Below are 57,671 nucleotides of genomic sequence, written 5' to 3'. Positions count from 1 at the left end.
CTGGTGGTATCGCTGACCCTGACGCCGATGATGTGCGCACGGTTGCTCAAGCGTGAACCCAAGGAAGAGGAACAGGGCCGGTTCTACCGCGCCAGCGGCGCCACAATTGATTGGATGATCGCGGCTTACGGGCGCAAGTTAAAGTGGGTTCTCAAGCATCAACCACTGACGCTGCTGGTGGCTATCGGCACCTTGGCGCTGACCGTTGTCCTTTATATGGTAGTGCCGAAGGGCTTCTTCCCGGTGCAGGACACGGGCGTTATCCAGGGCATTTCCGAGGCGCCGCAGTCGATTTCCTTTGCGGCGATGAGCGAGCGTCAGCAGGAACTGGCCAAGGTGATCCTGGCCGATCCTGCGGTGCAAAGCCTGTCGTCTTACATCGGCATCGACGGTGACAACTCGACGCTGAACAGCGGCCGCCTGCTGATCAACCTCAAGTCCCACAGCAACCGTGACCTGAGCGCCACTGAGGTGATTGCCCGCCTGCAACCGGAACTGGACAAGCTGGTCGGCATTCGCCTGTTCATGCAGCCGGTGCAGGACCTGACCATCGAAGACCGGGTCAGCCGCACGCAATACCAGTTCAGCATGTCATCGCCGGATTCCGAGTTGCTCAGCCTCTGGAGCGGGCGTCTGGTGGAAGCGCTGGCGCAGCGGCCGGAATTGACCGACGTCGCCAGCGACCTGCAGGACAAGGGCCTGCAGGTCTATCTGGTGATCGACCGCGATGCGGCGTCACGGGTCGGTGTGTCGGTGTCGAACATCACCGATGCGCTGTACGACGCCTTCGGCCAGCGGCAGATTTCCACCATTTACACCCAGGCCAGCCAGTACCGCGTGGTGCTGCAATCGCAGTCCGGCGAGAAGATCGGCCCGGATGCGTTGAACCAGATTCATGTCAAGACCACCGATGGCGGGCAAGTACGCCTGTCCAGCCTGGCGCACATCGAGGAGCGTCAGGCGCAACTGGCGATCACTCACATCGGCCAGTTCCCCGCGGTGATGATGTCCTTCAACCTGGCACCCGGCGTGGCGCTGGGGCATGCGGTGGAAATCATTGATCAGGTGCAGAAAGACATCGGCATGCCGATTGGTGTGCAGACTCAGTTCCAAGGCGCAGCCGAGGCGTTCCAGGCCTCGTTGTCGAGCACCTTGCTGCTGATTCTGGCGGCGGTGGTGACTATGTACATCGTGCTCGGCGTGCTCTACGAGAGCTACATCCATCCGATCACCATTCTCTCGACCTTGCCCTCGGCGGCGGTCGGCGCCTTGCTGGCGTTGCTGTTAAGCGGCAATGACCTGGGGATGATCGCGATCATCGGCATCATTCTGCTGATCGGCATCGTGAAAAAGAACGCGATCATGATGATCGACTTTGCCCTCGACGCTGAACGCAATCAGGGCATGGACCCGGAAACAGCGATCTATCAAGCGGCGTTGCTGCGTTTCCGACCGATTCTGATGACCACGCTGGCTGCATTGTTTGGTGCGGTGCCGTTGATGCTGGCCACCGGTTCCGGCGCGGAGTTGCGCCAGCCGTTGGGCCTGGTGATGGTCGGCGGTTTGTTGGTGAGTCAGGTACTGACACTGTTCACCACACCTGTGATCTATCTGTATTTCGATCGTCTTGGTCGGCGCTGGGGCCGCAAGTCTGAAGCCGCGGTAGCGGTAGAGCAGCCATGAACCTGTCCGGACCTTTCATCAAGCGCCCGGTCGCGACCATGTTGCTCAGCCTGGCGATCATGCTGCTGGGCGGCGTGAGCTTCGGCCTGTTGCCAGTGGCGCCGTTGCCGCAGATGGACTTCCCGGTGATCGTGGTTCAGGCCAGCCTGCCTGGCGCGAGCCCTGAAGTGATGGCCTCGACCGTGGCCACGCCGCTGGAGCGCTCCTTCGGCGCCATCGCCGGCGTCAACACCATGAGCAGCCGGTCCAGCCAGGGCTCGACCCGGGTGATTTTGCAATTCGACCTGGACCGCGACATCAACGGCGCCGCCCGGGAAGTGCAGGCGGCGATCAACGCCTCGCGCAACCTGCTGCCGAGCGGGATGCGCAGCATGCCGACCTACAAGAAGGTCAATCCGTCCCAGGCGCCGATCATGGTGTTGTCGCTGACTTCCGACGTATTGGAAAAAGGCCAGCTCTACGATTTGGCCTCGACGATTCTGTCCCAGAGCCTGTCCCAGGTGCAGGGCGTGGGCGAAGTGCAGATTGGCGGCAGCTCCTTGCCGGCGGTGCGCATCGAGCTCGAACCCCAGGCGCTCAACCAGTACGGCGTGGCCCTGGACGATGTGCGCAACACCATTGCCAACGCCAACGTGCGCCGGCCGAAAGGTTCGGTTGAAGACGGCCAGCGGCTGTGGCAGGTACAAGCCAACGATCAACTGGAAAAAGCCAAGGATTACGAGTCGCTGATCATTCACTACGCGGACGGCGCGGCACTGCGCCTGAGGGATGTGGCCAAGGTCAGCGACGGCGTCGAGGACCGCTACAACAGCGGTTTCTTCAACAATGACGCGGCGGTGCTGCTGGTGATCAACCGCCAGGCCGGCGCCAACATCATCGAGACGGTCAACGAAATCAAGGCGCAGCTGCCGGCGTTGCAGGCCGTGCTGCCGGCCAGCGTCAAGCTGAACCTGGCGATGGACCGTTCGCCGGTGATCAAGGCCACGCTGCACGAAGCGGAAATGACCCTGCTGATCGCCGTGGCGCTGGTGATTCTGGTGGTGTTCCTGTTTCTCGGTAACTTCCGCGCCTCGCTGATTCCGACCTTGGCGGTGCCGGTGTCGCTGGTCGGCACGTTTGCAGTGATGTACCTCTACGGGTTTTCCCTGAACAACCTGTCGCTGATGGCGCTGATTCTGGCCACCGGGCTGGTAGTGGACGACGCCATCGTGGTGCTGGAGAACATTTCCCGGCACATCGACAAAGGCGTATCACCGATGAAGGCCGCCTACCTCGGGGCGCAGGAAGTCGGCTTCACCTTGTTGTCGATGAACGTTTCGCTGGTGGCGGTGTTCCTGTCGATCCTGTTCATGGGCGGGATTGTCGAAAGCCTGTTTCGCGAGTTTTCCATCACGTTGGCGGCGTCCATCGTGGTGTCGCTGGTGGTGTCGCTGACGCTGACGCCGATGCTCTGCGCCCGCTGGCTCAAGCCGCACACGCCGGGGCAGGAAAACCGTTTGCAGCGTTGGAGTCAGCGGGCCAACGAGTGGATGGTCGGCAAATACGCGACCAGCCTCGACTGGGTGCTGCGTCATCGTCGGTTGACCTTACTCAGTCTGTTCGTGACAGTTGGCGTTAACGTCGCGCTGTATGTCGTTGTTCCTAAGACATTTATGCCGCAGCAAGACACTGGCCAATTGATCGGTTTCGTGCGCGGCGACGACGGGCTGTCGTTCAGCGTCATGCAGCCGAAAATGGAAATCTTCCGGCGTGCCGTGCTCAAGGATGACGCGGTGCAAAGCGTTGCCGGTTTCATCGGCGGCACCAACGGCACCAACAACGCCTTCATGCTGGTGCGGTTGAAACCGATCAAGGAACGCAACATTTCCGCGCAGAAGGTCATCGAACGCTTGCGCAAGGAAATGCCCAAAGTCCCTGGCGCGCAATTGATGTTGATGGCGGATCAGGACCTGCAATTCGGTGGCGGTCGCGAACAAACCACCTCGCAGTATTCCTACATCCTGCAAAGCGGCGATCTGGGTGATTTGCGCGAGTGGTACCCGAAAGTCGTCACCGCTTTGAAAGCGTTGCCGGAACTGACCGCGATTGACGCTCGGGAGGGCCGGGGCGCGCAACAGGTGACCCTGATCGTTGATCGCGATCAGGCCAAGCGCCTGGGCGTCGACATGGACATGGTCACCTCAGTGCTGAACAACGCCTACAGCCAGCGGCAGATTTCGACGATTTACGACAGCCTCAACCAGTACCAGGTGGTGATGGAGGTCAATCCGAAGTACGCCCAGGACCCGATCACACTCAAGCAGGTGCAAGTGATCACCGCTGACGGCGCGCGGATTCCGCTGTCGACCATTGCCCACTACGAAAACAGCCTGGAAGACGACCGGGTCAGCCATGAAGGCCAGTTCGCGTCCGAAAGCCTGTCGTTCGACATGGCCGACGGGGTAACGGTGGAGCAGGGCACTGCGGCCATCGAGCGGGCCATCGCCAAGGTCGGTCTGCCGGAAAGCGTGATCGCGAAAATGGCCGGCACCGCCGATGCCTTTGCTGCCACCCAGAAGAGCCAGCCGTGGATGATTCTCGGCGCGCTGGTGGCGGTGTATCTGGTGTTGGGCGTGCTGTATGAAAGCTACATTCATCCGCTGACTATTTTGTCGACGTTACCGTCGGCCGGGGTCGGCGCACTGCTGTCAATCTACGCGCTGGGCGGTGAGTTCAGCCTGATTTCGTTGCTCGGGTTATTCCTGCTCATCGGCGTGGTGAAGAAAAACGCCATTCTGATGATCGACCTGGCGCTGCAACTGGAACGCCATCAGGGCCTGGAGCCGCTGGAGTCGATTCGCAGCGCGTGCCTGCAACGTCTGCGACCGATTCTGATGACCACCCTGGCGGCCATCCTCGGTGCATTGCCGCTGCTGCTGAGCCGCGCCGAAGGTGCGGAAATGCGTCAGCCGTTGGGTCTGACCATCATCGGCGGGCTGATCTTCAGCCAGGTGCTGACCCTTTACACCACCCCGGTGGTTTACCTCTATCTCGATAAACTGCGCCATCGCTTCAACAAATGGCGTGGAGTGCGTACCGATGCTGCTTTGGAAACTCCGCTATGACTGACCGTTCGCTTATCAATCTGGCCACGCCGTTGGCGACGGCCCGGGGCTCGCGTTTGCTGAGCCTGGCGCTGTGCGTGGCGATGCTCAGCGCTTGCGCTGTCGGCCCGGATTACCAGCGCCCGCAGGCCGCCGCGCCGATGCAGTACAAGGAAGCCGCCGGCTGGCGTCAGGCCAGCCCGAGTGATTCCCTGGCCCGTGGCGCCTGGTGGGAGTTGTATGGCGATCAGCTGCTCAATGGCCTGATCGAGAAACTCAACAGCTCCAACCAGACTGTCGCCCAGTCCGAAGCCCAGTACCGTCAGGCCCAGGCCTTGGTGCGCAGCGCCCGGGGCGCGTTTTTTCCAACGGTTGATTTAACTGTCGGGAAAAACCGCTCCAGCCAGGGCACCGGGAGCAGCAGTTCGAGCCTGAGCAGTTCCTCCAGCGGTATTCGTGACACCTACACCGCTCAGGCCGGGGTGAGCTGGGAAGCGGACATCTGGGGCAAGTTGCGCCGAGGGCTTGAAGCCGACACCGCCAACGCCGAGGCCAGTTTTGCCGATCTGGCGGCGATGCGCCTCAGCCAGCAATCGGAACTGGTGCAGAACTACCTGCAACTGCGGGTGATCGACGAACAGAAACGCTTGCTGGAAGCGACCGTCGTGGCCTATCAGCGTTCGCTGAAAATGACCGAAAACCAGTACCGCGCCGGTGTCTCCGGCAAGGATGCGGTAGCCCAGGCCCAGACCCAGCTCAAAAGCACCCAGGCGGACATGGTCGACCTGATCTGGCAACGCGCCCAGTTCGAGAACGCCATCGCCGTATTGATCGGTCTGCCGCCAGCCGAGTTCAGCCTGGCCGAATCCAAGAACATCCCGGCATTGCCCGAAGTGCCGCTGAGCCTGCCTTCGCAACTGCTCGAGCGCCGCCCGGACATCGCATCCGCCGAGCGTTCGGTGATGGCGGCCAACGCCAACATCGGCGTGGCCAAGGCCGCCTACTACCCGGACCTGACCCTGAGCCTGAATGGCGGTTACAGCAGCAGCACCTATGCCAACTGGATCAGCGTGCCGAACCGCTTCTGGTCAGTGGGACCGCAACTGGCCATGACGCTGTTTGATGGCGGCCAGCGCTCTGCAGAGGTCGATCGCAGCGAAGCGGCCTACGACGAAACCGTCGCCAAGTACCGCCAGACCGTGCTCGATGGTTTCCGCGAGGTTGAAAACTATCTGGTGCAGCTCAAGGTGCTGGAAGACGAAGCCGGCGTGCGCCAGGAAGCGCTGGATGCCGCGCGTGAATCCCTTCGCTTGACGCAAAACCAATACAAGGCCGGGGTGATTGCTTACCTGGGTGTGGTGGTGGTCCAGGCCACCGCGTTGAATAACGAACGCAGCGTGTTGAGCCTGTTGCAGAGCCGTCTGATCGCCAGTGTGCAGCTGATTGCGGCGCTGGGCGGTGGTTGGGATGGGGCGCTTCAGGTAAGCGAAAACAAATAGCGCGGTCCCTGTAGCAGCTGTCGTGAAATCGGGCGGTGCGGTGTTTCAGGAAGACCTCATGCACAGGTTTTACGACGACTGCGCCGCCGAACGCAGCCTCGCAGGCTCGACAGCTGCTACGAGCGGATGCGTAAGCCATTGGGGAGTCAAACAAGCGTTTCATCGGTTTGATGGCCATTTGATTACTTTTGTCAGTGCGTTCTTTTGTGCAATCAGTACAATCGCCCGATTTGCCCTCCCGAGAACGGAAGCAGTACGGTGGGGCGATCGCGAGAAGTCACATGCTCATCGGTAGCTATTCACCCACGCTGGTTATCATTTCGCTCTGCGTAGCGATTCTCGCCTCCTATACCGCGCTCGACCTGACCGAACGCATCTCCACGGCCAAAGGCCGCGCCGTGTTTCTATGGACGGCGGGCGGCGCCTTTGCCATGGGCGTTGGCGTCTGGTCGATGCACTTTATCGGCATGCTCGCGTTCACATTGCCCATCGACCTGGGTTACGACTTCACCCTCACGGCACTCTCGCTGCTGACCGCGATCCTGTCCTGCGGCTTTGCCCTGTGGCTGGTCAGCCAGCCACGGCTGCCGAGCTGGCAACTGGCGTTCGGCGCGTTGATCATGGGGGCCGGGATCAGCGCCATGCATTACACGGGCATGGCCGCCATGCGCATGCAGCCGGGTATCGATTACGACCCGACGCTGTTCGGTGCGTCGCTGCTCATCGCCGTTGGCGCTTCCGGCGCAGCGTTATGGATTGCCTTCCACCTGCGCCAGCACACGCCGTATGTGGGTCTGTTACGCGCCGGTGCCGCGGTGATCATGGGCCTCGCCATCGTCGGCATGCACTACACCGCCATGGCCGCGGCGCGATTCCCGGACGGCAGTTTCTGTGGCGCCGCCATCAGCGGCTTGAACGGCAAAGGCCTCGACAATCTGGTACTGATCACCACGCTCGCGGTATTGAGCATCGCCTTGTTGACCTCGGTGCTCGATGCACGTCTTGAGGCCCGCACTGCGGACCTGGCGCGCTCGCTGACGGAAGCCAACCGTGAGCTGACCCAACTGGCCCTGCACGACACCCTGACGGGACTGCCCAATCGCATGTTGCTGGCCGACCGCATCGAGCAGGCCATGTCCAAGGTTCAGGAGCAGGGCGGTTGTTTCGCGCTGATGTTCATCGACCTGGACGGTTTCAAACCGGTCAACGATGCGTTCGGCCACCACATGGGCGATCAGTTGTTGCGTGAGGTCGGTTTGCGCCTGCGCGAGGACATGCGCAGTCAGGACACGTTGGCGCGAATCGGTGGCGATGAGTTCGTGTTGCTGGTGCGGCTCGGCGAGCCAAATGACGCGTTGAGCCTGGCGGCGCGTCAGGTCGGGCTGATCGGCAGTTCGTTCCGCGTCGCCGAACATGAGCTGCAGATTTCCGCCAGCGTTGGCATCGCGCTGTACCCGGGCAACGGCCAGACTGCCCAGGAATTGCTGATGAACGCCGATGCGGCGATGTACCACGCCAAGGGCGCCGGGAAAAACGGCTACAGCTTCTTCGACGCCTCGATGAACAGCAACGCGCGCAAACAGCTGCAACTGCTGCAGGATTTGCGCAACGCCCTCGATCAGCAGCAATTCAGCCTCTATTACCAGCCCAAGTTCGACGCCGGCAATGGCCGCCCGGTGGGCGCCGAGGCGCTGCTGCGCTGGGAGCATCCGACCCAGGGCATGTTGCTGCCGGACAAGTTTATCGACCTCGCGGAACGGACCGGGCTGATCATTCCCATTGGTGAATGGGTCCTGAACGAAGCCTGCCGCCAAATGCGCGAGTGGTACGTCCGTGGCTACACCGACTGGCGCATTGCCGTAAATCTCTCGGCGTTGCAGTTCTGCCATACGGGCCTGGTCAAGAGCGTCTCCAAGGCCTTGGCCACGCATCAGCTGCCGGCCAATAGCCTGACTCTGGAAATCACCGAAACCACCGCCATGAGCGATGCCGATGCGAGCATGACGGTGCTTCAGGAACTCTCGGAAATGGGCGTCGACCTGTCCATCGATGACTTCGGCACCGGCTATTCGAGTTTGATGTACCTCAAGCGTCTGCCGGCCAACGAACTGAAGATCGACCGCGGTTTCGTCCGCGATCTGGAACACGACAGTGACGACGCGGCCATCGTTTCGGCCATCGTCGCCCTCGGCCAGGCGTTGGGTTTGCGCATCGTGGCTGAAGGCGTGGAGACCGGTGTCCAGCAAGACTTCCTGACCAAACTGGGCTGCGATTCATTGCAGGGCTTCCTGCTCGGCCATCCTCTGCCGGCGGATCGCTTCATGGCCGACATTGTTCGCGGGGAACGATTGACGACGGCTTGAATACCGTTGTGATTGATGTGAGACCATGCAAAAACCGGCAATGGCGGTTACTCTTGGCCCCGACTGCTTACGCGTGAAGGGGGAAAGTCAGCATGGACAAGGTCATTGTCATCACCGGCGGCGGCCGTGGTATCGGCGCTGCAACCGCGCTGTTGGCCGCAGGGCTTGGCTATCGGATCTGTATCAACTATCAGGCCGACGAATCGGCTGCGCATAGTGTATTGGCGCAAGTTCGCGCACTGGGCGCTCAAGCCATTGCGGTGCGCGCCGACGTCAGCATCGAAGACGAAGTGATCAGTCTGTTCCACCGTGTCGACACCGAGCTGGGTCGAGTCACGGCGCTGGTGAACAACGCCGGCACCGTCGGGCACAAATCCCGCGTTGACGAAATGTCCGAGTTCCGCATTCTCAAAACCCTCAAGACCAACGTCCTGGCGCCCATCCTCTGCGCCAAGCACGCGATCATGCGCATGTCGCCCAAACATGGCGGGCAGGGCGGCAGCATCGTCAACGTGTCTTCGGTGGCCTCGCGTTTGGGCTCACCCAACGAATACGTGGATTACGCCGCCTCCAAAGGCGCCCTCGACAGCTTCACCATCGGCCTGTCCAAGGAAGTGGCGGGCGAGGGGATTCGCGTCAATGCGGTGCGGCCGGGGTTTATCTACACCGACTTCCATGCGCTGAGCGGTGATCCGGATCGGGTCAGCAAGCTCGAATCGGCAATCCCGATGGCTCGCGGTGGCCGGCCGGATGAAGTGGCTGAGGCGATTATCTGGTTGCTGTCGGACAAGGCTTCTTATGCGACGGGGACTTTCGTTGATCTTGGCGGCGGGCGTTAATCTCTAAGACTTGTGTTAACCGGGTCGGCCTCATCGTCGGATCGCCGCCCGGAGCAAGCTCGCGATAGCAATCTATCAAACAACACAGAATCGTCAGAATGACCGCACTATCCGCCCCAACGTCTCCATCGCCTTCTCCGAATCCTCGGTCCACGGGCTCCCATAATTCAACCGAATACAATTCCTGAACCGCTGCGTCGGTGAAAAGATCGGCCCCGGCGCGATGCTGATGCCTTGCGCCAATGCCATCTGAAACAACTTCAGCGAATCCATCTGCGGCGGCAGTTCCAGCCACAAAAAGTAGCCCCCGGCCGGTTGGCTGACGCGTGTCTGCGCCGGGAAGTAGCGGGCGATGGCGGCGAGCATGGCGCTTTGCTGTTCTTCCAGGGCATAACGCAGTTTGCGCAAGTGCCGGTCGTAGCCGCCGTGTTGCAGGTAGTCGGCGATGGCGGCCTGGGCCGGCATCGAGGCGCACAGCGAGGTCATGAGTTTCAGGCGCTCGATCTTCTGCGCGTAACGCCCGGCGGCGACCCAGCCAATGCGGTAGCCCGGGGCCAGGCTCTTGGCGAAGGAACCGCAATGCATCACCAGCCCTTCGGTATCAAACGCCTTGGCCGGTTTCGGTGCCTGTTGACCGTAATAGAGTTCGGCGTAGACGTCGTCCTCTATCAGCGGCACTTGGTGGCTGCGCAATAACTCGACCAGCTCCTGCTTCTTGGCCTCGGGCATGGTTGCGCCCATCGGGTTCTGGAAACTGGTCATGCACCAGCACGCCTTGATCGGGTGGCGTTCCAGGGTTTGGGCGAGCACGCCCAGGTCGATACCGTCGCGCGGGTGCACCGGGATCTCGACGGCTTTGAGCTTCAGCCGTTCCAGTATTTGCAGGCAGGCATAGAACGCCGGGGCTTCGATGGCCACCAGGTCGCCGGGCTCGGTGACCGCTTGCAGGCACAGGTTCAGCGCTTCCAGCGCACCGTTGGTGATCAGCAATTCCTCCATCGGCAGCATCAGCCCGCCGACCATGTAACGCAGGGCAATCTGGCGACGCAGCTGCGGGTTGCCCGGCGACATGTCGGTGACGACCATTCGCGGGTCCATGTCCCGGGCGGCGCTGGCCAGGGAGCGGGACAGGCGCTGCAACGGGAACAGGGTCGGGCTGGGGAAGGCCGAGCCGAAGGGCACGGTGGTCGGGTCCTTGATCGAGTCGAGGACCGAGAACACCAGTTCGCTGACGTCGACTTCGGTGGATTCGTTGACCTGACTGCTGATCACCGGCTCAGAAAACGGGCTCGGCGCGTGCGCGTTGACGAAGTAGCCGGAGCGCGGCCGGGCGCGGATCAGGCCACGGCGTTCGAGCAGGTAATAGGCCTGGAACACGGTGGACGGGCTGACCCCGTAAGTCTGGCTGGCGTAGCGCACCGACGGCACGCGCTGGCCGGGGCCGAGGACGCCGGAGCGGATCAGTTCAGCGATGTCGTCGGCGAATTTTTCGTAGCGTTTCATCGAGTGCCTGGATTGGTGTCATTCAGAAAAATCGAGGTGAACTCTTCGCGGGCAAGTCGGAACGCCGCCCGCGAATGGCAGCACCGTAGTCTAAGGGATCAACGGTTCATCGGCGCAACAAACCGGCTTTTGGCCACGCTATAGATGTCTGGCTCGTCACTGTCGACAATCTTGAAGCTGATTGTCTGCGAGCTGCTGTTCGGCCGGTCCGCCAGCATTGCCACCGACACCGGCACATCCACAATCTCACCCGGCGCCAGGCTCAGCTCGGTCTTGCCTTGCAGCTGGAAGCCTTCGCCATCCACCAGGTTCAGTTGGTACTCCTGACGCAGCTGAGTCTTGTTGATGACCTTCAGGCTGTAGATGTTTTCGATCTGCCCCTGACTGTTCTCGCGGAACAGGCCACGGTCTTTGCTCACGTCCAACGACACCATCGGCCGTTCGACCAAGGCGAGGGCGAGGGCGCCGATCATCACCAGCAGCACCGCGGTGTAACCGATCAGCCGCGGCCGCAACAGGTGGGTCTTGCCACCTTGCAACTCATGCTCCGAGGTATAGCTGATCAAGCCACGCGCATAGCCCATTTTGTCCATGATCGAATCGCAGGCGTCGATACATGCCGCGCAGCCGATGCACTCCATCTGCAAACCATCGCGAATGTCGATTCCGGTCGGGCAGACCTGCACGCACACCTGACAATCGATGCAATCACCCAGGCCCACCTCGGCCGGTTTCACCTCACGTTTGCGCGGGCCACGGTTTTCACCACGGGCCACGTCGTAGGAAATGGTCAGGGTGTCTTTGTCGAACATCACACTCTGGAACCGCGCATACGGGCACATGTGCATGCACACCGCTTCACGCAGCCAACCGGCGTTGATGTAAGTTGCGCCGGTGAAAAACAGTACCCAGAACAGGCTGACACCCCCCATCTGCAGGGTCAGCAGCTCTTCGGCCAGCGGCCGGATCGGCGTGAAGTAGCCAACAAAGGTCAGCCCGGTGAGCAGGCTGATGGCCAGCCACAGGGTGTGCTTGGCCGAGCGGCGGATCAGTTTGTTCAGGCCCCAGGGCGCGGCTTGCAATTTGATCCGCTGGTTGCGTTCGCCTTCGGTGATCTTCTCGCACCACATGAAGATCCAGGTCCAGGAGCTCTGCGGGCAGGTGTAACCGCACCAGACCCTGCCGGCGAACACGGTGATCGCGAACAGGCCGAACGCGGCGATGATCAGCAGCGCCGAGAGCAGGATGAAGTCCTGAGGCCAGAAGGTTGCGCCGAAAATGTGGAATTTGCTTTCGGAAAGGTCCCAGAGCACCGCCTGACGGTCGCCCCAGTTCAGCCACACGGTGCCGAAGAACAGTAAAAACAATACGCCCGTGCCGCTCAAGCGCAGTGTGCGGAACAGGCCGGTGAAGCTGCGGGTGTGGATCAGGTTGTCGCTGGATTTGGCCTTTATCTTTGGACGCAAAGGCTCGTTTTTTACAAATGAGGCAGGTTCTACGGTTCGGACGGGGATTCTTTCGCTCATGGTCTTTCGCTCATCGGCCTCCATCAGGCATGAGCACTATGACCAGCGATCTGTTTGCATAACAGACTCAGGTATTGCAATAAAAAGCGGATCAGATGGGCATTGGTCCGCTACCTGCGACAACTTGATGCACCCCGTCACAGCGGGGCGCAGGCGCCTATATCAGGCGCTTGCGGGCGTTGTTGATCCGGGTCAGTCAAATCACCGAATCACTGTCGGTAGCCTTCAAATGCCTGCGACCGTCCACTGCACCTGCTACGGTCAATGCGTCGGCTTCTGCTTCGGTGATGTAGACACGCTGGCCGTTGAGCTCAACCGCCGACATGGCTTTTTCCGAATCGGTAATGATCGTGACATCGGGGCACAGGCGAATTTCTTCGCCGTTCTCGGTAAGGAAAAAGCAGGTCTGGTTTTCGATGCGCACAGTCATGGCGGTGTCCTTTTTTTAGCGGGTTCTAAACTGTTAGGGCGCATCCGTAGGACATCGTTCTGTGCAACTGATTAATGGTCGGCGCGGTTCATCCTCCCATAACGAACAATCACAAGGATTGCACCATGAACGCCTGGTGGCATGAGGTTTGGGTAACCCTGCAAGCGGAGTTCGCCGACATCGGCGATGCGTCACAACTGACACGTATAACCGTGAGATTGCTGATCGCAGCAATATTGGGCGGCATTCTCGGTTTCGAACGGGAGCAAAAGGGCAAGGCTGCCGGGGTTCGCACGCACATGTTGGTGGCGCTGGGCGCGGCGTTGTTTGTGCTGGTGCCGCAGATGTCCGGCTCTCCCAGGCCGATGCCATGAGCCGAGTGGTGCAGGGCGTGATCGCCGGAATCGGTTTCCTCTGCGCTGGCACCATCCTGAAAAACCAGGAAGGCGATGATGGCCATGTTAAAGGCCTGACCACCGCCGCCGGCTTGTGGATGACCGCCGCCATCGGTGTCTCGGCCGGCTTGGGTCGCGAGGCGACGGCGGTGTTCAGTACGCTGCTGGCATTGGCGATTTTCAGCGTGATGCCGAGGATCGTGAGAATGATCGACAGGGAAACAGACGAGCAAGAGCGGCCGTAGCTATCACTCTGGCGTCAGGATCACCGGCGGCAGGGTGGCTGGTGGTTCTTCCCGAGGCGGTGGAGTGGTTCCCGGCGGCTCTTGCTCGGGCACCGGCTCCGGCTCGGTCGGCGGAATGGTCGGCTGGTCGATGTTCGGATCGGGTGTTTCAGCCGGGATTGGAATACTCATCGTTGAAGCCTCCAGTGGCACATGGCGTAAGTCGTGCTTAAGTTGGTTGACCGTCGCGCGAGGGATTTGATTCCCGGCAAATGGCGTGAACTTTTCCCCGCGCTTGTCGCTCGGAACCTAAGTGAGTTCATGTCGGACCGACGGGTTCTGCGTGAACGACGACCAGACACATGAGCGTCCATGGGGCGTTAAGGAGAGATGCTCGATGACTGCTGAAAAACCGACAGAGCTGAATTACAACCCTCATATGCCGCTGTCGCAGGCTCTGCTGCTGCCGCGCATCGCCATCGAAAACATCATGCCGACCCTGGACGGCGGGCAGTTTGCTGCCAAGGCCGTGGTGGGGCAGGACGTGGTGGTCACCGCCAAAGTATTCGCCGACGGTCACGACAAACTGGCCGTGCGCATACGCTGGCGTGCCGACAGCGACGAGACTTGGCAGAGCGAGGTCATGACCGACCTTGGCAACAACGGCTGGCAGGGCCAGTTCCATGTTGAGGATCAGGGCCGCTACGTCTTTTGTATCGAAGCCTGGATCGATCAGTACGCCAGCTTTCTGTATGAGATCGAGAAGAAACACATCGCCGGCGTGCCGATCAGCCTGGAATTGCAGGAAGGGCGCAACCAGGTGCAACAAGCGGCCGGTCGCTCGGAAGGACCGTTGAGCGAAGAGCTGGCGGCGTTGCACCATGCGCTGTCCGGTCTGCTCGAAACCGAGCAGGTCGCCCTGTTTCTGCACCAGCGTAGCGCCGACCAGATGGCCCAGGCCGATCACCGCGCTTACCTGAGTCTCAGCCCCGAGTTTGCGCTGGACGTCGAGCGGGGACTGGCGCAGTTCGCCAGTTGGTATGAGTTGTTTCCGCGCTCGATCACCGACGATCCCGCCCGTCACGGCACGTTTAACGATGTGCACTCGCGTCTGGCGACGATTCAGGACATGGGTTTCGATGTGCTGTACTTCCCGCCGATCCACCCGATCGGTCGCAGCTACCGCAAAGGCCCGAACAATTCATTGACCGCCGGCCCCGACGATCCGGGCAGCCCGTATGCCATCGGCAGCGAAGAGGGCGGGCACGAGGCGATTCATTCCGAACTCGGCACTCGCGAAGACTTCCGTCGACTGGTTTCAGCGGCGGCGGATCACGGACTGGAAATTGCCCTCGATTTCGCGATCCAGTGCTCCCAGGACCACCCGTGGCTCAAACAGCACCCGGGCTGGTTCAACTGGCGTCCGGACGGCACGATCAAATACGCCGAGAACCCGCCGAAAAAATATCAGGACATCGTCAACGTCGATTTCTATGCCAGCGATGCGATCCCCAGTTTGTGGGTGGAGCTGCGGGACATCGTGGTCGGTTGGGTCGAAGAGGGCGTGAAGATCTTTCGCGTCGACAACCCTCACACCAAGCCGCTGCCGTTCTGGCAATGGCTGATCGCCGATGTGCGGGCGCTGTATCCCGAGGTGATGTTCCTCGCGGAAGCCTTTACCACCCCGGCGATGATGGCGCGGCTGGGCAAGGTCGGTTACTCCCAGAGCTACACCTACTTCACCTGGCGCAATACTAAAACGGAACTGGCGACCTATTTCACCGAGCTCAATGAGTCGCCGTGGCGCGAATGCTACCGGCCGAATTTCTTCGTCAATACGCCGGACATCAATCCCGCGTTTTTGCATGAGTCCGGGCGCGCCGGTTTTCTGATTCGCGCGGCGTTGGCAACTATGGGTTCAGGGCTGTGGGGCATGTATTCGGGCTTCGAACTGTGTGAAGCCGCGCCGGTGCCGGGCAAGGAGGAATACCTCAATTCCGAGAAGTACGAAATCCGCCCACGGGACTTCAATGCGCCGGGCAACATCATCGCCGAGATTGCCCAGCTCAACCGCATCCGCCGGCAAAACCCGGCGCTGCACACGCACCTGGGCTTGACGGTCTACAACGCGTGGAACGACAACATTCTGTATTTCGGCAAACGCAGCGCGGATGGCAGCAACTTCATTCTGGTGGCCGTCAGCCTCGACCCGCATAACGTCCAGGAAGCGAACTTCGAATTGCCGCTGTGGGAAATGGGCTTGCCCGACGACGCCAGTACCCAAGGCGAAGACTTGATGAGCGGCCATCGCTGGACCTGGCACGGCAAGTACCAGTTCATGCGGATCGACCCGGCGCATCAACCGTTCAGCATCTGGCGAATCACCACCTCCTGACCGTGGTGAGGGGCTTTTGTGGTGAGGGGATTCCTGTGGCGAGGGGATTTATCCCCGTTGGGTCGCGAAGCGGCCCCCAGTCCGCCCAAACACTGCATCAACCAGATCACACGCATGCGACTGCTCCGCAGCCGAACGGGGATAAATCCCCTCACCACAAATGCCTTTTTCCAAAGCGACTGGCTCGGTGGTGGCTATTTCTAATTCAACAGGAGTTTCAAATGGCGAAGAAACCCAAGGCAGCCACCTTCATCAAGGACCCGCTCTGGTACAAGGATGCGGTGATCTACCAGGTACACGTTAAGTCTTTTTTCGACTCCAACAATGACGGCATCGGCGACTTTCCCGGTCTTATCGCCAAACTCGATTACATTGCCGATCTCGGCGTCAACACCATCTGGCTCTTGCCCTTCTATCCGTCGCCACGGCGCGACGATGGCTACGACATTGCCGAATACCGTGGCGTCCACCCCGACTACGGCACCATGGCCGACGCCAAGCGTTTCATCTCCGAGGCCCACAAACGTGGCCTGCGGGTGATTACCGAGCTGGTCATCAACCACACCTCAGACCAGCACGCCTGGTTCCAGCGCGCACGTAAAGCCAAACCCGGTTCGGCGGCGCGGGACTTCTACGTCTGGTCCGACAACGATCAAAAATACGACGGCACCCGCATCATCTTTCTCGACACCGAGAAGTCCAACTGGACCTGGGACCCGGTCGCCGGCCAGTACTTCTGGCACCGCTTTTATTCGCACCAGCCGGACCTGAACTTCGACAACCCGCAAGTCATGAAAGCGGTGCTGTCGGTGATGCGCTACTGGCTCGACATGGGCATCGACGGTTTGCGGCTGGACGCGATTCCGTACCTGATCGAGCGTGACGGCACCAACAACGAAAACCTGCCCGAGACCCACGACGTCCTCAAACAGATCCGTGCTGAAATCGACGCCAATTATCCGGACCGCATGCTGTTGGCCGAGGCCAATCAATGGCCGGAAGACACGCAACTGTACTTTGGTGACACTGACAAAAAAGGCCTCAACGGCGACGAATGTCACATGGCGTTCCACTTCCCGTTGATGCCACGCATGTACATGGCGCTGGCTCAGGAAGATCGTTTCCCGATCACCGACATCCTGCGTCAGACCCCGGAGATCCCGGCCAACTGTCAGTGGGCGATTTTCCTGCGCAACCACGATGAGCTGACCCTGGAGATGGTCACCGACAAAGAGCGCGATTACCTGTGGAATTACTACGCGGCTGACCGCCGGGCGCGGATCAACCTCGGTATTCGCCGCCGCCTCGCACCGCTGATGGAGCGGGATCGCCGTCGCGTGGAGCTGCTCAACAGTTTGCTGCTGTCGATGCCGGGCACGCCGACGATGTACTACGGCGATGAAATCGGCATGGGCGACAACATCTACCTCGGCGACCGAGACGGCGTGCGCACGCCAATGCAGTGGTCAATCGACCGTAACGGCGGTTTCTCCCGCGCCGACCCGGCGAGCCTGGTGCTGCCACCGATCATGGACCCGCAATACGGTTACCTGTCGGTTAACGTCGAAACCCAGGCCGGCGACCCGCATTCGCTGCTGAACTGGACCCGGCGCATGCTCGCCGTGCGCAAGCAGTCCAAGGCCTTCGGTCGCGGCACGCTGAAAATGCTGTCGCCGAGCAATCGACGGATTCTGGCCTACACCCGTGAATTCACCGGGCCGGATGGCCAATACGAAACCATCCTGTGTGTCGCCAACGTATCGCGCAGTGCGCAAGCGGCGGAATTGGACTTGTCCGCCTACGTCGGCATGGTGCCGGTGGAGATGCTCGGCGGTAACGCCTTTCCGCCGATCGGCCAGTTGAATTTCCTCCTGACACTGGCGCCGTACGGCTTTTACTGGTTCGGACTCGCCGCGGAGAATCAAATGCCTAGCTGGCACGTAGAACCGGCGCAAAGCCTGCCGGACTTCACCACCCTGGTGCTGAAAAAACGCCTGGAAGAACTGCTCGAAGTGCCGTCCCGTGGCACGCTGGAGCAGGGCATCTTGCCGAACTGGTTGCAGAACCGCCGCTGGTTCGCCGGCAAGGACGCGGCCATCGAGAAGGTCAACCTGGTCTATGGCGTGCGCTTCGGTGACGCGCAGCATCCGGTGCTCTTGAGTGAAGTCGAAGTCACCAGTGGCGGCCAGACCAGCCGTTACCAGTTGCCGTTCGGCTTCATTGCCGATGATCAGGTCGGGCCGGCGTTGCCGCAGCAACTGGCGCTGTCTCGGGTACGACGTGGCCCTCAAGTGGGTTTGATCACCGATGCGTTCAGCCTGGAAAATTTTATCCGCGCGGTGCTGCAAGGCATGCAGGAAAACACCGTGTTGCCTTCGGATGGCGGCGAGATTCGTTTCGAACCGACCGCCGAGCTGGCCAGACTGGGCCTGACGGCGGAATCGGAAGTGCGCTACCTGTCCGCCGAACAGTCCAACAGTTCGGTGGTGATCGGCAGCAGCCTGGTGCTGAAGCTGATCCGCAAAGTCGCGTCGGGCGTGCACCCGGAACTGGAAATGAGCGCGTACTTGACCCATGCCGGTTTCAGCAACATCTCGCCGCTGCTGGGTTCGGTGGTTCGTCGCGATGCCCAAGGCGAAGACAATCTGCTGATGATCGCCCAAGGCTATTTGAGCAATCAGGGCGACGCCTGGGAATGGACCCAGAACAACCTCGAACGGGCGATACGTGATGAGCTGGCCGATGCCATATCGGAGCAGGAGCAGCACTACAACGCCTTGGGTGAATTGAAAGACTTCGCCGGCATGCTCGGCCAGCGCCTGGGTGAAATGCACCAGGTGCTGGCGGCCCCGACCGATGACCCGGACTTTGCCCCGCAGGCGACCACGCAGATAGATGCCCTGGCCTCGGCCAAGGACGTCGCGGCGCAGCTGGAGCACTCGCTGAAGTTGCTCAAACAGCATCAAAGTGAACTGAACCCGGCGGACAAAGCGCTGGTCACTCGGTTACTGGACAACAAAAAAGCCATCCTCAGCCATGTCCAGGAACTGGGCAAAAAAGCCGTTGGCGGCTTACGCATTCGCGTCCACGGCGACTTGCACCTGGGTCAGGTGCTGGTGATCAAGGGCGACGCTTTCCTGATCGACTTCGAGGGTGAACCGGCGCGGCCGCTGAGTGAACGACGCGGCAAGCACAGCCCGTATAAAGATGTCAGTGGCGTGCTGCGCTCCTTCGATTACGCCGCGGCGATGGCGATCAACGTGCACAGCGTCGACAACACCGCCGAGGCCCGCGCGGCACGGCAACGGGTAGCCGACCGTTATTTGAATGAAGCAAAAAAGGCATTTGTCGACGCTTATCGGCTGGCGGCAGCTAGTCTTGCTCATGCGTGGCAAGATCCGGAAGGCGAGGACGCCGCGTTGGCGTTGTTCGGGCTGGAGAAGGCGGCGTATGAGGTGGCCTACGAGGCGGAAAATCGCCCCACGTGGCTGCCGGTGCCATTGCACGGTTTGTTTGGATTATTGAGTGGGCTTAAACCCTTTTCCGATCTTGGTGGAGAGTAGTCATGAGTTTCTCGAACAAGGAACAGGGTCACGCTAAAGAAGCGCTGCTGCCCAGATCGCGGGATATCGACGCGCTGGTACGCGCCGAACATCACGACCCTTTTGCAATTCTCGGCCCCCACGGCGATGACGCCGGTGGGCAATTCATTCGGGCTTATCTGCCAGACGCGCTAAGTGTGCAGGTATTGGCCAGGGACTCTGGGGAAGAACTCGGCAACCTTGAAGCCACCCAGACGCCGGGGCTGTATGTCGGGCACTTCGATCGGGCGCAGCCGTATCTGCTGCGAACCCGGTGGGCCGGCGGCGAACAAGTGTCCGAGGACCCTTACAGCTTTGGCCCGTTGCTCGGCGAGATGGACTTGTACCTGTTCGCAGAAGGCAATCACCGCGACCTCAGCGCCTGCCTCGGTGCGCAGCTGAAGTCGGTCGACGGTGTCGACGGCGTGCGTTTCGCCGTGTGGGCACCGAACGCCAAGCGGGTGTCGGTGGTCGGTGACTTCAACAACTGGGACGGTCGTCGGCACCCGATGCGCCTGCGCCATCCCACCGGGGTTTGGGAGCTGTTTGTCCCGCGCCTGCAGGCGGGGGAAACGTACAAATACGAAATCCTCGGTGCCCAAGGCATTCTGCCGCTCAAGGCTGATCCGATGGCCCTGGCCACCTCGCTGCCGCCGGACACAGCGTCAAAAGTCGCTTCGCCGCTGAACATCGATTGGCAGGATCAGGCATGGATGGAGTCCCGTGGCGACCGGCATCTGCCGAGTGCGCCGCTGTCGATCTACGAGTTGCACGCCGGCTCGTGGCAGTGTGAGCTGGATGATCTGGGTGAAGTGGCGCGTCAGTACACGTGGCACGAACTGGCCGAACGGCTGATCCCTTATGTGAAGGAGCTGGGGTTCACCCACATTGAACTGATGCCGATCATGGAACACCCGTTCGGCGGTTCCTGGGGTTATCAGTTGCTGTCGCAATTCGCCCCGAGCGCCCGCTACGGTTCGCCGGAAGACTTCGCGGCCTTCGTCAATGCCTGCCACCAGGCTGACATCGGCGTGATCCTCGATTGGGTGCCGGCGCATTTCCCAACCGATACCCACGGCCTCGCACAGTTCGACGGCACCGCGCTGTACGAATACGGCAATCCGCAGGAAGGTTTTCATCAGGATTGGGACACGCTGATCTACAACCTGGGCCGCACCGAAGTGCACGGCTACATGCTGGCCTCGGCACTTCACTGGCTCAAGCATTTCCACGTCGATGGCCTGCGGGTCGATGCCGTGGCGTCGATGCTCTATCGCGATTACTCGCGCAAGGCCGGGGAATGGGTGCCCAACCGTCACGGCGGACGCGAGAACCTTGAAGCCATCGACTTCCTGCGCCACCTCAACGACGTGGTCAACCTGGAAGCGCCGGGTGCGCTGGTGATCGCCGAAGAATCCACCGCGTGGCCGGGTGTCAGCCAGAGCACGCAACAGGGCGGACTGGGCTTCGACTACAAGTGGAACATGGGCTGGATGCACGATTCGCTGCATTACATCCAGCAGGATCCGGTGTACCGCGCCCATCACCACAACGAACTGAGTTTCGGCCTGGTGTATGCCTGGTCCGAGCGCTTCATCCTGCCGATCTCCCACGATGAAGTGGTGCACGGCAAGCATTCCCTGATCGACAAGATGCCCGGCGACCGCTGGCAGAAATTTGCCAACCTGCGGGCCTATTTGAGCTTCATGTGGGCGCATCCGGGCAAAAAACTGTTGTTCATGGGCTGCGAATTCGGCCAGTGGCGCGAGTGGAATCACGATCAGCAACTGGACTGGTACCTGCTGCAATACTCGGAACACAAGGGTGTGCAGAAACTCGTGGGCGACCTCAACCGGCTGTACCGCGAAGAACCGGCGATGCATGACCAGGACGACGCGCCGCAAGGCTTCCAGTGGTTGATTGGCGATGATGCGATCAACAGCGTTTACGCGTTCTTGCGCTGGAGCAAGGAAGGGCGGCCGGTGTTGGTGGTGGCGAACTTCACGCCGGTGCCGCGTCAGGCCTATCGCATCGGCGTACCGTTCGCCGGGCGCTGGATCGAGGCGGTCAACAGCGATGCGGCGATGTATGCCGGCTCCAACTACGGCAACAGCGGCGGCGCGTTTACCGAGGAAGAGCCAAGCCATGGGCAGTCGCTTTCGCTGGTGTTGAACCTGCCACCGCTGGCGGTGTTGATCCTGAGGCCGGAGGGTTGATCTAAAACCGCTTTCGCGGGCAAGCCTCGCTCCTACATTGGATCTGTGTCGAACACAAAACCACTGTGGGAGCGAGCTTGCTCGCGATGGCGTCGGACCGGACAACGCACATCTGAAGTCAGACACTCACCACCGCATCCGCACACCCAGACTCCCGATCAATCCATTCAAATCATTGTCATCCACATCACTGCTGTAATCGGCACTGACGTAAAAACTCACCGCAGGCGTAACTCTCGCCACCAGCCCCAAACCCACTTCGACCGTCGATGAATGGCGACTGCTGCTGATCTTGTCGACCTGATCGAGGGTCACGGTATTGCCGGTGTATACGGTGTGCCACACGTTGGTCCGCACATAGGGTTCGACCCCCAGGCCGTTAATGTCGTAACTACCTTTCAATCGTGCGCCGACCCGGCCGCTCCAGGACGTCAGGTCGCTGGACGACGCATTGCCTGAGCCGGCATAAGGTGTATCCAGTGTGATGCGTTGATTGATCAACTGCGCTTGCGGTTCGACCACCCAGTTATCGCTCAGGCCAATCGGAAAACCGCCTTCCACCGACAACGTCACCGCGCTGCCTTCGGTCGCCATCCGAGCACCCTGGTCGTTACGGCTGAAACCGTTGACCCGGCCGCCGCTGGCCGACAAATCCACGTGCCAGCCTTGGGGCCCGGTCAGGCTCCAGTAGGCGCCGAGGCTCTGGCCTTGAAGGTTGAGGGTGTCCGTGGCGGGGTCGGCGAGTGCGCGACTGGTCAGCAGGCCGTTGCTGTTGCCTTGTAACTGAGTCATCCCGCCGATCAGGCCGACCCGCTGGGTATGGCCGCTACCGCTCTGCAGGGTCAGGATCGCCGGGCCTTTGAATTCTGTACTGCCAGGGCTGGAAAAGCCCTGCGCCATCACATCGGTCTGTGCTTGTCGCGAAGCCTGCCCGTACAGCTGATCCCAGGCCGAAGGCGCGGCGTCTTCGATGGTCAGGTGTGAACTTCTTGTATCGGAGGCGGCGCTGAAGTGGCCAGGGTAGGGGGCGGTGATATTGACCGTGGGCAAGGTCATTACCGAAATATCCTGGCGATACCTGGGGGCGGTTTCATTCTCTGCGGGCCCTGCTTGCACCTCCATGGAAGAACACAGCAGCAGCGAACTCGAGACGGTGCAGAAAGTGATTTTGATCTCTTGATGGGTGAATGAAGTTTTCATGGGGGTCTACCTTGCAATCGCATGCCGAATCTCGCTTTGGCGTCTCTCCTACCCCGAATGAGGGGCGACCGAATGGATTGAGGCAAGCCGCTGGTCGCCCGATTTCGCGGGTGTCCTGGAGGTTTGCCCCTGGTGGAATTTCCGGGGGTAGTAACGTGTAGCTAAGAAGATCCTTGACATCGCGTCAAGAAAATGGCCGATAAGTGGTAGTGGTATTTTAGTGCTCCCAAGTGACTGATTTACGGCGCGCATCTAAGTTCTTGTTTGTACGAAAAATCGTCAAAAAACCCGCGTGCCAGAGCCTTTGGATAGCGGGCTATCGGTCTGCCAAAGCGAGGTTCAGTGCACAGTTGTCCTGCTGATTGGGTGTCTCGATTCTGTCAGTAATGCGGCGCTGAAATGACCGCGAACGCTACCCCGACGATCAGCCCTGTGTCCCGGGATACCGTTCTGGAAACGAGTGTGGACCGACCTGGTATCAACCGCAGTATCAGGGCAGTCATGTGACCTACGTCGTGGTTAACGCGCCTTAATGGGATGAAAACTCAGAGGTGCACTTCAACCGCCAATGGCAAATGATCCGACAGGTGCGTCCAGGGTTTGTTGCCGAGAATGCGCGGATTGTGGCTGCTGGCGTTGCGCAGGTAGACCCGGTCCAGGCGCAGCAGCGGAAAACGCGCGGGGTAGGTTTTCGCCGGACGACCATTGTGGTGTTCGAAGGCTTCGTGCAGATAATCGCGACGGGCGAGGGCGGCGTTGCCGTGCAGCTGCCAGTCGTTGAAGTCACCGGCGATGATCACTGGCGCATCGTCGGGCAAGGATTCGAGCAGTTGGCAGAGCAGCTGGAGCTGCAACTGGCGATGGCTTTCCAGCAGACTCAAATGCACGCAGATCGCGTGGACTTCAGCGTGCCCCGGCACGTCCAGTACGCAGTGCAGCAACCCGCGCCGTTCGGGGCCGGTGATCGAGACATCGAGGTTGCGGTGTTCGCGAATCGGGTATTTCGACAACAAGGCGTTGCCGTGATGACCGTCGGGGTAAACGGCGTTGCGGCCGTAGGCGAAATCGCTCCACATACTGTCGGCCAGGAACTCGTATTGCGAAGTCTGCGGCCAGTCGTTGTAGCGGGAAGAATGCCGATCGTGTTCGCCGACCACTTCTTGCAGGAAGACGATATCGGCCGATGTACTGCGCACCGCTTCGCGCAGTTCCGGGAGAATGAATCGCCGGTTGAAGGCGGTAAACCCCTTATGGGTGTTGACCGTCAGCACCCTCAAACGATGAATCACCGGGGGCGTGTTCAAGGGCACTGATTCGACGGCTCGCTGCTCGGAATCGCTGGTCACGTTCACTCCTCTGAATCTGGGCTGCTTAGTTATGCGACTGATTCAGCGGCAGGCAGTTCAGAGTGATTCGTCGCCAGCAGCGTTCACACAAAAATGTAGCAGCTGTCGAGCTTGCCTTGTGGCGAGGGGATTTATCCCCGTTGGGCTGCGAAGCGGCCCCAGCATTCCGCCATTCACACCGCACTTGCAGAATTCACGACTGCTTCGCAGCCGAACGGGGCGGTGCGACGTTTCGCTAAATCCCCTCGCCACAAGGCAGGCTCGACAGCTGCTACAGGAAGTGGGCAGTCAGACGAAGACGACTTCATAGGGCAAGCGCATGCGCTCCAGAATCACCCGGGGTAGCAGCGGTGCGATGCCGATGGCCGGTTCGCCGTCGAGCTGGCTGGCGTAGGCATGGGTGGCGTGGCTTTTGCGCGCGACGGTCCAGGTGTCAAGGCGTACTTTGCGCGCACGATGCCAGGGAAAGAGTCCTTGATCGCGCGTCGGCCAGTGCCAGGCCCAGACCGGCAGTTCGTTGAGCGTTGCCCCGACCATGCTCGCCGCATTGGCGCTCGCACGGCCGACGGCGTCATGATCGGAGGTACCGTCTTCACGCCAGGTGCTGAACACCACGTCGCCGGGGCGCAAATAACGGGCGATGAATTGGGTCATTTGGGTTTCACGCTCGGCCAGGGCGTTGTCGGTAAAGCCGCCGCGGATCCACTTCAGGCTGTGCATCGGCAATCCCAGCCGGCGCAAGGCTTCGACGCTTTCCTGGCCGCGAAACACACTCAGACGCTTCTCTGACCATTGTTGCGAACCCGGATGGCTGGCGCTGCCATCGGTGAGCGAGATAATTTGCAGGGGATGACCGAGGGTGGACAGCAGCTGCAGCAAACCGCCGCAGGTGACCACTTCATCGCCGGGATGCGGCGCGATCACCACGGCGCGTGCGCCAGCGGGGACCAGGGTCTCGGTGTTGATGACGGGGATGTTGTCCAGCTGCCGGGCGCTGTTCCAGATTTGTCCTGGCAGGCTGCTTTCGATGATGGAAACGGATTTCATCGGCGCTACGTCCTTGTTCAGTTTGATAGCAATGTGCAGCGCTCCGTACCCTGGATTGCCGCGAGCAGAGTATTGCTCAAGTAAGGCTATTCGTCGCGTAGTGGTGACATCTGAGACGTTTTTTTTTAACCAACCTGTGCCAGGCCTCGCAAATAATCGCTGAAACCACCGCGCGCCCGACTGTCCAGTCGAGCACTGGTGAGTACTTGCGGGCGATGGCTCCAGGCAATATTGGCGCCGCAGCGTTCGAGTTGTCGCACCAGTTGCACGTCTTCATCACAGGCCAGCGGTTCGAAACCGCCGGCGCGCTGATAGGCGTCAGCACTGATGCCCAGATTGGCGCCATGAATGTGCCGATGGCCTTCGCGGGCCTGATAGCTCTGGTGATAGCGAATCTGTGCCGATTCATCGATCGACTCATGCCACGCATCCACCGTGACCGTGCCGCACACGGCATCGACGTCGAGGGCCAGTTGCGCCACCAGCCAATCCTGCGCCACACGGCTATCGGCATCGGAACAGGAAATCCAGCGCACCCCGCGATCCAGCAGAAACCGCGCTCCGGCCGCTCGGGCCTGGCCGACGTTACGCGCCTCGATCGCCAGGCTGTGCACCGGGTAAGCGCTGACGATCTCCGAGGATCGGTCGGTGCAACTGTCGAGCACCACCAGCACCTCGACCGTTTCACCGTCCAGCAGTTCGTGTTGCGCGGCGAGCAGGGCCGCCTCAAGGCAATCTCCGAGCAAGTCTTCTTCGTTATGCGCGGGGATCAGAATGCCAATCATCGCAAGCCCTCCAGAGCCGCCACGGAGCGTGGTTCACGACTCCAGAGTTCCAGCAGAAAATCCGCTTCCTGATGCAGGACCAGGCGCGGCAAATTCAAGTGTTCGTGGAGCAAGTCATGGACCTGCCGGGCATTCTGCGGGCAGCCGTCGATGGGGGGACGCCAGTGGCAGGCCAGAAGTTGGCCGTCGGCGGTCAGCGAGTTTTCGGCCTGATCGATCAGGCATTTCAGGTCGTCGGTGTCGAGGTAATAGCCGACTTCGCTGAGCACGATCAGGTCGAATTTTTCCTCCGGCCAATCAGCAGGCAAACGGCTTTGGCGAACTTCGGCGTGGTCGAACGGCCCGAGTCGGGTGCGAGCCAGCGTGACGGCCGCGGCGGCGGTGTCGCAACACAGGAGGCGATCGCAACGGCTGGCCAGCTCAAAGCTCAGCTCGCCGTTGGCACAGCCGGGTTCAAAGATCGCCCGGTAGTGCGGGCGGGGCAATGCAGCGAGAGTGATGGCGCGTTTGCGCTGTTCATACCAGCGCTGACGAAAGGACCAGGGATCATCGTTGCCGGCAAACAAACCGTCGAAATAGCGATCCTCGACGCTCATAAGAACACCACCTCGAACGGTTGCAGCAGCCGCTCCAGCACATAGGGCGCCAGCACCGGCGGCAAGCCGATTTGAGGGTCACCTTCCAGCTGGCTGGCGAAGGCGTGGATTGCGTGGCGTTTACGTGCGACCAGATGCGGCGCCAGGAGGATTTTTCGCGCCCGGTGCCACGGCACGAAACTGTCTTCGGGCGCCGCCCAGTGCCAGGTCCACACGGGCAGTTCATGCACGGTCGCACCGACGCGCTTTGCCGCTGCGGCACTGGCCCGGCCCACGGCTTCGTGATCGCAGTGGCCGTCTTCGCACCACGTTGTGAACACCACGTCGTTGGGGCGCAGATGATGTTCGATGAATTCGCTCAATTCGGTTTCCCGAGCCGCGACCTGGCTGTCCTTGAAACCGCCGCGCAGCCATTTCAGACTGTGCAATGGCAGGCCAAGACGACGCAAAGCTTCGACCGATTCCTGAGGCCGGACCGCGCTCAGGCGCTCTACCGGCCAGCGCTTCGAGCCGGGGTGGCTGGCACTGCCATCGGTGACCGAAATCAGTTGCAAAGGGCGGCCAGCGGCGGCGAGCAATTGCAGGAAACCGCCGCAGCCCAGCACTTCGTCATCCGGGTGCGGGGCGATGATCACCGCGCGGGCGCCTTCCGGCACCAGGCTCAGGATGTCGATGACCGGCAACTGCGCCAGGTGACTGGAAGTCTGCCAGACATGAAGCGGCGTGCCCTGGCCGACGATAGGGTTGATTTTCATAACGTCCATGTCCCGGTAATGACTTGCTGTCCGAGGGCGGCGAGGTCGCGTTCGGCGTGGCTTTGGCGCAGGAATACCGGCAGGTCGGCGATCAGTCGGGCGAACTGCCGATCCCTACAGTAGGGACCGGCCCCGAGGGCGTGACCAACGTGCAACATCACCTGTTCGGCGGCGTGTTCCACCACCGCCCGAGCACGCCGGGCCAGCAGTTCGGCGTCGTCCAGCGGTGCGGCGTCGATCATCAATGCACTGAACCGTAGCACCTCGGCAGCGGCATGCATCGCGCTGTCGACAGCGCCCAAGTGGGCGAGGGCATAGGGTTCTTCATGTTGGGCGCAATGGCTACGCAGGCGTTCGGCGATGCTCTGTGCCGCGCCGTACCAGCACGCGGCAATGCCGATTCCGCCTTGCCAGAAACCGGGCCGTTGCAGGTAATCGCCGCGGTAGCCGATGGCTTGCGCTTCAGCGCCTTCGAACAGCACTTCGACGCTTCCGGTGGCGCCCATGCCGACCGCTTGCCAGCCCTGATCGGTGACGGTCACACCGGGTTGATCCAGCGCCACCGCGACCAATTGCTGACGGTCGTGATGATCCCAGGCCGTGAGCAACGCATGACTCAACACCGCTGCGCCAGAGCACCAGGCCTTTCGCCCGTTCAACACGACCATATGGCCTTGCGGACGGACGAGTACCCGCGCTTGTGGCGGTTCGGCCGCCCACATGCCCCACGTGCTGCCGGGGGTTGGCGAGCCACCGAGTTGCTGGATGATTGCCAGCGCATCGGTATGGCCTTCGTACAATTTGCACAACCCGAGGTCATGGCCGCCGACCTCGGCCAACCGCTGGAATCGCTCCAGCGTCTGGCCGCTGCCGGGCAGTGGAAGTTGATCGAGTCCAGCCTCCACCAGCGTCCGCAGGCACCGGCCTAGCGCCTGAGTATCGGCGTAGTCCGGTGATTGGCGAGTGAGAAACGCCTGAAGGTCCATTTCACTCTTCTTCCTCATGCTGCAATTCGAACAGCAGCAGCGAACGACCGGTGACGGAATATTCGTGACCGAACTCGAAAAGCTCCTGCCCGCGAATCTTCGGTTGATTGGTGTCGATCATGCACGTCCAGTGATAGCCGTCCGGCACTTCCGGCAAGGTGAAGTTGACGATGTCGTGGTGCGCGTTGACCACCAGCAACAACGTCGCGTCACCGCCCTTGCGGCGGATACCGGTTTCCTGTGCGCGACCATCGAGCAACATGCCGAGGCAGCGGCCATGGGCTTCTTCCCATTGTTCGATGGACATTTCGCTGCCATCCGGGGCGAGCCAAGTCACGTCCTTGACGCCGATGTCTTCGTTGTAATTGCCCACCAGGAAGCGTCCGCGGCGCAGGATCGGATAGGCCAGGCGCAACTTGATCAGGCGTTTGACGAACTTGAGCAGGGCCTTGCCGTCTTCGCTCAGGTCCCAGTTGACCCAACCGATCTCGCTGTCCTGGCAATAGGCGTTGTTATTACCTTCCTGGGTGCGGGCGAATTCGTCGCCGGCCACCAGCATCGGCGTGCCTTGGGACAGCAACAACGTGGCGAAGAAATTGCGCATTTGCCGCTGACGCAGCTCATTGATTTCCGGGTCGTCAGTCGGGCCTTCGACGCCGTGGTTCCAGGACAGGTTGTTGTTGCTGCCGTCCTGATTGTTCTCGTCGTTGGCTTCGTTGTGCTTGTCGTTGTACGACACCAGATCGTTGAGAGTGAAACCGTCATGCGCCGTGATGAAGTTCAACGAAGCATAGGGACGACGACCGCGCTGGTTGAACATCTCGCCGGAAGCGGTCATGCGGCTGGCGAAGTCCGCCAGTTGGCCATCATCGCCTTTCCAGAACGCACGCACGGTGTCGCGGAATTTGTCGTTCCACTCGACCCAGCCCGGCGGGAACCCACCGACCTGATAACCGCCGGGGCCACAATCCCAAGGCTCGGCGATCATTTTCACCTGACGCAGCACCGGGTCCTGGCGACAGGCGACAAGGAAGCTGTGACGTTCATCGAAGCCCTCGTGGTAGCGGCCGAGAATGGTCGCCAGGTCGAAGCGGAAACCGTCCACGTGCATTTCCGTGGCCCAGTAACGCAGGGAATCGGTGACCATTTGCAGTACACACGGGTGACTCAGGTCGAGGGTGTTGCCGGTGCCGGAATCGTTGATGTAGTAGCGCTTGTCATCGGGCATCAAGCGGTAGTACGACGCGTTGTCGATGCCGCGCATGGACAGGGTCGGGCCTTGTTCGTTGCCCTCGGCGGTGTGGTTGTAGACCACGTCGAGGATCACTTCGAGATTGGCCTCGTGCAGGTGCGCGACCATCTCCTTGAACTCGGCGATCTTGCCGCTGGCCAGGTAGCGCGGGTCCGGGGCGAAGAACGCGATGCTGTTGTAGCCCCAGTAATTGGTCATGCCTTTGTGCAGCAGATGCTGGTCGTTGACGAAGGCGTGGATCGGTAGCAATTCAACCGAAGAAACCCCCAGCTTGCGGATGTGTTCCAGCACGTCATCGACCATCAACCCGGCGCAGGTACCGCGCACGTTCTCGGGGACGGAGGGGTGACGCATGCTGATGCCGCGCAGGTGGGTTTCATAAATGATCGTCTTGTCCCACGGGATGCTGACCCGTTGATCATTGCCCCAGGTGTGAGCCGGGTCGATGACTTTGCACTTGGGCACGAAAGGCGCACTGTCGCGCTCATCGAAACTCAGGTCGGCGTCGGGGTGGCCGATGGTGTAGCCGAACAGCGCTTCGGACCATTTCAGCTCGCCGACCAATTGCTTGGCGTAGGGGTCGATCAGCAGTTTGTTGTGGTTGAAGCGATGACCGTTGGCCGGGTCGTACGCACCATAGACACGGTAGCCGTAGATCAGCCCTGGGTGGGCGTCGGGCAAGTAGCCGTGGTAGATCTCGTCGGTGTATTCCGGCAGTTCGATACGCTCGAGTTCGACCTCGCCGGCATCGTCGAAGATGCACAGTTCGACTTTGGTGGCGTTGGCGGAAAACAAGGCAAAGTTAACCCCCAGGCCATCCCAGGTCGCGCCCAGCGGGAAGGGCAAACCTTCACGGATTCGCGAGGCCTCGGCGTGAGGTTCTGGCGCGGATTTCTTTGGACTGGTCATACATGCTCCTGCAAAAAGGGGATTCTTTGTAGGCGCGAGGCTTGCCCGCGAAGGCGGTGTTTCAGTCACATTTGAATCGACTGACATGCCGCCTTCGCGGGCAAGCCTCGCTCCTACAGGTTTTTCGTGGGCGAGTGAGCCCATGGTTGCCAGGGGGCTGGCCACGAGGTCAATCAGAACAGGTTCGGGAAGCGTCAGACCGCAGGCGGTTTACGCGCTGCTTTAGGCTTCTTCTCGGCTGCTTTTCCACTCGGCGGGATCACCGATGAAGCGGCAGCCGTTTTGGACTTGGCCTTGGCTTTCGGCTCGGGAACCTTGCCGTTGGCGGCTTTGGGCACAACAGGTTTGACAGCCGTTTTACTGCCGGTAGCCTTCGGCGATTTGCTCGGTGCCAGCGCTTCGGCTTCAGCCAGTTTGCGAGCCATCTCCCAATGCCGGGCTTCCTGGCCTTCGGGTTTCCCTTCCGACTCCCAGATTTGATAGGCAAATTCGCGAACGCGTTTATCGTCGGTACTCATCGCAATACTCCTGAACTGAACTCAAGCTTGGGTAAACGTTTGAATAAAGAGATTGACCGGGAAATCCCCCAGCGCGGCGCTGATGTTCAGCTTCCTGTCGTGTGTGACTGCTGTGCTCGAGAAAAGTCCCTTCAGATTTTCCTCAGCGGCGGTGAACGGCAGTTTGACCCGCGTATCGCCCCAACGCAGCGCGTCAACCCGGGGTTCGGCACTGTTTTCCAGCAGTGGGGCGCAACGTATCGGTACGATCACGATGGCCCGTGTTCCTTCATGTTCGCGAGCAAAAGCCAGCACCCGGTGAGCCTGGCTGCCGACGACATCAAGGGCTTGATACGTCCCTCGCCGAAAAAGATCGGCGTGCTCGGCCCGCTGGTTCAACACCTGCTTGATCAGGGTTTGCTTGATGCGCCCGTCACGCCAGTTGGCCAAAAGCTCGGGCAGATTCAACGGCACCTGCATCGCCTGTTCGCGGCTGGCGTAATCCACCGGTCGGCGGTTGTCCGGGTCCACCAGCGAAAAGTCCCAGTACTCGTTGCCCTGATAGAGGTCCGGGATCCCCGGTACGGTCATGCGCAGCAAGGTTTGCGCCAAACCGTTAATCGCGCCGGGCGCGGTAATCGTTTGGACCGCTTTGCCGAGGGCGGCGCGCAACAGCTCACCCTCCGGGCTCAACAACAGGCGCTCGATAAAGACCTGCATGGCTTTTTCGTAAGGCTCGTTCGCCGCGCTCCAGCTGCTTTGCAGCTTGGCTTCACGCAAGGCTTTTTGTTGCCACTGCCACAGACGTTTGGCGTAGTCCTCAAGTGCCGATTGATCGTCAGCGCGCAAATCTAGCGGCCAACTGCCGAGGATCGCCTGATACAGGATCAGCTCATCACCCGCCGAGGGCATCTGGTCGTCGTCACGCAGGGGCCGGGCGAGTGTTCTCCACAGCGGGACCTGCTCTGCATACCAGGCACTGCGTTCGCTCAACACCGCCAACCGTGCGCGGGTGTCTTCGCCGCGTTTGTGGTCGTGGGTGGCGGTGGCCAGCAGGTTGTCCGGAAACTGTTCCAGGCGGTTGATGCAGACGGCATGGAAATCGGCAACCGGCGCACTGAATTGCTCGGTGCTGAACCCCACGTCATTGCGCGACAGCAACACTGCCGAACGATAGAACGCGGTGTCTTCCACAGCTTTCGCGGCGGCCGGTGACGTCAGTTGCTGGAAACGTACGCACGCATGTTTGAGTATCTTGCGCTGACGACCCACCGGGCGTTTGCGCCACGGCTCACCGCCGAGCCAACCGGCCAGGCAATCCAGCACCGGCCAATCGGCCTCGCCGAGGGTTTGCCGGGCACCGTCCATGGCTTGCTGAAAAAACACATCGTCTTCGGCAGAGCGGCCACGCGGGCTGATATAGGTGCGGTACACCGGAAAGTGCACGATCAGTTCCTGCAACGCCCGACGGATCGCGCCCAGGGTCAGGTCGCGGGTCATCAAGTCGTCCCGGGCCACTTGCAGCAGCGCTTTGGCCACACTCTCGAAATCACCGGCCAATGAGCCGTTGAGAATCTGCTGACGTGCCAGCTGCGCTTCCTGACGGAAGTCGGCGGGCCGTTCGCTGTAGCGATTCCACAGCTCGTCGAGGGTCTGAGCTCCGTCGGGATCGTGTTGCAGCAACGACAGCTGATTCATGAATTCGTAACCGGTGGTGCCGTCCACCGACCAGTCGCGGTGCAGGGTTTCGCCTTCACCGAGAATCTTCTCGACGAAGATCGGCAAGTGCCGATCGGGCGACAGCGTATCGACCCGACGCCGCAGTTTGCGGCAGTAGCCACGCGGGTCGGCGAGGCCGTCGATGTGGTCGATGCGCAGACCGTCAACCAGACCTTCAGCCACCAGCTCGAAGATTTTCGCGTGGGTCGCTTCGAACACCGCCGGCCGTTCGACCCGCAAACCGCCGAGTTCGTTGATATCGAAAAATCGCCGCCAATTGATGTCATCCGCTGCCGTGCGCCAACTGGCCAAGCGGTAACTCTGACGTTCGAGCAGGTGGTGCAGGCGCTGGAAGCCTTCGGGTGTCAGCGAGTCATAGGCGCTGAGATTCTGCTGGATGTGCTGGAGGAGCGCAGGGTCGCTGGCCAGTTCACGCAGCTCTGCCTTCAGCGGTTGCGCCAGGCTGTGCGCATCGGTCTGGTAGCTCAAGGCACTGAAGCGGTCCGCGAGAAACTTGAGCGGTTCGTCATCGGTCCGCAGCAGTTCACCGTAGCTCGACGGGCAGATCGGAAAATGATGCTCGTAGTGCTCGACATAAAACGCGCCGCGCTGTGCATCAAAGCGCAAGGGCAGGGTGCCGTCCTGCAGCGCGATGCCGTAATCGCTGCCGAGGAAAGGCAGCAGCAACTGGCCTTCCATCAACGGGTCGGGTGAGTGCCATTGAATGTCGAAAAACTCGCCGTAAGGGCTCAGGCGTCCCCATTCCAGCAAGTCCAGCCACCACGGGTTATCGCTCCCACCGACGGCCATGTGGTTGGAGACGATGTCGAGGATCAGCCCCATTTTGTGTTCGCGCAGGGCACCGATCAATCGGCGCAACGCGGCTTCGCCACCCAACTCAGGATTGACCGTGGTCGGATCCACCACGTCGTAGCCATGCATGGAGCCGGCACGGGCAGCGAGCAGTGGCGAGGCATAGACGTGGCTGATGCCGAGACTGGCAAAGTACGGCACCAGCGGCACCGCTTGATCCAGCGTGAAGCCTTTATGAAATTGCAGCCGCAGGGTCGCGCGAAGCGGCAGCGGTTGTATTAACGGGTGATTCATTGGTCACGCTCGCCAGCCTGAAGCCGCGCACAGGCGAGCAATTCCAGGCGCCGGGCGGCGTCCGGGTCGTCGAGCAGCGCTTCGCTGCCACCGGGCAGGCGCCGCGACCAGTTGGGATGCGTGTCGATGGTGCCGGGGAGGTTGGCCTGCTGTTCGATGCCCAAGGCATCTTCCAGCGGCAGCAACACCAGCGGCGCCCGGGTATGACCGAGGAAACGGACCGCGGCGTCCAGCACCTGATCGGTTTCATGGGACTCTTCGCGAAAGTTCTGCGGGTCCTCGCTCAACACACGACGCAGGCCTTCGCGCTCGCGTTCACGGTGGTGGCGCCATTCGATTTCACTCGTGGCGTCGACCAGGCCCAGCCGGGCGTTCCAGTCGATATCGCGGCCATGCCACCAGCCATTGAGTGTCGGCAGGTCATGGGTGCTGGTGGTCGCGAGGGCGTTGTCAGGCCAGTCGAGAATCGTTTTGAAGTGCGCGTTGTCCTGTTCAAACAGCAACACCCGCATGCCGAGAATTGCGCGAGCGATGAGTTTTTCCCGCAGACCATCCGCCACCGTACCGAGGTCTTCGCCAAGGACGATTGCCTGATGGCGATGGGATTCAAGGCTGAGCAAACGCAGCAGGTCGTCCACCGGGTAATAAAGGTAGGCGCCATCGGCGGGTGGTGAACCATTAGGGATCACCCACAACCGTTGCAGGCCCATGACGTGGTCAATGCGCAAGCCGCCGGCGTGGGCGAAATTGGCGCGGAGCATTTCGATGAACGCGCGAAAGCCATTACGCACCAGGCCTTCAGGGGAAAACGCGGAAATACCCCAGCCCTGGCCGGTACGGTTAAGAATGTCCGGCGGCGCGCCCACTGTCAGCGAGGTGAGCAATTCGTCCTGACGACTCCAGGCCTGACTGCCACCGCCGTCGGCACCCACCGCCAAATCAGCGATCAGGCCGATGCTCATGCCCGCGCTGCGGGCGGCGGTTTGTGCACGCTCCAGGCAACGGGTGACCAGCCATTGACTGAAGGCAAAGAAGCCGATGCGGCCGGCGTTCTCTTCGGCAAATTCGGCGAGAGCGGCGCTGCGCGGGTCGCGCCATTGTTCCGGCCACTCGCGCCAGTCGAGGGTTTCACCCTTGGTGGCGCGGGCTTCTTGAATGGCTTCGAAGCGGCAGTGGTTTTCCAAAGCTTCACCGGCCGCGTGGCGGAAGCTGCTGAAGTCGGCATGCAACGGGTGTTCGCCCTGGACGAAGCCTTCGTACAAGGCTTGCAGCAAGCGATGCTTGGCTTCGGCGGCCACGGGCCAGTTAATCAGCGGCTGTTCTTCCAGCTGTTGCAGTTCGGCGGCCAGGCCGGTGGCGTCAATCGCGGCCCGCCACGCGCGCTCGCCGAGAATCGCGCCCGGTGCGGCATAGAGGCTGTTGAGGAACAAACGGCTGGACGGTGAATACGGGCTGTAGCGCTGGGTGTCGCTGCCAAACATCGCATGCAGCGGACTGATCGCCAACGCCTCGGCGCCGCGTTCACCGGCCACACGAGCGAGGTCTTCCAGTGCCTGGGTGTCGCCGAACCCGCCATCGCCGGGGCGACGCAGGGAGTACAACTGCACGCTGAGGCCCCAGGTGCGCGGAATCGGACTGTCGACAGCATCGCCGACGCTGTAGCAACGCGTCGGTGCCACGGCCAAAGTGAATGATTGCCCATCGATGCTGACGTGCTGATAACCGACCGGAACCAGGCCAGGCAGCACGGCCTCGGCATCCAGTTTCAGGTTCAGCCATGAGCCATCTTCAAGGTGGATCTCGCACGGTGTTTCCGGCTCAAAGAAATGTGCAAGGTCGAGGCCGACGCCAACGTCTGCGGTAATCAGCGGCGGTAGACGCCGGGTCTGTTGGACTTGCTGCAATTGCAGGAGGCTGGCGTCGATTTCCTGGGCGGTGCCGGCAGGGTGGCCGAGCCCGGTCAGGACATTGCGCAATACCGATGGGGCGACTTTCTGCGGGCGGCCGTTGGCGTCGATCCAGTCGACTGCCAAACCGGCTCGGCTGGCCAGTATTTCCAGTTGCGCATCACTCATTGGCGCTCTCCATCCAGGGGTAGCAAAGGGGCTGCAGCCGTGAGGCTGACTAGCGCGCAATACGGGGCAAGGGTGCCCTGTTCCAACAGGCCGGCTGACTGAGGCGGAGTTTCGAATAACAACCTGGCGTCGGCCTGTGGGGAGTGGACCACTGGCTTGTCGCTGAGGTTCAGGTCAATGCGCAGCTGACGACCATTGCCCAGTAGCCAGCGCGCCGTCACCGCACCTTCGGCCAGCACCTCGGCACCCAAGGCCTGAGCACCCGGCAGATGCGGGATGATGTGGTCATGGCGAATCTGCAACAGCTGGTGATACAGGCCCTGAATGGCCGATTGCCGGTTGGCAGTCAGTTTCGGCCGCGACGCTTCAAAGGTCTGTTGTGCGTTGGGATCGGGGATCAGTTCGCGTTTATGAGGATCAGTAAACGCGCTGAACGCTGCAAATTCGTTACGTCGCCCTTCGCGCACCAGCTCCGCCAATTCACCGTGATGGCTGGTAAAGAACAGGAACGGTTCCTCGGCAGCAAATTCGTCGCCCATGAACATCAGCGGGATCATCGGTGACAGCAGCAACAGCGCGGTCGCCGCTTTCAAGGCGTCGAGGCCGGCCAGCTGATGCAGCCGTTCGCCAAAGGCACGGTTGCCGATCTGGTCATGGTTCTGCAAAAACAGCACAAACGCGCTGGGCGGCAAGTGGCCGCTGGGCTCGCCCCGGGTTGTACCGTGGCGGGTCACGTGGCCCTGAAACACAAAACCCTGGCTCAGGCAGCGTGCCAGTTGTCCGGTTGGGTTCTCGGCGTAGTCGGCGTAATAGGCATCGGTTTCACCGGTCAGCAAAACGTGCAAAGCGTTATGGCCGTCATCATTCCACTGCGCGTCGAAGCCTTCTTCCAACAGGCTGGCCTGGTTGTGTTCGTTCTCGACCGTCAGCCAGACATGCCGCGCCGGATCGGTCTGTTGCCGAACCCGTTGCGCCAGTTCCTGAAGAAAGTCCGGGCTCTCGATGGCGTGCACTGCATCAAGGCGCAAGCCATCGAAGCGATATTCCAGCAACCACATCAGTGCGTTGTCGATGAAGAAGTCCCGCACCTCGCGCCGCCGGAAGTCGATGGCCGCGCCCCACGGTGTGTGCTTGTCTTCGCGAAAGAAGCCCTTGGCGTAGTGATGCAGGTAATTGCCGTCCGGGCCGAAGTGGTTGTAGACCACGTCGAGAATCACCGCCAGGCCATGGCCGTGGGCGGTGTCGATCAGGTGTTTGAGTTGTTCGGGAGTGCCGTAGGAGGCTTGGGGCGCATAGGGCAGAACCCCGTCGTAGCCCCAGTTGCGTTCGCCGGGGAACTGCGCCAGCGGCATCAGTTCGATTGCGGTGATGCCCAAATCTGCCAGGCGCGCCAGGTGCTGCTCGACGTCACTGAAGCCGCCGAGCGCACCGACGTGCACTTCGTAGATGACGGCCTCGTTCCAGGGGCGGCCGGTCCAGGTGCTGTTTTGCCATTGATAGGCGAGGGGATCGACCACCACGCTGTGGTCGCTGATATCGCCGGCCTGTGCGCGGGAGGCCGGGTCCGGCACCTCCAGCTCGCCATCAATGTTGTAGCGGTAACGCGTACCCGCCGGGCAGCGGGTCTTGATCACGAACCATCCATCAGCCTGAGGCAGTAGTGGCAAGGATTGTCCATCTTCCAGTTCGACACTGACGTAAAACGCATCTGGCGCCCACAAGGCAAAACGCGTGTGTTCTGCGTCCAGCATGATTGCGCCGTGGGGCCAGGTCTCAAGGGTCCGTAACGGCATCTTTGAAAACCTCTTTTACTGTTTGCCCGATTTACCCAAGGCTTTGGCGACCAGTTTTTCGTAGAGTTCGGCGTAGGGTTCTACTGCCTGGCACCAGTTGAAAGGCGCGGCCATGGCGCGGCAACGCATGGCGCTGAGCAGGCCTGGGAAGGCGAACACCTTGAACGCGCGGCTCAGGGCTTCCTGATAACTCTCGACCGTGGATTCGTCGAACAGGAAACCGGTCACGCCGTTTTCAATGGTGTCGGCCAAACCGCCGGTATTGCGTGCGACCGGCAATGAACCGAAGCGCTGGGCGTACATCTGGCTCAAGCCGCAAGGTTCGTAACGCGACGGCATCAACAGGAAATCACTGCCGGCGAACATGCGACGGGCGTCGGTTTCATTGAAGCCGATGCGCACACCGATTTGCCCGGGGAAGCGCAGCGCCAGTTCACGCATGGCCTGTTCTTCTTCAGGCTCGCCACGACCGATGATCGCGATCTGGCCACCGTTGTTGACGATGTATTCGGAAACCCCTTCGGTCAGGTCCAGACCTTTCTGATAGACCAGACGCGAGACCACGGCGAACAGTGGGCCTTCGGAGTCTTCCAGGCCGAACAGTTCACGGACATGGGCGGCGTTGACTGCTTTGCCTTCCCAGTCGCCGATGCTGAACGGGCGGAACAGGTGCGGGTCGGTGGCGGCGTCCCAGCTTTCATCAATGCCGTTGGGAATACCGCTGAGCAGACCTTGCTGGGTCTTGGCGGCAAGAAAGCCGTCGAGACCACAGCCGAAGGCCGGCGTGGTGATTTCCTGAGCGTAGGTGGCGCTGACGGTGGTGATGTGGCTCGAATAGGCCATGCCGGCCTTGAGGAATGACATCTTGCCGTAGAACTCCATGCCTTCCTGCTGCAAGGCATGGTTTGGAATACCGAGTTCCGGGCAGGATCCGAGGCTGGTGACACCTTGATAGGCCAGGTTATGGATGGTGAACAACGTCGGGGTACGCTGTCCACGCCAGTGCATGTAGGCAGGCGCCAGCCCAGCCGGCCAGTCATGGGCATGCACCAGATCCGGGCACCAGTGAATTTGTGCAAGATTGGCGGCAATATCGGCGGCGGCGAGGCCCAGGCGGGCGAAGCGAATGTGGTTGTCCGGCCAGTCGCGGCCGTTATTGGCACCGTAAGGCGAACCTTCGCGCTCGTAGAGCTCGGGGCAGATCAACACGTAAATGACCAGACCGTCCGGCATGTCCATGCGCCCGATCTTGCAGGGAGGCAATGCAGCGTGCCCACCGAGTTCACCGATGATATGGATCGGATTTTCACTGTGCAGCACTTGCGGGTAACCGGGGATCAGCACCCGCACATCGTGCAGTTGAGCCATCGCCCGGGGCAGTGCTGCGGAAACGTCACCCAAACCGCCGGTCTTGACCAGGTCGGCGATCTCGGAGGTAACGAACAACACTTTCTTTCTGTTCGGATTCTGACTGGCAGCCGGTGTCAGCGCCTTGGTGCCCGATACGCTGATCGATTGGGCGCTCGGAGCATTCACGACGCTCGATTCGCCGACCTGCTGATGAGCACGCTCTCCCTGAATATCTAAAGCCGCACTAATCATATGAATCTCCCGTGTTGTTGATCTAATTCCAGGTCAGGCACAAACGGTGTTCGTGGCCAAATCCTGTGGCCGGGCGCAAACGCGCTTCGCATCGGTGAGCAATGCTGCCCCATGCGCTAATGCAGAAAGGGTGGAGGGGCCGTTGCAAGGAATGCACCAGTCGCTGTGGCCCTACCTTTAACCTGACCCCCTGTCAGGACCAAAAGTTTCGAGTTTCTTACCACCAGATGACTGGCCGGTTTCACCTCGCGAAAATGAGTCTAGGCCAGATCCTAGAGCGGGAAAGGTCAAGTGGCGAAATTGTTCGACAATCGGTGGAAAAAGGTTAAAGGCACAGCGCTTTGAGGGGGGAACGCACCGACGAAGGGCAGGTTTATTTTTCAGGATGGGTCAAAACGAGACTGGGTAGTCACGAAAATGGGCGTGGTTTGAGGAGGGGTGCACCATTGCGGTGCGAGATGTGTTGGGTTTGAGGACACCATCACGCCCTGAGCCTTTCCGTCAACGCGGTTTTGCTGTGTCCAGCTCGCTGGTCAACGGTTACCCTTGAAGCAGCCGCTTCATCAGCAGTGCAGGCAGACTCTTTCGGGTGTCAGCAATGATGTGGACATAGATCGTCTGCTCTCGAATCTCATAGATGATCCGGTTCATCCCTGACAGGATTTGCCTATATTGGCTGAGATTAAGTTTCTTGATTTCCTCCGGAATCAATCCTGAATAGGGCTGTATTCCCAAATTGCGGATGGCGGCCTTCAGATCGGCATAGGTGCTTTGCCAGGTTTGGGTAGAGAACTGTTGGATGAGATAAATACGAAGTTCTTTCAGGTCCATCTCGGCAGACTGAAGAATGACGACCTTTAAACTCATTGATGGTCAGCCCTGTCCAGGTCTGCAAAGACATCTTCGGCATCGCGAAACTTGCCGTCTTCTACCTCACGATTTCCCATCGCCAAGAGCTTAAGCAAGGCCATGGTGTCTTCCTGCTCTTCGAAACTTTTTACGTCCATGACCACAAGCTTCGCTTCACCGTTTTGGGTGATTACCAAGGGCTCGCGGCTCTCTGTGAGTGCTTTGACGATTTCAGCAGTGTGGCTTTTCAGGTAACTGATCGGCTTGATTTGAGATGAAAGCTTCATGGGTGAGCCTCGCTGGATTGAATAGGACCGAGTTTAGTCTTAATTCAGTCCTGAGTCAGGTTCTGCTGACCAGCGTTTATTGATTCCGGTTCTACCTGGTCATTACGGCTGATGACTTCGCAAGTGGGCTCGCCGCCGCAGGGATGTGTAAATGACACAGATCCAGCGTGCGAGCCCGCTAGCGAAAATGCTCATGCCGTACGCGGTTTACGCCCTAACACAAAATGACTCACATCATTGAACCCTGGCGTCGAGGAATGCCCCGGCGTGACCAGCGAATCAATGAACGCCTCATCTTCAGCCGTAATCTTCACCGCCTGCGCCTTGGTGTACGCATCCCACTGTTCCTCGGTACGCGGCCCGACAATCGCCGACGTCACGGCGCCATTGTTCAGCACCCAGGCAATCGCGAATTCAACAATGCCCACACCACGCTCTTGCGTGTACCGCTGAATCTGCTGGGCAATACGCAACGACTCCACCCGCCACTCGGTTTCCAGAATGCGTTTGTCAGCTCGACCGGCGCGGCTGTTGGCGTCCGGTTTCACGTCGGGTGCGTACTTGCCGCTCAGCACACCGCGAGCCAGCGGACTGTAAGGCACCACGCCCAACCCGTAGTTTTGCGCGGCGGTGATCTGCTCGGTCTCGGCCTGACGGTTGACGATGTTGTACAGCGGCTGACTGATCACCGGCCGGTCGACGCCCAGTTGATCGGCCACGCGAATCACCTCGGCAATCCGCCAGCCACGGTAATTGGACAACCCCCAATAACGAATCTTGCCCTGGCGAATCAGGTCGCCAATCGCCGACACGGTCACTTCCAGCGGCGTGTTGTGGTCTTCGCGGTGCAGGTAATAGATGTCGAGATAGTCAGTGCCCAAACGCGTCAGGCTGGCGTCGAGGCCATTGAAGATATGCTTGCGGCTCAATCCGCTGCGGTTCGGCACACCGTCCACCGGGCCGAAACCGACTTTGGTCGCCAGTACCCATTCATGGCGGTTGCCGGCAATCGCTTCACCGACGATCTCTTCGGAACGGCCGGCGGTGTAGACGTCCGCCGTGTCGATGAAATTGATGCCCTGGTCCCAGGCCTTATCGATGATCCGCAGGGAATCTTCGGTGCTGGTCTGTTCGCCGAACATCATGGTGCCCAGTGTCAGGGTCGACACCTGTAAACCCGAATGACCCAGCGTGCGATAGCTCATGACGAAATCCTTTTACCGGTGGGAAAGTTTCAATCAAATACCAGAACGCCTGTGCGCAGAAAAGTGAAATTATCTGCGCAGGCGTGACAGTCATAAACAGCACTGTTTAACGGACACCTTCAGACACGTACTCAGGCTACACATCCTTGCGCCGTTGCCTACGACTGCGCCAGAATCCGCCGGCTTGTGCGCCTTAGGCCTGGGCTCTATCGTTTCCCCGTCGCTGAAGAACAGCGATCGGGTTTGGTAGCCCGGTTATCCGGCGCATAGCGCACCTAGTGGCAGGGGATTTTTATCGTCTTCTGTTTATATGGTGGCCATGCGTAGGGCGCCCTCGGGCGCGCCGGGTTGCCAGATAACCGGTCTACCAACCTTCGTATGGCCGCCACCCTTCGTCTGGTAGCGAGGGTGATGGCTCCACTTTCAATATCTGGAGTTTCATCTATGTTCAAACCAACACCCAACCCACCAGAAGCGGACGACGTTTCCCCGTACGAAACCGCCGATTCCAAAAAACTCAACGAAGCCGCCGAGCGAGCGCTCGATTTCCACTTCCCGTCGAACGCCGACATCAAAGCCACCCCGCGCACCCGCAGCACCCTGTTTTCCGTGGACCCGGATGCCACGACCGAGACCCTGGCGGTTTATCTGGTCGAGACGTTGGCCTCGGTCGATGTGATGGTTCATCAGTTGGTGGATCATTTGGAGGGGGAGTCGCGTTATGCGCTTTTGGGTATTTCCAACAGCATCATGGTGGCGGAGATTGCGGCGAACCGGGTGCTGGAAAACGTTGGTCCGCAGGGTTAGCGCAGATTTGTTAAGAGTGCGCTGACCTGTGGCGAGGGGGTTTAGCGAAACGTCGCACCGCCCCGTTCGGCTGCGCAGCAGTCGTAAAACCTGTTTACACGGTTTAACTGACAAAAATGCGGTGAATGGTTTTGGGGTCGCTTCGCAACCCAACGGGGGTAAACCCCCTCGCCACAAAAGCTTGCATGATCACAAAAGTGTGCCTGGTCACAAAAGGATGTCTGACCACAGTGCAAAATGAGAAACGGCCTGAAAGGGCCGTTTTTTGTTGATCGTTCCCACGGGCAGCAAAGAAATGCTTCTAGGGACGCTCCGCGTTTCAGCTCAGGAAAGGGACGCGGAGCTTCCCGGGCTGTATTCCTTTGCTGCGCGGGGGAACGATGATTACACCCGCAACGTCCGCGTCATGCGCAACGCCAGCAAGCTTCCGCAAACAATCACCCCCGCCAGCAGATAAAGCGCTGCATCGGTCGACCCGGTGCTGTCCTTGACCCAACCCACCAGGTACGGGCTCAGGAATCCCGCCATCTGCCCCATGGAGTTGATCAATGCCAAACCACCCGCCGCCGCACCCGCACTCAACAGCGCCGTCGGCACTGGCCAAAACATCGGCAGGCCGGTGAGGGCGCCCATGGTGGCGATGGTCAGGCCGAGGATTGCAATGGCCGGCGTGGTGGCAAAGTTCACGGCGATCAGCAGACCGACCGCGCCCATCAGCATCGGCACCACCAAGTGCCAGCGACGTTCTTTGCGCAAGTCTGCCGAGCGACCGACCATCAACATGAACAACGCCGCCAGCAGGTACGGAATCGCACTCAACCAGCCGATCACCAGGTTATCGCTGAAGCCCAGGTTCTTGATGATCGACGGCAGCCAGAAGTTGATCGCGTAGACGCCGCTCTGGATGCAGAAGTAGATCAAACCGAACGCCCAGATCGCTGGGTTCTTGAACACGTCCAGCAGCGAGTCGGTGGTGGTTTTCGGTTTGTTGGCCAGGTCTTCAGCGTGGTCGGCTTCCAGCACCGAACGCTCGAAAGGGGTGAGCCACTTGGCATTGGCGTAACTGTCGCTCAGCAGGAAGTAGGCGAGGGCGCCGAGGATCACGGTCGGAATGCCTTGCAGCAGGAACATCCACTGCCAGCCCGCCAAACCGCCTTGGCCGGCGGCGAAGTGGTTGAGAATCCAGCCGGAGAACGGGCTGCCGAGCAGGCCGGACACCGGGATCGCCGACATGAACAGCGCCATGATGCGGCCACGGCGGAAGGTCGGGAACCACTGCGAGAGGTAGAGCACCACGCCCGGGAAGAACCCGGCTTCGGCCGCGCCGGTGAACAGGCGCAAGGTGTAGAACTCGGTCGGGGTGGTGACGAACAGCAGGCAGGTCGAGAGCGTGCCCCAGACGATCATCATCAGCGCAATCCAGCGCCGTGGGCCGAATTTGGTCAGGGCCAGGTTGCTCGGCACGCCGCACAGCACGTAGCCGATAAAGAAGATCCCGGCCCCGAGGCCGTACACGGTTTCGCTGAATTTCAGTGCGTCGAGCATCTGCAGCTTGGCGAATCCAACGTTGACCCGGTCGAGGTAGTTGAACAGGTAGCAGATGAAAATGAAGGGGATCAAACGCAGCGTAATGCGTTTATAGACGGCGTTTTTGTCGTCAACGATGGCCTGGGTAGCGGCGGCGCTCTGTGACATGGCGGGCTCTCTCTTTATTATGATTTTTTGCGATGCGCAGGGTAACGTTGATCGCCCAGAGAGTCTCGGCCACCCTCGGGGTGGCTGTCTTTGTGCCTGAGCACAGGGTTTGCAACCCAGCCCTGTGCGGGTGAACAACCACGACCCATCACGCTTCCAAGGATTCCGATATGTTCGAACTCGATCACGACCTGGCCCAGGACATCGTCGACCGGGCGATGGCCATCCTGCCGTACAACGTCAACGTCATGGACAGCCAGGGATTGATCCTCGGCAGCGGCGAGCCGGAGCGGATCAACACCCGCCATGAAGGCGCGCAATTGGTGCTGGCCAACGGGCGGGTGGTGGAAATCGACGCGCAAACCGCGATTCATCTGAAAGGCGTGCAGCCGGGGATCAACTTGCCGCTGCTGCTCGATCAGCGCTTGATCGGCGTGCTGGGGATTACCGGAGAGCCCGAGCAATTGCGCACCTATGCGGAGCTGGTGCGGATGACCGCCGAGATGCTGGTGGGCCAGCGCAATCAGCAGGCCGAGCAGCAATGGCGCCGGCAGCGTTGCGATGATCTGTTGGCGTTGCTGCTGAGCGAGGCGGGTGATTCGCCTCGCTTGCTGGACGAAGCGCAGCAGTTGGGCCTGAAACCGCAAATGACGCGGGTGCCTTATCTGTTCGAATTGGGTGGGGAGCACGGTCCCGGGCAGACGGTGGATGCGCTCAGTGCCTGGCTGACTTCGCGTTACCCGGACAGTTGGTGCGTGAGTTCGGCGAAGTCGTCGTTGCTGTGGTGCCGGCCGGCAAGTCAGGCGATCGAGAATGATCGGCTGCTGGAGAAGCTCGACGGTCTGGGCTGGAACATTTTGCGCATTGCCGTGGGCGGGCAGGCAGATGGGTTGTCTGGGTTGCGTCGTTGCTATCGACGGGTCGGCGACTTGCTGGCCTATGGGCGCGATGTGTTGCCGCGTTCGCGCTTGCTGACGCTCCACCGTTATCGGCTGCCGGTGATGCTGTGGCGGCATCGCAATGACGACGCGCTGGATGAGCTGCTCAAGCCACTGCGCAAAGTCATCGCCAAGGACGGCAACGGCCAACTGCTGGCGACCTTGCGCAGTTGGTGCGAACACGACGGGCAGAGCCAGGCGTGTGCCGATGCGTTGGGGATTCATCGCAACAGTTTGCGCTACCGGATGGAGCGGATTGCCGAGTTGAGTGGGGTTGATCCGTTGAAACTGGATGGCATGCTTGCGCTGTATCTTGGCGTTCAGCTTCTGCCGCAAACTGATTAGAGAGGTGGCGATTGTAAGGACGCCTTCGCGGACAAGCCTCGCTCCTACAAGAGCGCCGCCTCCCCCTGTAGGAGCGAGGCTTGCCCGCGAAGAGGCCAGCCCAATCACCATCAAACCCGGATTTGTGGAAATGAACAATAAACGCCACCCGCGCTTGTGCAGCGGACCGGCGTTATTGTTCGGGGCTGCTGGCAGCATGGAACGCATTGGAACTGGAGAATTCGCATGAAAATCGTCATCGCCCCCGATTCGTTCAAGGACAGCCTGAGTGCCCAGGGTGTGGCCGACGCCATCGCCCTCGGCCTGGCGCAGGTCTGGCCCGATGCGCAACTGGTCAAATGCCCGATGGCCGACGGCGGCGAAGGCACGGTCGAGTCGATTCTGGCGGCGTGCGAAGGTGAGTTGCGCAAGACCCGTGTTCGCGGACCGCTCGGCGTGACCGTCGATGCCGCCTGGGGCTGGTTGCCGCAAACCCACACCGCGATCATCGAAATGGCCGAAGCCAACGGCCTGCAATTGGTTCCGTCGGGGCAACGCGATGCGTGCGTCAGCAGCACGTTCGGCACCGGCGAGCTGATTCGTGCGGCGCTGGATGCCGGGGCGCAACGGGTGATTCTGGCCATTGGCGGCAGCGCCACCAACGACGGCGGCGCCGGGGCGATGCAGGCGCTGGGCGTGAAGCTGCTGGACGCCCGAGGACAAACATTGGCACCGGGCGGTTTGGCGTTGGCACAACTGGCGCAAATCGATCTGAGTGAAATCGATCCGCGCCTGGCCAACGTGCGCGTCGACATCGCGGCCGACGTCAACAATCCCCTGTGCGGTCCTCACGGTGCTTCAGCGATTTTCGGTCCGCAGAAAGGTGCATCGCCCGAGCAGGTTCAGCAGTTGGATGCTGCCCTTGGACACTTCGCCGGGCTGTGCGCACAGGCGCTGGGTAAAGACGTCAAGGAAGAACCGGGCAGCGGCGCGGCGGGTGGTCTGGGGTTTGCGGCCAAGGCGTTTCTTGGTGCGCAGTTTCAGGCGGGCGTGGAAGTCGTCGCCGAGTTGGTCGGGCTGGCTGACGCGGTAAAGGGCGCCGACTTGGTGATCACCGGTGAAGGGCGTTTCGACGCGCAGACCTTGCGCGGCAAGACGCCGTTTGGCGTGGCGCGTATCGCCCGAGAGCAGGGTGTGCCGGTGATTGTGATCGCGGGGACCTTGGGCGAGGGGTATCAGGATTTGTATGCGCATGGCATCGATGCGGCGTTTGCGTTAGCCAGTGGCCCGATGACCCTGGAACAGGCTTGTGCCGAGGCGCCGCGGTTGTTGCAAGACCGTGCCAGTGATATCGCACGGGTTTGGCGGATCGCTGCTCGCAAATCCTGAAGTTCAATCCATTCCTGTAGCAGCTGCCGAGCCTGCGAGACTGCGTTCGAGGACGAAGTCCTCGCCAATCCGATGTACGCAGTTTGCCTGAATGACCGCGTTGTCTGGTTTTACGACTGCTTCGCAGCCGAACGCAGCCTCGGCAGTTGCTACAGGGATTTGTGTTTCAGCATTGAAACACTTTCAACGCCGCAAAATATTTTTCTCAATTCCCCGCGAAAAACCTCATCCCCAGCCGATACACCCAATAGGCGCACACAAACCTATTACAACAGTGGCGCCCGGCTGACCCCGCGCGTGCCAACGCCCGCCACTCAGCAATCCCCGCAAGGACGCTCGCCGCCTCAATCTCCCGAGTACCATCCTATGTCCCTGCGTAAACTGAATATCGCGCCTCGAGCTTTCCTGGGTTTTGCCTTCATTGCCTTGCTCGTCATCGTGCTGGGTGTGTTTGCGGTGAGTCGCATGTCGATCATCCGCCAGGCCTCGGTCGATATGGGCAGCACCCAACTGCCCAGCGTCGCCTTCCTGGGTAATGTCACCGAAAATATCCTGCGCATGCGCATTTTGTCGTTCCGGATTCTGGTTAACCGCGAGCCGGCCAGTTTGCAGGAGGCTGAAACCCGGATTGGCGTGCTCACCGACAAGGCGCGCAAGGCACAGGCCAGCTATGCCGAGTTGCCGGCGGTCCCGGACGAAGCCGCGCTATATAAAGTGTTCAGCGCAACGATGGACACATACATGCAAGCGCAGCGCGAGATGATGGACCTGTCGCGCCAGAACAAGGTGGATGAGATGCGCACCTTGATCAACACGCGGATCAAGGAAGGCACCGACCTGATGGGCGAACAGCTCAATAAACTGGTGGCCTACAACACTGACGGGGCGAAGGCTGCCGGTGTTATCGCTGAAGAAAACTACAACAGCGCCGTGAACGGAATCATTGCGGTGTCGGTGGTGGCGTCGCTCATGACCGTGCTGCTGGCCTGGCTGTTGACCCGCAGCATCGTCACGCCGCTCAATCGCGCCGTGCAGGCCGCCGAAACCATCGCCGGCGGTAACCTGAGCAAAGCCATCGAGATCGACGGCAAGGATGAACCGGCCCGTTTGCTCGGCGCCTTGTCCGTCATGCAGGCCAACCTGCGCAAAACCATCGAACAGATCGCCGGCTCCGCGACGCAACTGGGTGCCGCGGCTGAAGAGTTGAGTACCGTGACTCAGGAAGCGTCTCGCGGCTTGCAACAACAGAACAACGAAATCGAACAGGCCGCAACAGCGGTCAACGAAATGACCGCCGCCGTGGAAGAGGTCGCTCGCAACGCCGTGTCGACCTCCGAAGCCTCGAACCAGTCGACCCAGGCCGCGCGCGAAGGCCGCGACCGTGTGGTGGAAACCGTCGATGCGATCCAGACCATGACCCACGACGTGCAAAACACCTCGTTGATGATCGAAGGCCTGGCCGCTCAGGGTCGCGACATCGGCAAAGTGCTGGACGTGATCCGCGCCATCGCCGAGCAAACCAACCTGCTGGCCCTCAACGCTGCGATTGAAGCGGCCCGTGCCGGTGAAGCGGGACGGGGTTTTGCCGTGGTCGCGGACGAAGTCCGGGCCTTGGCCCATCGCACCGCGCAATCGACCCAGGAAATCGAAAAAATGGTAGCCGGCATCCAGAACGGCACGGGCGAAGCCGTCTCGTCGATGCAGCAAAGCAATCAACGCACCCAAAGCACGCTGGAGATGGCTCGCGCCGCCGGTGTGGCGCTGGAGCAAATCACGCAGTCGATTCACTTGATCAACGAACGCAACCTGGTGATCGCCAGCGCGTCGGAAGAACAGGCCCAGGTGTCCCGTGAAGTCGACCGAAATCTGGTGAACATCCGCGACCTCGCCACCCAGTCCGCGGCCGGTGCCAATCAGACCAGCGCCGCAACGCATGAACTGTCGCGCCTAGCGGTAGATTTGAATGCGATGGTGGCGCGTTTCGTTATTTGAGACGTATGAGTCGAAGCAGAGGCAATAAAGTTGGAGCAGTTTTATGCTCCAACTTTAATTAATAGTGCGGTTTTAAGTTTGAGAAATGTCTATATAGCCTTTTTGCATTTACATGCCCTTCACTTTGACTTCTTGAGAGGGCGACCTTGGCGAAGTGCTGTTGTCTGCCAATTTGAACAGTTCATAGGATAATGGATGCAGGCCGTTGCCTATCCCGCGGATGTTGTCAGTCGTGAATATGACAACCGTGTCAGCGTCCAAGCTAGAAAGTCTCGCATTAACTGTATAACTGTTGGGCGGTGTACCAAATTTTAACGCGACGTGGTCGTACGATTTATCAGCATAGGGTTTTATAGTGACTTCTAACTTGTTGCCGTGTGCTTCGAGGTATTTGGGAGTGATGCCGTTAGTCAACACTTCCTCTGGTAATACAGGTATATGAGGAGGATTGCCCAAGGTTTGCGGAGTTTCATCAACGGTGTTTTTGTGGGTGCCTGGATGAGATGTTTCATTGGGTTTCGACATTTCGATACTCCGTAGTTGGATGGTTATGAAAGGAAAATGCATCGAAATTCGAAATTCCTGCGCTCATTTAGCGGCCTCAAAAAATGCTCGTCTACTGTCAGAGTTGTCAGCTAGACAGGATCGAAAAAAGCGTTCAACTTAACGAGTTTCACTCAATGAGTCCTGGCTGATGCCAAATAGCTGGCGCGTTTCGTGATTTGAGATAGGGTTGAGTCTGGGAGTCCGCGCGCGACAGGAGAAACACATGCGCTATTCAGCCTTGACCCAACGAATCGCCGGTGACGGAGCGGCAGCCTGGCAGATTCATGACCGAGCGCTGGAAATGCGCGAACAGGGAATCGATGTGTTGCTGTTGTCGATCGGCGATCCGGATTTCGACACGCCACCGCCCATCGTCCAGGCGGCCATCGACGCTTTGCAGGCCGGCGACACGCATTACCCGGAGGTGCGCGGCAGTCGCGGATTGCGCAACAGCATCGCACGGCGCCATCGACATCGCAGTGGTCAACCGGTGGACGCCGATCATGTGATCGTGTTTCCCGGGGCGCAGTGTGCTGTGTATTCGGTCGCGCAATGCCTGCTCGATCCGGGTGATGAGGTGATCGTCGCCGAGCCGATGTACGTGACCTACGAAGGCGTGTTCGGCGCCTGCGCCGCCAAAGTGGTGCCAGTGGCGGTGCGGCCGGAGAACGGCTTTCGCGTTGATCCGGCGGATGTGGCGGCGCTGATCACGCCGAAGACCCGGGTCCTGTTGCTCAACAGCCCCAACAATCCTTCCGGCGCCAGCCTGTCCTTGAAAACCTGGCAAGCGCTGGCGGCGTTGTGCGTGCGCCATGATCTGTGGTTGATCAGTGACGAGGTCTATAGTGATCTGTTGTTTGAGGGTGAACACGTCAGCCCGGCGAGCCTGCCGGGCATGGCCGAACGCACCGCGACGATCAACAGCCTGTCCAAATCCCACGCCATGAGCGGCTGGCGCGTCGGTTGGTCGATCGGCCCGAAAATGCTGGCCGAGCACCTGGTGCATTTATCGTTGTGCATGCTGTTCGGCATCCCGGATTTTGTGCAGAAAGCCGCGCAAGTGGCGCTGGATGAAGACTTGCCGGAAGTGGCGCTGATGCGTGAGGAATATCGCCAGCGCCGCGATCTGGTGTGCGCCAGGTTGAGTGGTTGCCCAGGGATTCGCCCGATCCGGCCGGATGGCGGGATGTTTGTGATGGTGGATGTACGTTTGACCGGGTTGTGCGCTCAAGGCTTCGCCGAGCGCTTGCTGGAGGGTTACGGCGTGTCGGTGCTTGCCGGAGAGGCGTTCGGACCGAGTGCGGCGGGGCATATCCGGATCGGGTTGGTGGTGGATCAAGTGAAACTGGCGGATGCGTGCCGGCGGATTGCGTTGTGTGCGGAGGACCTTCTGGAGGCCCGGCGAGCCTGATAGCTTTGTGTTGTTTGTGCTGGCCCCTTCGCGGGCAAGCCTCGCTCCTACACTGGATTTGTGGTGTTCACAAAATCCCTGTAGGAGCGAGGCTTGCCCGCGAAGGCTGCCTAACAGACGACGAAAATCTTACGCCTCGGGCCACGCCCCAACATTCACCAAATTTGCAGGCCGCTCCCCAGCCAACGCAGCCAGCAGATTATCCACCGCACACCCTGCCATCGCCTCCCGCGTCTCATGCGTCGCCGACCCCATGTGCGGCGTCGCCACCACGTTGTTCAACGCCAACAACGGTGAATCAACATTCAGCGGTTCCCGCTCAAACACATCCAGCCCGGCCGCGCGAATCTGCCCCGTGCGCAACGCCTCGATCAGCGCCACCTCATCCACAACCTTACCCCGGGAAATATTGATGAAAATGCTCTCCGGACGCATCAAGGCGAACGCTTCAGCGCCAATTAACCCTTCGGTCTCAGCCGTCAGCGGCAAGGTCAGGCAGATGAAATCAGCCTGCTGCAACAGCTCCGTCAGGCTTCGGTACTGAGCATCAAAGCGTTGTTCAACCGCCGGTTTCGGCGAGTGGCTGTGGTAGATCACCGGCATGCCAAAGCCAAAATGCCCACGCTGCGCCAACGCCTCGCCAATCCGTCCCATGCCAATGATGCCCAACGTCTTGCCGTGAACATCGGTGCCAAAATGCACCGGGCCGATGTTGCGGTTCCACTGACCGGCACGGACCATGTTGGCCAGTTCCACCACCCGCCGGGCCGTCGCCAGAATCAGCGCAAACCCCGTATCAGCCGTGGTTTCCGTCAGCACATCGGGCGTGTTGCTGAGCAGGATGCGCCGCTCGGTCAGGTAGTCGATGTCGTAGTTGTCGACGCCCACGGAGACGCTGGCGATGGCCTGCAGATTCGGCGCCAGGTCGAGTAATTCGGCGTCCAGTTTCAGGCTCGCGCCGAGCAAGCCGTGGGCCCGGGGCAGGGCGTCGCGCAGTTGTTCGATACCCTCCGGGTTGAGGTTGTCGATCAGTGTCACGTCGGTGTGCTCATGCAGGCGAGCCATCAACAGCGGCGAGAGTTTCTTGTACAGCACGACCTGCTTTTTCATCGTCATCATCTCAACTTCAATTCAAGGGTGAGCAGTCACTGGCCGTTGCGCAGCGGCCTTGGCCACGACCCGGTCACTGGCGCCGGGCTTGAGGAAAATCGTCAGCACCACCGAAAGCATCAACGCGCCGCTCATCAGCAAGTAAGAAGCGCCGGGTGATCCGGTCGAGCTGTTCAGGTAACCGACCAGGTACGAACCGCCAAACGAACCCAGCGCGCCCATGCTGTTGATCAGCGCCATGGCACCCCCGGCAACGTTGGCGGGAAGGATTTCCGGAACGATGGCGAAAAACGGCCCGTAAGGCGCATACATGCAGGCGCCGGCGATCACCAGCAGGGTGTAGGACCACCAGAAGTGTTCGGCGCCCAAGGCGTAGGAACCGTAGAACGCAATGTTCTGGGGCTTGATAAGCGTTAGGACATAAGTGTTTTATAAACAATAAATTAGAAAGTAATTATCAAATCAATAGTTCAGATTATAGGCTGGGGGGAATGGATGGAGCTTCTTTGGGCTACTGAGTCTTTGGTGATTGGCGGTCGTCCGTATCCAGGCTTTCCGATTTTGCTTTGGGACACCATGGACAGTTGTGTTCCTGCCAATGAGTTCATGCGCCACTTTCTATTGCGGGGAGCCATTGGGTCGCGGAAATCTTGGCCAAGCACGGGGCGTGCACTTTACGACTTTTTCAGTTTTCTTCAGGTACATGACCTCGACTGGCGCGACGTAGATCGTGGCGAGGCCAAGAGTGTCGTTGCCGGTTACCGGGACTACTGCCTGGTGGAGTGTCAGTTGGCCCGGTCAACAACCCGGCAACGACTCCACTATATCTGCAAGTTTTATGAGTATGCCCAGCAGCAGGAATGGGTGAGCAGACTGCCGTTTGGTTATGAGGAGCGGAAGATCAAGCGGGCTCCCGGCTTTCTTGCACACATCGATGCCAGCGGCGGAAAGGCAATGGTGAACGACGTCATGCCGCGTCAGCATCGGGTGCTGCCGAAGTTCCTCAGCATGGATGAGATAAAGGAGTTGCTGGAGACGGCGGAAAATCCGCATCACCGAATGATGATTCGACTTGGACTTCAGACGGGCCTGCGGCGGGCGGAAATCGCCTCTTTTCCGATGGCGTATGTCTTCGATCCGGACAAACCCGGCAGGCACGATCGCAACATCCGGATTCGCCTTGATCCGCACGATGGTCATGGAATACGCACGAAGGGAAGCAAACCGCGTGACATCTTTATCAGTCGACGCTTTCTCGCGGATCTGCACCGATATGTAGTGCAGGTTCGTGGCGAGCGGGCATCACTGAGTCGTACTCAGCACAAATCGCTGTTCTTGAATCAGTCTGGTGAGCCCTACGCCGATGATGGTAAACGCATCGAGCGCATTGTCCGAGAAATTGGCAAGCGAGCAAACATCAAGGTTCATACGCACATGCTTCGCCACACCTACGCGACCCATACTCTGGTCGCCCTTCAGCGCAATGGCAGCAGCCTGTAACCGCTCGTGTTTGTGCAGCGGCAGCTCGGCCATAGTTCGATCCAGACGACGATGGTTTACCTGCATTTGGTCAACGAACTGGCCGACAACGCAGTGCTGGCTTACGACGATGAACTGTCTGACGACTTGGGAGTTGTTTAATGGGGAAGCGCAAGGTCTTCTTAAAGACCGACCTCAGTATCCCGCAAGTCGAGCATAGTCACGACGCGAACGGGTCTGTCATTGTTCTCCCCGAAGTGATTCCACCTGCCCACACAAGGGTCGACTTCGGAAGGAATGCCACTCGCTCGCGCGGCATCGACTTCGCTTTCTGGTATGGCGTGGGTATCGATTCGATTACCTATGCCTGCCAGCGACAGACTGAACGCTTTCTAGCCCAGCAAGACACTGGGGTCGAAGCGAGTACCGTAGCAAGCTTCTGTAAAGGCGGTTTACGCCACTTCCTTAACTTCATGATTTTGCGTGCAACCGCGCTCAGCCGTGAGTTGACCCTGAACGACATCGGTCGTGCACTGATTGACGATTTTCTTGGCTACCTTGCTGGATTGGGCATTACCACGCTTAGCCAGAGTACTCACTACACCGGTATGAAGTGCGTCCTTCACGCGTTGGGCCGCAGAGGGATAATTTCGCTGGTCACCACAGGGGACGATGCGACATTTCCGCGAAACCCGTTCCCAAACAGTGGCAAGAGTAAGGGTGAAACGCCCCTACCGAAACGCCAGCGACAAGCGTTCACCTCGGCATTAAGGCAGGCGATCGCGCCCCTTTGGCATGAAGGAGCCGCGGTGACCGGTGAGTTGCTGGCTTACGCGGTGTTGACCATTGCACTGCACACCGGACGTAACACCACGCCGCTACTGGAGATGGGGTACGATTGCTTGCGCGCTCATCCCAAAGATAACAGTGTCTTTTTGGTTCTTTGGAAACGTCGCGGACACAGCAGCAGTAAGGTGGCACTGCGCGCAGAAAGCGCCACTGCGCGTCTGCTGGAGTCCACTCCAACCATCAAGACCAGCATAGAGCGCCTGATCCGTCGGGTCCTTGTTCACAGCGAACGGCTGCGTGCGGAGGCTCCGGACGACATCAAGGATTGTGTTTGGCTGTATCGCGTGCATCGAGGGCCTGGCCGTGGCGGGGTCATTGCGCTGACTGATTCCGCGTTGGCGAATGCGATCAGAAAACTGGTCGCGGATTATGGACTCACCGACACTGATGGCAAGCCGCTTCGCATCAACATCTCTCGCCTGCGTAAAACGTTTGCCAACCGAATATTCGAATTGCTCGCGGGTGACCTGATGACCACGGCCATCGCGCTTGGTAACACACCACAGGTGGCCGGGCGAAATTACTTGGCACCTAGCGCAGACGCGAGGCGCAACTGGCAGTTTATGGGCGAGATAATGGTTCAGGAATTACTAAGCCGGACTATTGGCGCTACTTACAAAACTACCCCAATGGGGCGCTGCGGTGATCCAGTGAACGGCCAATATGCGCCAAAACGTGAGGGGGAAGCGTGCTTCTCATTCCTCAACTGTCTGCGATGCAAACATTACGCGGTCACGGGAGACGATTTACACCGGCTATTTAGTTTTTACTTTCGGGTGTTTGCGGAGCGTCCCCGCATGAACAAACGACGTTGGTCGCAGGAATACGCGCATATTCCCCGATTGATTGACGACTATATCGTGGCTGAAGGGCTGCGGCGTGGAACCTTCAAATCGGCCGTCGTTGAAGCTGCTCGCGAGCAGGCTCGCCGCGATCCGCACCCGTTTTGGTCGTCCGATGTAGTGGAAAGTCTGGAGATGTTTGCATGAGCAAAAGCAATGTGGTCACGCTGCCTTGGGCGAGTATCGAACTACAACCAGGGGATATACGCGAGTTGCCCGAGGGCGACCGCGAAGCGCTCATTGTCAGCGCCATTCATGTTGATGGCCGCTGGGTCATTCTCAGTCGCTATCGCGATGATATTTGGCAGCTCGAAGGGTTGACGAGCAATGTACCGGACAACATGAGGAACTTGGACTTCAATCGAGTACCCGCTGCGTTTTTAGCGGTGATGAAGTCCCTCTTGTATCGCTACCTACGACGCGGTCGCGCAGGGCAGAAGCGTCCCGTGGCAAGTACTTTGCGCAATGTTTTTGAAAATGTATTGCCCTTTCTGCGGTATTTAAGCGCGCTTAAGCTCGGTCACTTCGGCGCTGTAACTCCCATGATCTGTGCAAATTACGTCGCCGAGTGCAGGGAGATCCGACAGACGCGTCGCAATCGGGGGCAGGCGCTGTCTCCGGCGGCCCTTGAACGTCGTTTTATGTCAGTCGAGGCGCTTCATGAACTCAGTCAGTACACCAACGACCCAATCCCAAGACATCCCTGGCCTGATACATCGGCGAGAGCCTTGGCCGGTAGAGCCTCCCTCAACAGTGAGACCGGCAAAACGCCGTTGATACCAGATGAGGTGTTTTGTACTTTGTTCGAGAAGGCCTATGAACAGGTTCAGCACGGTGAGCGTCTGCTCGATCTGCGCGACACCCTCGATAGCGTCGCTGTAGCACGCAAGGGACAGGTGACCAGATCAATTCAGGAGCATAAGGTTCGCCAGCTGACGGCTCTTGGGTGGGAAGGCGGGCTTGAGGCATTCAACCAAGCGATTAAAGATTTGAGAACCGCCTCCTATATCGTTCTGGCCAGTACCTCCGGTTGCCGGAATCATGAGTTGGCCAACGTAAAAGCTGGCGCGCACCACCGTACGGAAGACGATGATGGCACGGTCTTTCACTGGCTGCGCTCCACATCGGAAAAGACCGATACCGGCGTGCACGACTGGATGATTCCAGAAATTGCTGTGCACGTGTTGCGCCTAATGGAGCGCTGGGCCGAGCCGTACCAGGCCATGGTCGACGCTGAGATCTCCGAGCGAAGAAAACTTAATTCGAGTGATCCGCAAATCGCCACGGCGCAGAAGCATCGGCATGCTCTCTTTCTCGGGGTGGCTGCCACGAAGCGTAATCAAGTTCGTACCCTCTCGGGGTCGGCATGGAACATGTGCCTCAAAGCGTACGCGAAGAGCTGTGGTCTGAACTGGATCTTAGCCAGCCATCAATTTCGCCGTAAATTCGCCAACTATGCAGCACACAGTCAATTCGGCGACCTGCGTTACCTGCGTGAGCATTTCGCACACTGGTCCATGGACATGACCTTGGGCTACGCCATGGATCAAGATTGGGGGCAACATCTCGATATCGAACTGTACGAAGACATCCAGTCAGAACTCGAAGACATCAAGTCCGAGGTCGTCGGCACTTGGCTGGGGGACACACCACTGACTGGCGGCTACGGTCGATCGATCAAGCGTTGGCAGCGCGATTCGGCGAACCTTGCGATCTTCAAGAGCCACGCCTCAATGGTGACATCGATTGCTGAGAGCACCGCGATTCGAAGTAATGGTCACGCTTGGTGTACCGCCGACGATGATCGTTGCGTCGGCAACACCATGGAGCGAACTCGCTGCGGCGACTGCAACAACGCCGTGATTGGAGGTGCACACGTTGGTATCTACCAGCGCCTTTACGACAACCTGAAGAGGTTGTTGGATTGCAACGACATTGGTGACGGTGGTCGTCAGCGCGTATTGCGTGATTTGGATCGCTGTCGTGACGTGCTTATGCAGCTTGGATACGACCCGGAGGAGAGCGTAGCATGACCATTAAACGCAAGCCCTCAGACGCCCGCGAGCGGGATTTGCAACTCGCACTTGCACGCATCCTGCGCGGTCGGGCGCATAGCGGTGAATCCAAGGTTACTATCGCCGCGGTGGCGCGTGAAGCGGGTGTTTCAACCGCTCTGATTCACAATCACTACCCAACTGTCGCTGAGGCGATCCGCGAAGCTCAGGGGCGTTCAAGTCGTGCTCAGCGAGATGTGAAACATCAAGATTTTTTGGCTGAACGCGAGAAAAATCGAATGCTCCGCCAAGAGAATGAGGCGCTATGCGTAAAGATTGCCAACCTCGCCTCGATTAACGAAGTATTGATGGCGGAAACTCGTACTTTAAAAGCAAAGCAGGGCGACCTTAAGGTAGTAGATGTAGTGGTCTAATGAAACCGGACACCCATTTAGGCGAGAATGCTCGCCAGATCGAGGTGTCAGATGACCAAACAACGCCGTTCCTTTTCTGCTGAATTCAAACGCGAGGCTGCCGAACTCGTGCTC

41 protein-coding genes and 2 pseudogenes (1 of these 43 running past the window's edge) are annotated in these 57,671 nt (G+C 59.9%); 19 read left to right on the top strand and 24 right to left on the bottom strand.

Annotation, left to right across the window (positions count from 1 at the left end):
• From EYC95_RS20055 to EYC95_RS20030, 5 genes are all read left to right on the top strand, one after another.
• Positions 1–1,683, top strand: the 3' portion of a protein-coding gene (locus tag EYC95_RS20055) for an MdtB/MuxB family multidrug efflux RND transporter permease subunit (protein WP_131061911.1). Its footprint begins 1,422 nt before the window's first position; only the last 1,683 of its 3,105 coding nucleotides appear in the window; its start codon lies off the left edge, out of view; the stop codon is at positions 1,681–1,683.
• Entirely contained in the window at positions 1,680–4,787 is a 3,108-nt protein-coding gene (locus tag EYC95_RS20050; protein ID WP_131061910.1) for an efflux RND transporter permease subunit, read from the top strand. The genes EYC95_RS20055 and EYC95_RS20050 overlap by 4 nt, the downstream gene beginning before the upstream one ends.
• Positions 4,784–6,265, top strand: a complete 1,482-nt coding sequence (locus tag EYC95_RS20045) for an efflux transporter outer membrane subunit (protein WP_131061909.1) — start codon at positions 4,784–4,786, stop codon at positions 6,263–6,265. Before EYC95_RS20050 ends, EYC95_RS20045 begins: the two co-directional genes overlap by 4 nt.
• 281 nt (positions 6,266–6,546) lie before the next feature.
• A complete protein-coding gene (locus tag EYC95_RS20035; protein WP_131061907.1) occupies positions 6,547–8,628 on the top strand; it encodes a bifunctional diguanylate cyclase/phosphodiesterase in 2,082 nt (693 codons plus the stop codon).
• A gap of 92 nt (positions 8,629–8,720) precedes the next feature.
• Positions 8,721–9,467: an SDR family oxidoreductase gene (locus tag EYC95_RS20030; RefSeq protein WP_131061906.1), complete on the top strand. Its 747-nt coding sequence runs from the start codon at positions 8,721–8,723 to the stop codon at positions 9,465–9,467.
• 93 nt (positions 9,468–9,560) lie between these two features.
• Here the strand turns inward: EYC95_RS20030 and mapR are convergent, their stop codons facing one another.
• The 3 genes from mapR to EYC95_RS20015 all read right to left on the bottom strand — a co-directional run bounded on the left by mapR (position 9,561) and on the right by EYC95_RS20015 (position 12,926).
• Complete coding sequence (gene mapR, locus EYC95_RS20025; RefSeq protein ID WP_131061905.1) at positions 9,561–10,970, bottom strand: GntR family transcriptional regulator MpaR; 1,410 nt, start codon at positions 10,968–10,970, stop codon at positions 9,561–9,563.
• A 98-nt stretch (positions 10,971–11,068) separates the two neighbouring features.
• Positions 11,069–12,496 carry a cytochrome c oxidase accessory protein CcoG gene (gene ccoG, locus EYC95_RS20020; RefSeq protein WP_131061904.1) on the bottom strand — a complete coding sequence of 476 codons (1,428 nt, stop codon included), beginning with the start codon at positions 12,494–12,496 and terminating at the stop codon, positions 11,069–11,071.
• 196 nt (positions 12,497–12,692) lie between these two features.
• A complete protein-coding gene (locus EYC95_RS20015; protein ID WP_131061903.1) occupies positions 12,693–12,926 on the bottom strand; it encodes a DUF3203 family protein in 234 nt (77 codons plus the stop codon).
• 125 nt (positions 12,927–13,051) lie between these two features.
• Here EYC95_RS20015 and EYC95_RS20010 point away from each other — a divergent pair.
• A pseudogene (locus EYC95_RS20010) lies at positions 13,052–13,566 on the top strand (MgtC/SapB family protein).
• 3 nt (positions 13,567–13,569) lie between these two features.
• On the opposite strand, the gene EYC95_RS30185 reads toward EYC95_RS20010, so the two are convergent.
• Positions 13,570–13,737 carry a hypothetical protein gene (locus tag EYC95_RS30185; RefSeq protein ID WP_165557480.1) on the bottom strand — a complete coding sequence of 56 codons (168 nt, stop codon included), beginning with the start codon at positions 13,735–13,737 and terminating at the stop codon, positions 13,570–13,572.
• A gap of 205 nt (positions 13,738–13,942) precedes the next feature.
• Between EYC95_RS30185 and EYC95_RS20005 the strand changes: the two genes are divergently transcribed.
• The 3 genes from EYC95_RS20005 to glgB all read left to right on the top strand — a co-directional run bounded on the left by EYC95_RS20005 (position 13,943) and on the right by glgB (position 21,737).
• Positions 13,943–15,940, top strand: coding sequence for an alpha-1,4-glucan--maltose-1-phosphate maltosyltransferase (locus EYC95_RS20005; protein WP_131061902.1), 1,998 nt, complete (start codon positions 13,943–13,945; stop codon positions 15,938–15,940).
• 221 nt (positions 15,941–16,161) lie between these two features.
• Positions 16,162–19,503, top strand: coding sequence for a maltose alpha-D-glucosyltransferase (treS, locus tag EYC95_RS20000; protein ID WP_131061901.1), 3,342 nt, complete (start codon positions 16,162–16,164; stop codon positions 19,501–19,503).
• A gap of 2 nt (positions 19,504–19,505) precedes the next feature.
• Positions 19,506–21,737 (top strand): 1,4-alpha-glucan branching protein GlgB, encoded by a 2,232-nt coding sequence (glgB, locus tag EYC95_RS19995; protein WP_131061900.1) that lies wholly within the window; start codon positions 19,506–19,508, stop codon positions 21,735–21,737.
• Between the two features lie 126 nt (positions 21,738–21,863).
• Here the strand turns inward: glgB and EYC95_RS19990 are convergent, their stop codons facing one another.
• The 16 genes from EYC95_RS19990 to EYC95_RS19915 all read right to left on the bottom strand — a co-directional run bounded on the left by EYC95_RS19990 (position 21,864) and on the right by EYC95_RS19915 (position 41,747).
• Positions 21,864–22,937 carry an autotransporter outer membrane beta-barrel domain-containing protein gene (locus tag EYC95_RS19990; RefSeq protein WP_131061899.1) on the bottom strand — a complete coding sequence of 358 codons (1,074 nt, stop codon included), beginning with the start codon at positions 22,935–22,937 and terminating at the stop codon, positions 21,864–21,866.
• Positions 22,938–23,482: 545 nt separating this feature from the next.
• Positions 23,483–24,283 (bottom strand): endonuclease/exonuclease/phosphatase family protein, encoded by an 801-nt coding sequence (locus tag EYC95_RS19985; protein ID WP_131061898.1) that lies wholly within the window; start codon positions 24,281–24,283, stop codon positions 23,483–23,485.
• Between the two features lie 288 nt (positions 24,284–24,571).
• On the bottom strand, positions 24,572–25,330 hold the full coding sequence (locus EYC95_RS19980) for a PIG-L deacetylase family protein (RefSeq protein WP_131061897.1): 759 nt from the start codon (positions 25,328–25,330) through the stop codon (positions 24,572–24,574).
• 125 nt (positions 25,331–25,455) lie between these two features.
• Positions 25,456–26,115, bottom strand: a complete 660-nt coding sequence (locus EYC95_RS19975) for a glycosyltransferase family 2 protein (RefSeq protein WP_131061896.1) — start codon at positions 26,113–26,115, stop codon at positions 25,456–25,458.
• Entirely contained in the window at positions 26,112–26,711 is a 600-nt protein-coding gene (locus EYC95_RS19970) for an SAM-dependent methyltransferase (protein WP_131061895.1), read from the bottom strand. Before EYC95_RS19970 ends, EYC95_RS19975 begins: the two co-directional genes overlap by 4 nt.
• A complete protein-coding gene (locus tag EYC95_RS19965) occupies positions 26,708–27,466 on the bottom strand; it encodes a PIG-L deacetylase family protein (RefSeq protein WP_131061894.1) in 759 nt (252 codons plus the stop codon). The genes EYC95_RS19970 and EYC95_RS19965 overlap by 4 nt, the downstream gene beginning before the upstream one ends.
• Positions 27,463–28,452, bottom strand: coding sequence for an acyl-CoA dehydrogenase family protein (locus tag EYC95_RS19960; protein ID WP_131061930.1), 990 nt, complete (start codon positions 28,450–28,452; stop codon positions 27,463–27,465). Before EYC95_RS19960 ends, EYC95_RS19965 begins: the two co-directional genes overlap by 4 nt.
• 1 nt (position 28,453) lies before the next feature.
• Positions 28,454–30,613, bottom strand: a complete 2,160-nt coding sequence (glgX, locus tag EYC95_RS19955) for a glycogen debranching protein GlgX (RefSeq protein ID WP_131061893.1) — start codon at positions 30,611–30,613, stop codon at positions 28,454–28,456.
• 194 nt (positions 30,614–30,807) lie between these two features.
• Complete coding sequence (locus EYC95_RS19950; protein ID WP_131061892.1) at positions 30,808–31,131, bottom strand: DUF2934 domain-containing protein; 324 nt, start codon at positions 31,129–31,131, stop codon at positions 30,808–30,810.
• A 21-nt stretch (positions 31,132–31,152) separates the two neighbouring features.
• Complete coding sequence (locus tag EYC95_RS19945; protein ID WP_131061891.1) at positions 31,153–33,936, bottom strand: malto-oligosyltrehalose synthase; 2,784 nt, start codon at positions 33,934–33,936, stop codon at positions 31,153–31,155.
• Complete coding sequence (malQ, locus tag EYC95_RS19940; RefSeq protein ID WP_131061890.1) at positions 33,933–36,011, bottom strand: 4-alpha-glucanotransferase; 2,079 nt, start codon at positions 36,009–36,011, stop codon at positions 33,933–33,935. Before malQ ends, EYC95_RS19945 begins: the two co-directional genes overlap by 4 nt.
• A complete protein-coding gene (gene treZ, locus EYC95_RS19935; RefSeq protein ID WP_131061889.1) occupies positions 36,008–37,804 on the bottom strand; it encodes a malto-oligosyltrehalose trehalohydrolase in 1,797 nt (598 codons plus the stop codon). The genes malQ and treZ overlap by 4 nt, the downstream gene beginning before the upstream one ends.
• 15 nt (positions 37,805–37,819) lie before the next feature.
• The gene (gene glgA, locus EYC95_RS19930) at positions 37,820–39,406 is read right to left on the bottom strand and encodes a glycogen synthase GlgA (RefSeq protein WP_131061888.1); all 1,587 of its coding nucleotides are present in this window, start codon (positions 39,404–39,406) and stop codon (positions 37,820–37,822) included.
• Between the two features lie 540 nt (positions 39,407–39,946).
• Positions 39,947–40,273 carry a type II toxin-antitoxin system RelE/ParE family toxin gene (locus tag EYC95_RS19925; protein WP_131061887.1) on the bottom strand — a complete coding sequence of 109 codons (327 nt, stop codon included), beginning with the start codon at positions 40,271–40,273 and terminating at the stop codon, positions 39,947–39,949.
• Complete coding sequence (locus EYC95_RS19920; protein WP_131061886.1) at positions 40,270–40,542, bottom strand: type II toxin-antitoxin system Phd/YefM family antitoxin; 273 nt, start codon at positions 40,540–40,542, stop codon at positions 40,270–40,272. The genes EYC95_RS19925 and EYC95_RS19920 overlap by 4 nt, the downstream gene beginning before the upstream one ends.
• A 191-nt stretch (positions 40,543–40,733) precedes the next feature.
• Entirely contained in the window at positions 40,734–41,747 is a 1,014-nt protein-coding gene (locus tag EYC95_RS19915; RefSeq protein ID WP_131061885.1) for an aldo/keto reductase, read from the bottom strand.
• A 444-nt stretch (positions 41,748–42,191) separates the two neighbouring features.
• Here EYC95_RS19915 and EYC95_RS19910 point away from each other — a divergent pair, with 444 nt between their 5' ends.
• Positions 42,192–42,554 (top strand): DUF6124 family protein, encoded by a 363-nt coding sequence (locus tag EYC95_RS19910; RefSeq protein WP_131061884.1) that lies wholly within the window; start codon positions 42,192–42,194, stop codon positions 42,552–42,554.
• A gap of 384 nt (positions 42,555–42,938) precedes the next feature.
• On the opposite strand, the gene EYC95_RS19905 is transcribed toward EYC95_RS19910, so the two are convergent.
• Positions 42,939–44,249, bottom strand: coding sequence for an MFS transporter (locus EYC95_RS19905; protein ID WP_131061883.1), 1,311 nt, complete (start codon positions 44,247–44,249; stop codon positions 42,939–42,941).
• Between the two features lie 170 nt (positions 44,250–44,419).
• On the opposite strand from EYC95_RS19905, the gene EYC95_RS19900 reads away from it, so the two are divergent.
• The 3 genes from EYC95_RS19900 to EYC95_RS19890 all read left to right on the top strand — a co-directional run bounded on the left by EYC95_RS19900 (position 44,420) and on the right by EYC95_RS19890 (position 48,892).
• Positions 44,420–45,532 (top strand): sugar diacid recognition domain-containing protein, encoded by a 1,113-nt coding sequence (locus EYC95_RS19900; RefSeq protein ID WP_131061882.1) that lies wholly within the window; start codon positions 44,420–44,422, stop codon positions 45,530–45,532.
• A gap of 225 nt (positions 45,533–45,757) precedes the next feature.
• Positions 45,758–46,900 carry a glycerate kinase gene (locus EYC95_RS19895; protein WP_131061881.1) on the top strand — a complete coding sequence of 381 codons (1,143 nt, stop codon included), beginning with the start codon at positions 45,758–45,760 and terminating at the stop codon, positions 46,898–46,900.
• Positions 46,901–47,266: 366 nt separating this feature from the next.
• Positions 47,267–48,892: a methyl-accepting chemotaxis protein gene (locus tag EYC95_RS19890; RefSeq protein WP_131061880.1), complete on the top strand. Its 1,626-nt coding sequence runs from the start codon at positions 47,267–47,269 to the stop codon at positions 48,890–48,892.
• A 108-nt stretch (positions 48,893–49,000) separates the two neighbouring features.
• On the opposite strand, the gene EYC95_RS19885 is transcribed toward EYC95_RS19890, so the two are convergent.
• Complete coding sequence (locus EYC95_RS19885; RefSeq protein ID WP_131061879.1) at positions 49,001–49,417, bottom strand: hypothetical protein; 417 nt, start codon at positions 49,415–49,417, stop codon at positions 49,001–49,003.
• A gap of 244 nt (positions 49,418–49,661) precedes the next feature.
• Between EYC95_RS19885 and EYC95_RS19880 the strand changes: the two genes are divergently transcribed.
• The gene (locus tag EYC95_RS19880; RefSeq protein WP_131061878.1) at positions 49,662–50,849 is read left to right on the top strand and encodes a pyridoxal phosphate-dependent aminotransferase; all 1,188 of its coding nucleotides are present in this window, start codon (positions 49,662–49,664) and stop codon (positions 50,847–50,849) included.
• Between the two features lie 129 nt (positions 50,850–50,978).
• Here the strand turns inward: EYC95_RS19880 and EYC95_RS19875 are convergent, their stop codons facing one another.
• Both EYC95_RS19875 and EYC95_RS19870 read right to left on the bottom strand, forming a co-directional pair.
• Positions 50,979–51,959 carry an NAD(P)-dependent oxidoreductase gene (locus EYC95_RS19875; RefSeq protein WP_131061877.1) on the bottom strand — a complete coding sequence of 327 codons (981 nt, stop codon included), beginning with the start codon at positions 51,957–51,959 and terminating at the stop codon, positions 50,979–50,981.
• A gap of 21 nt (positions 51,960–51,980) precedes the next feature.
• Positions 51,981–52,355: pseudogene (locus EYC95_RS19870) on the bottom strand (MFS transporter); the annotation flags it as partial.
• Positions 52,356–52,454: 99 nt separating this feature from the next.
• Here EYC95_RS19870 and EYC95_RS19865 point away from each other — a divergent pair.
• The 5 genes from EYC95_RS19865 to EYC95_RS19850 are packed head-to-tail and all read left to right on the top strand — an operon-like array spanning position 52,455 to position 57,557.
• Complete coding sequence (locus tag EYC95_RS19865; RefSeq protein WP_256656978.1) at positions 52,455–53,459, top strand: tyrosine-type recombinase/integrase; 1,005 nt, start codon at positions 52,455–52,457, stop codon at positions 53,457–53,459.
• A gap of 6 nt (positions 53,460–53,465) precedes the next feature.
• The gene (locus EYC95_RS30680; protein WP_256656977.1) at positions 53,466–53,600 is read left to right on the top strand and encodes a hypothetical protein; all 135 of its coding nucleotides are present in this window, start codon (positions 53,466–53,468) and stop codon (positions 53,598–53,600) included.
• Complete coding sequence (locus EYC95_RS19860) at positions 53,600–55,276, top strand: hypothetical protein (RefSeq protein WP_131061876.1); 1,677 nt, start codon at positions 53,600–53,602, stop codon at positions 55,274–55,276. The genes EYC95_RS30680 and EYC95_RS19860 overlap by 1 nt, the downstream gene beginning before the upstream one ends.
• Positions 55,273–57,162, top strand: coding sequence for an integrase (locus tag EYC95_RS19855; RefSeq protein WP_131061875.1), 1,890 nt, complete (start codon positions 55,273–55,275; stop codon positions 57,160–57,162). The genes EYC95_RS19860 and EYC95_RS19855 overlap by 4 nt, the downstream gene beginning before the upstream one ends.
• The gene (locus tag EYC95_RS19850; RefSeq protein WP_131061874.1) at positions 57,159–57,557 is read left to right on the top strand and encodes a TetR family transcriptional regulator; all 399 of its coding nucleotides are present in this window, start codon (positions 57,159–57,161) and stop codon (positions 57,555–57,557) included. The genes EYC95_RS19855 and EYC95_RS19850 overlap by 4 nt, the downstream gene beginning before the upstream one ends.
• The last annotated feature ends 114 nt before the right edge of the window (positions 57,558–57,671 follow it).

Source organism: Pseudomonas sp. BGI-2 (assembly GCF_004310295.1).
GTDB lineage: Bacteria > Pseudomonadota > Gammaproteobacteria > Pseudomonadales > Pseudomonadaceae > Aquipseudomonas.
This window is presented reverse-complemented; position numbering and strand designations above follow the sequence as displayed.

Bases quoted from the DNA above. Each gene is read 5' to 3' on its own strand.
- treS (WP_131061901.1), top strand. From the start codon at position 16,162: ATGGCGAAGAAACCCAAGGCAGCCACCTTCATCAAGGACCCGCTCTGG.
- glgB (WP_131061900.1), top strand. From the start codon at position 19,506: ATGAGTTTCTCGAACAAGGAACAGGGTCACGCTAAAGAAGCGCTGCTG.
- ccoG (WP_131061904.1), bottom strand. From the start codon at position 12,496: ATGAGCGAAAGAATCCCCGTCCGAACCGTAGAACCTGCCTCATTTGTA.
- treZ (WP_131061889.1), bottom strand. From the start codon at position 37,804: ATGCCGTTACGGACCCTTGAGACCTGGCCCCACGGCGCAATCATGCTG.
- EYC95_RS19880 (WP_131061878.1), top strand. From the start codon at position 49,662: ATGCGCTATTCAGCCTTGACCCAACGAATCGCCGGTGACGGAGCGGCA.
- EYC95_RS19945 (WP_131061891.1), bottom strand. From the start codon at position 33,936: ATGAATCACCCGTTAATACAACCGCTGCCGCTTCGCGCGACCCTGCGG.
- EYC95_RS19910 (WP_131061884.1), top strand. From the start codon at position 42,192: ATGTTCAAACCAACACCCAACCCACCAGAAGCGGACGACGTTTCCCCG.
- EYC95_RS20035 (WP_131061907.1), top strand. From the start codon at position 6,547: ATGCTCATCGGTAGCTATTCACCCACGCTGGTTATCATTTCGCTCTGC.
- EYC95_RS19865 (WP_256656978.1), top strand. From the start codon at position 52,455: ATGGAGCTTCTTTGGGCTACTGAGTCTTTGGTGATTGGCGGTCGTCCG.
- EYC95_RS19980 (WP_131061897.1), bottom strand. From the start codon at position 25,330: ATGAAATCCGTTTCCATCATCGAAAGCAGCCTGCCAGGACAAATCTGG.
- malQ (WP_131061890.1), bottom strand. From the start codon at position 36,011: ATGAGTGATGCGCAACTGGAAATACTGGCCAGCCGAGCCGGTTTGGCA.
- EYC95_RS19875 (WP_131061877.1), bottom strand. From the start codon at position 51,959: ATGAAAAAGCAGGTCGTGCTGTACAAGAAACTCTCGCCGCTGTTGATG.
- EYC95_RS19915 (WP_131061885.1), bottom strand. From the start codon at position 41,747: ATGAGCTATCGCACGCTGGGTCATTCGGGTTTACAGGTGTCGACCCTG.
- EYC95_RS19895 (WP_131061881.1), top strand. From the start codon at position 45,758: ATGAAAATCGTCATCGCCCCCGATTCGTTCAAGGACAGCCTGAGTGCC.
- EYC95_RS19905 (WP_131061883.1), bottom strand. From the start codon at position 44,249: ATGTCACAGAGCGCCGCCGCTACCCAGGCCATCGTTGACGACAAAAAC.
- EYC95_RS20005 (WP_131061902.1), top strand. From the start codon at position 13,943: ATGACTGCTGAAAAACCGACAGAGCTGAATTACAACCCTCATATGCCG.
- EYC95_RS20015 (WP_131061903.1), bottom strand. From the start codon at position 12,926: ATGACTGTGCGCATCGAAAACCAGACCTGCTTTTTCCTTACCGAGAAC.
- EYC95_RS19925 (WP_131061887.1), bottom strand. From the start codon at position 40,273: ATGAGTTTAAAGGTCGTCATTCTTCAGTCTGCCGAGATGGACCTGAAA.
- EYC95_RS19965 (WP_131061894.1), bottom strand. From the start codon at position 27,466: ATGAAAATCAACCCTATCGTCGGCCAGGGCACGCCGCTTCATGTCTGG.
- glgX (WP_131061893.1), bottom strand. From the start codon at position 30,613: ATGACCAGTCCAAAGAAATCCGCGCCAGAACCTCACGCCGAGGCCTCG.
- EYC95_RS19900 (WP_131061882.1), top strand. From the start codon at position 44,420: ATGTTCGAACTCGATCACGACCTGGCCCAGGACATCGTCGACCGGGCG.
- EYC95_RS19855 (WP_131061875.1), top strand. From the start codon at position 55,273: ATGAGCAAAAGCAATGTGGTCACGCTGCCTTGGGCGAGTATCGAACTA.
- EYC95_RS19990 (WP_131061899.1), bottom strand. From the start codon at position 22,937: ATGAAAACTTCATTCACCCATCAAGAGATCAAAATCACTTTCTGCACC.
- EYC95_RS19890 (WP_131061880.1), top strand. From the start codon at position 47,267: ATGTCCCTGCGTAAACTGAATATCGCGCCTCGAGCTTTCCTGGGTTTT.
- EYC95_RS19975 (WP_131061896.1), bottom strand. From the start codon at position 26,115: ATGATTGGCATTCTGATCCCCGCGCATAACGAAGAAGACTTGCTCGGA.
- EYC95_RS19920 (WP_131061886.1), bottom strand. From the start codon at position 40,542: ATGAAGCTTTCATCTCAAATCAAGCCGATCAGTTACCTGAAAAGCCAC.
- EYC95_RS19970 (WP_131061895.1), bottom strand. From the start codon at position 26,711: ATGAGCGTCGAGGATCGCTATTTCGACGGTTTGTTTGCCGGCAACGAT.
- glgA (WP_131061888.1), bottom strand. From the start codon at position 39,406: ATGATTAGTGCGGCTTTAGATATTCAGGGAGAGCGTGCTCATCAGCAG.
- EYC95_RS30185 (WP_165557480.1), bottom strand. From the start codon at position 13,737: ATGAGTATTCCAATCCCGGCTGAAACACCCGATCCGAACATCGACCAG.
- EYC95_RS19885 (WP_131061879.1), bottom strand. From the start codon at position 49,417: ATGTCGAAACCCAATGAAACATCTCATCCAGGCACCCACAAAAACACC.
- mapR (WP_131061905.1), bottom strand. From the start codon at position 10,970: ATGAAACGCTACGAAAAATTCGCCGACGACATCGCTGAACTGATCCGC.
- EYC95_RS19850 (WP_131061874.1), top strand. From the start codon at position 57,159: ATGACCATTAAACGCAAGCCCTCAGACGCCCGCGAGCGGGATTTGCAA.
- EYC95_RS20050 (WP_131061910.1), top strand. From the start codon at position 1,680: ATGAACCTGTCCGGACCTTTCATCAAGCGCCCGGTCGCGACCATGTTG.
- EYC95_RS19950 (WP_131061892.1), bottom strand. From the start codon at position 31,131: ATGAGTACCGACGATAAACGCGTTCGCGAATTTGCCTATCAAATCTGG.
- EYC95_RS20045 (WP_131061909.1), top strand. From the start codon at position 4,784: ATGACTGACCGTTCGCTTATCAATCTGGCCACGCCGTTGGCGACGGCC.
- EYC95_RS19860 (WP_131061876.1), top strand. From the start codon at position 53,600: ATGGGGAAGCGCAAGGTCTTCTTAAAGACCGACCTCAGTATCCCGCAA.
- EYC95_RS20030 (WP_131061906.1), top strand. From the start codon at position 8,721: ATGGACAAGGTCATTGTCATCACCGGCGGCGGCCGTGGTATCGGCGCT.
- EYC95_RS19960 (WP_131061930.1), bottom strand. From the start codon at position 28,452: ATGGACCTTCAGGCGTTTCTCACTCGCCAATCACCGGACTACGCCGAT.